General features: G+C 41.7%; 59 protein-coding genes (2 of these 59 only partly in view). 53 read left to right on the top strand and 6 right to left on the bottom strand.

Annotated elements, in window-relative coordinates:
- The 45 genes from KSU66_RS09570 to KSU66_RS09350 all read left to right on the top strand — a co-directional run.
- Positions 1-784: the 3' portion of an acyl-CoA dehydrogenase gene (locus KSU66_RS09570; RefSeq protein WP_269051212.1), read on the top strand. 353 nt of this gene lie to the left of the window's left edge; the window shows 784 of its 1,137 coding nt (coding positions 354-1,137); the start codon falls outside the window, past its left edge; the stop codon is at positions 782-784.
- 395 nt (positions 785-1,179) lie between these two features.
- Complete coding sequence (locus KSU66_RS09565) at positions 1,180-2,322, top strand: acyl-CoA dehydrogenase (RefSeq protein ID WP_269051211.1); 1,143 nt, start codon at positions 1,180-1,182, stop codon at positions 2,320-2,322.
- Between the two features lie 12 nt (positions 2,323-2,334).
- Positions 2,335-2,958, top strand: a complete 624-nt coding sequence (locus KSU66_RS09560) for a TetR/AcrR family transcriptional regulator (protein ID WP_269051210.1) — start codon at positions 2,335-2,337, stop codon at positions 2,956-2,958.
- Between the two features lie 27 nt (positions 2,959-2,985).
- A complete protein-coding gene (gene icmF / locus KSU66_RS09555; RefSeq protein WP_269051209.1) occupies positions 2,986-6,243 on the top strand; it encodes a fused isobutyryl-CoA mutase/GTPase IcmF in 3,258 nt (1,085 codons plus the stop codon).
- A gap of 148 nt (positions 6,244-6,391) precedes the next feature.
- On the top strand, positions 6,392-6,556 hold the full coding sequence (locus KSU66_RS09550; RefSeq protein WP_269051208.1) for a hypothetical protein: 165 nt from the start codon (positions 6,392-6,394) through the stop codon (positions 6,554-6,556).
- 346 nt (positions 6,557-6,902) lie between these two features.
- Positions 6,903-7,466, top strand: a complete 564-nt coding sequence (rpoE, locus tag KSU66_RS09545; protein ID WP_269051207.1) for a DNA-directed RNA polymerase subunit delta — start codon at positions 6,903-6,905, stop codon at positions 7,464-7,466.
- 150 nt (positions 7,467-7,616) lie between these two features.
- Positions 7,617-9,224: a CTP synthase gene (locus KSU66_RS09540; RefSeq protein ID WP_269051206.1), complete on the top strand. Its 1,608-nt coding sequence runs from the start codon at positions 7,617-7,619 to the stop codon at positions 9,222-9,224.
- Positions 9,225-9,392: 168 nt separating this feature from the next.
- Positions 9,393-9,764: a response regulator gene (locus KSU66_RS09535; RefSeq protein WP_269051205.1), complete on the top strand. Its 372-nt coding sequence runs from the start codon at positions 9,393-9,395 to the stop codon at positions 9,762-9,764.
- Positions 9,765-9,864: 100 nt separating this feature from the next.
- On the top strand, positions 9,865-10,722 hold the full coding sequence (gene fba / locus KSU66_RS09530) for a class II fructose-1,6-bisphosphate aldolase (protein ID WP_269051204.1): 858 nt from the start codon (positions 9,865-9,867) through the stop codon (positions 10,720-10,722).
- A gap of 66 nt (positions 10,723-10,788) precedes the next feature.
- Positions 10,789-11,436 carry a fructose-6-phosphate aldolase gene (gene fsa / locus KSU66_RS09525; protein ID WP_269051203.1) on the top strand — a complete coding sequence of 216 codons (648 nt, stop codon included), beginning with the start codon at positions 10,789-10,791 and terminating at the stop codon, positions 11,434-11,436.
- 17 nt (positions 11,437-11,453) lie between these two features.
- Entirely contained in the window at positions 11,454-12,734 is a 1,281-nt protein-coding gene (locus KSU66_RS09520) for a UDP-N-acetylglucosamine 1-carboxyvinyltransferase (RefSeq protein WP_269051231.1), read from the top strand.
- 78 nt (positions 12,735-12,812) lie between these two features.
- Positions 12,813-13,778, top strand: coding sequence for a class II fructose-bisphosphatase (glpX, locus tag KSU66_RS09515; RefSeq protein ID WP_269051202.1), 966 nt, complete (start codon positions 12,813-12,815; stop codon positions 13,776-13,778).
- A gap of 164 nt (positions 13,779-13,942) precedes the next feature.
- Positions 13,943-15,226 (top strand): transcription termination factor Rho, encoded by a 1,284-nt coding sequence (gene rho, locus KSU66_RS09510; RefSeq protein ID WP_269051201.1) that lies wholly within the window; start codon positions 13,943-13,945, stop codon positions 15,224-15,226.
- A gap of 761 nt (positions 15,227-15,987) precedes the next feature.
- Positions 15,988-16,224, top strand: coding sequence for a 50S ribosomal protein L31 (gene rpmE, locus KSU66_RS09505; RefSeq protein ID WP_269051200.1), 237 nt, complete (start codon positions 15,988-15,990; stop codon positions 16,222-16,224).
- 150 nt (positions 16,225-16,374) lie between these two features.
- On the top strand, positions 16,375-16,977 hold the full coding sequence (locus tag KSU66_RS09500) for a thymidine kinase (RefSeq protein WP_269051199.1): 603 nt from the start codon (positions 16,375-16,377) through the stop codon (positions 16,975-16,977).
- A gap of 144 nt (positions 16,978-17,121) precedes the next feature.
- Complete coding sequence (gene prfA / locus KSU66_RS09495; protein ID WP_269051198.1) at positions 17,122-18,198, top strand: peptide chain release factor 1; 1,077 nt, start codon at positions 17,122-17,124, stop codon at positions 18,196-18,198.
- Complete coding sequence (gene prmC / locus KSU66_RS09490; protein WP_269051197.1) at positions 18,191-19,045, top strand: peptide chain release factor N(5)-glutamine methyltransferase; 855 nt, start codon at positions 18,191-18,193, stop codon at positions 19,043-19,045. The genes prfA and prmC overlap by 8 nt, the downstream gene beginning before the upstream one ends.
- A 44-nt stretch (positions 19,046-19,089) precedes the next feature.
- Positions 19,090-19,659, top strand: a complete 570-nt coding sequence (locus tag KSU66_RS09485) for a stage II sporulation protein R (protein ID WP_269051196.1) — start codon at positions 19,090-19,092, stop codon at positions 19,657-19,659.
- Between the two features lie 59 nt (positions 19,660-19,718).
- A complete protein-coding gene (locus KSU66_RS09480) occupies positions 19,719-20,747 on the top strand; it encodes an L-threonylcarbamoyladenylate synthase (protein ID WP_269051195.1) in 1,029 nt (342 codons plus the stop codon).
- A 61-nt stretch (positions 20,748-20,808) separates the two neighbouring features.
- A complete protein-coding gene (locus KSU66_RS09475; protein ID WP_269051194.1) occupies positions 20,809-21,315 on the top strand; it encodes a manganese efflux pump in 507 nt (168 codons plus the stop codon).
- 59 nt (positions 21,316-21,374) lie between these two features.
- Positions 21,375-21,815, top strand: a complete 441-nt coding sequence (locus KSU66_RS09470) for a low molecular weight protein arginine phosphatase (protein WP_269051193.1) — start codon at positions 21,375-21,377, stop codon at positions 21,813-21,815.
- Positions 21,816-21,940: 125 nt separating this feature from the next.
- Positions 21,941-22,378: a ribose 5-phosphate isomerase B gene (gene rpiB / locus KSU66_RS09465; RefSeq protein WP_269051192.1), complete on the top strand. Its 438-nt coding sequence runs from the start codon at positions 21,941-21,943 to the stop codon at positions 22,376-22,378.
- A 20-nt stretch (positions 22,379-22,398) separates the two neighbouring features.
- The gene (locus KSU66_RS09460; protein ID WP_269051191.1) at positions 22,399-22,968 is read left to right on the top strand and encodes a TIGR01440 family protein; all 570 of its coding nucleotides are present in this window, start codon (positions 22,399-22,401) and stop codon (positions 22,966-22,968) included.
- Between the two features lie 5 nt (positions 22,969-22,973).
- The gene (gene glyA / locus KSU66_RS09455; RefSeq protein WP_269051190.1) at positions 22,974-24,242 is read left to right on the top strand and encodes a serine hydroxymethyltransferase; all 1,269 of its coding nucleotides are present in this window, start codon (positions 22,974-22,976) and stop codon (positions 24,240-24,242) included.
- 77 nt (positions 24,243-24,319) lie between these two features.
- Positions 24,320-24,616, top strand: a complete 297-nt coding sequence (locus KSU66_RS09450) for a hypothetical protein (RefSeq protein ID WP_269051189.1) — start codon at positions 24,320-24,322, stop codon at positions 24,614-24,616.
- Between the two features lie 87 nt (positions 24,617-24,703).
- Entirely contained in the window at positions 24,704-25,333 is a 630-nt protein-coding gene (gene upp / locus KSU66_RS09445; RefSeq protein ID WP_269051188.1) for a uracil phosphoribosyltransferase, read from the top strand.
- Positions 25,334-25,352: 19 nt separating this feature from the next.
- Complete coding sequence (gene wecB / locus KSU66_RS09440; protein WP_269051230.1) at positions 25,353-26,498, top strand: non-hydrolyzing UDP-N-acetylglucosamine 2-epimerase; 1,146 nt, start codon at positions 25,353-25,355, stop codon at positions 26,496-26,498.
- A gap of 730 nt (positions 26,499-27,228) precedes the next feature.
- Positions 27,229-27,609 carry an ATP synthase subunit I gene (locus tag KSU66_RS09435; RefSeq protein ID WP_269051187.1) on the top strand — a complete coding sequence of 127 codons (381 nt, stop codon included), beginning with the start codon at positions 27,229-27,231 and terminating at the stop codon, positions 27,607-27,609.
- A 7-nt stretch (positions 27,610-27,616) separates the two neighbouring features.
- Entirely contained in the window at positions 27,617-28,324 is a 708-nt protein-coding gene (atpB, locus tag KSU66_RS09430; protein ID WP_269051186.1) for a F0F1 ATP synthase subunit A, read from the top strand.
- Positions 28,325-28,401: 77 nt separating this feature from the next.
- Positions 28,402-28,626, top strand: coding sequence for a F0F1 ATP synthase subunit C (atpE, locus tag KSU66_RS09425; RefSeq protein ID WP_269051185.1), 225 nt, complete (start codon positions 28,402-28,404; stop codon positions 28,624-28,626).
- A 149-nt stretch (positions 28,627-28,775) separates the two neighbouring features.
- Positions 28,776-29,336: a F0F1 ATP synthase subunit B gene (gene atpF / locus KSU66_RS09420; protein WP_443028958.1), complete on the top strand. Its 561-nt coding sequence runs from the start codon at positions 28,776-28,778 to the stop codon at positions 29,334-29,336.
- A complete protein-coding gene (locus KSU66_RS09415) occupies positions 29,333-29,872 on the top strand; it encodes a F0F1 ATP synthase subunit delta (protein WP_269051184.1) in 540 nt (179 codons plus the stop codon). Before atpF ends, KSU66_RS09415 begins: the two co-directional genes overlap by 4 nt.
- A gap of 25 nt (positions 29,873-29,897) precedes the next feature.
- Positions 29,898-31,406, top strand: a complete 1,509-nt coding sequence (gene atpA / locus KSU66_RS09410; RefSeq protein ID WP_269051183.1) for a F0F1 ATP synthase subunit alpha — start codon at positions 29,898-29,900, stop codon at positions 31,404-31,406.
- 57 nt (positions 31,407-31,463) lie between these two features.
- Complete coding sequence (atpG, locus tag KSU66_RS09405; protein ID WP_269051182.1) at positions 31,464-32,318, top strand: ATP synthase F1 subunit gamma; 855 nt, start codon at positions 31,464-31,466, stop codon at positions 32,316-32,318.
- Positions 32,319-32,507: 189 nt separating this feature from the next.
- A complete protein-coding gene (gene atpD / locus KSU66_RS09400; protein WP_269051181.1) occupies positions 32,508-33,923 on the top strand; it encodes a F0F1 ATP synthase subunit beta in 1,416 nt (471 codons plus the stop codon).
- Positions 33,924-34,003: 80 nt separating this feature from the next.
- A complete protein-coding gene (locus KSU66_RS09395; protein ID WP_269051180.1) occupies positions 34,004-34,405 on the top strand; it encodes a F0F1 ATP synthase subunit epsilon in 402 nt (133 codons plus the stop codon).
- 89 nt (positions 34,406-34,494) lie between these two features.
- On the top strand, positions 34,495-34,731 hold the full coding sequence (locus KSU66_RS09390; protein WP_269051179.1) for a DUF1146 family protein: 237 nt from the start codon (positions 34,495-34,497) through the stop codon (positions 34,729-34,731).
- A 476-nt stretch (positions 34,732-35,207) separates the two neighbouring features.
- Positions 35,208-36,506 carry a UDP-N-acetylglucosamine 1-carboxyvinyltransferase gene (murA, locus tag KSU66_RS09385; RefSeq protein WP_269051178.1) on the top strand — a complete coding sequence of 433 codons (1,299 nt, stop codon included), beginning with the start codon at positions 35,208-35,210 and terminating at the stop codon, positions 36,504-36,506.
- A gap of 201 nt (positions 36,507-36,707) precedes the next feature.
- Entirely contained in the window at positions 36,708-37,664 is a 957-nt protein-coding gene (spoIID, locus tag KSU66_RS09380; RefSeq protein ID WP_269051177.1) for a stage II sporulation protein D, read from the top strand.
- Between the two features lie 31 nt (positions 37,665-37,695).
- Complete coding sequence (locus KSU66_RS09375; protein WP_269051176.1) at positions 37,696-38,358, top strand: M23 family metallopeptidase; 663 nt, start codon at positions 37,696-37,698, stop codon at positions 38,356-38,358.
- A gap of 177 nt (positions 38,359-38,535) precedes the next feature.
- Positions 38,536-38,805, top strand: a complete 270-nt coding sequence (locus tag KSU66_RS09370; RefSeq protein ID WP_269051175.1) for a sporulation transcriptional regulator SpoIIID — start codon at positions 38,536-38,538, stop codon at positions 38,803-38,805.
- A gap of 163 nt (positions 38,806-38,968) precedes the next feature.
- Positions 38,969-39,964, top strand: a complete 996-nt coding sequence (locus KSU66_RS09365) for a rod shape-determining protein (protein WP_269051174.1) — start codon at positions 38,969-38,971, stop codon at positions 39,962-39,964.
- Between the two features lie 214 nt (positions 39,965-40,178).
- A complete protein-coding gene (locus tag KSU66_RS09360; RefSeq protein WP_269051173.1) occupies positions 40,179-40,502 on the top strand; it encodes a DNA-directed RNA polymerase subunit beta in 324 nt (107 codons plus the stop codon).
- Between the two features lie 56 nt (positions 40,503-40,558).
- Positions 40,559-41,008 (top strand): 3-hydroxyacyl-ACP dehydratase FabZ, encoded by a 450-nt coding sequence (fabZ, locus tag KSU66_RS09355; RefSeq protein ID WP_269051172.1) that lies wholly within the window; start codon positions 40,559-40,561, stop codon positions 41,006-41,008.
- Between the two features lie 166 nt (positions 41,009-41,174).
- Positions 41,175-41,498 carry a hypothetical protein gene (locus tag KSU66_RS09350; protein ID WP_269051171.1) on the top strand — a complete coding sequence of 108 codons (324 nt, stop codon included), beginning with the start codon at positions 41,175-41,177 and terminating at the stop codon, positions 41,496-41,498.
- Positions 41,499-41,570: 72 nt separating this feature from the next.
- On the opposite strand, the gene KSU66_RS09345 is transcribed toward KSU66_RS09350, so the two are convergent.
- Positions 41,571-42,014 carry a YwpF family protein gene (locus tag KSU66_RS09345; protein ID WP_269051228.1) on the bottom strand — a complete coding sequence of 148 codons (444 nt, stop codon included), beginning with the start codon at positions 42,012-42,014 and terminating at the stop codon, positions 41,571-41,573.
- A gap of 278 nt (positions 42,015-42,292) precedes the next feature.
- Here KSU66_RS09345 and KSU66_RS09340 point away from each other — a divergent pair, with 278 nt between their 5' ends.
- The gene (locus KSU66_RS09340; protein WP_269051170.1) at positions 42,293-42,733 is read left to right on the top strand and encodes a single-stranded DNA-binding protein; all 441 of its coding nucleotides are present in this window, start codon (positions 42,293-42,295) and stop codon (positions 42,731-42,733) included.
- A 349-nt stretch (positions 42,734-43,082) separates the two neighbouring features.
- Positions 43,083-43,223 carry a hypothetical protein gene (locus KSU66_RS09335; RefSeq protein ID WP_269051169.1) on the top strand — a complete coding sequence of 47 codons (141 nt, stop codon included), beginning with the start codon at positions 43,083-43,085 and terminating at the stop codon, positions 43,221-43,223.
- A 36-nt stretch (positions 43,224-43,259) separates the two neighbouring features.
- On the opposite strand, the gene KSU66_RS09330 is transcribed toward KSU66_RS09335, so the two are convergent.
- Both KSU66_RS09330 and KSU66_RS09325 read right to left on the bottom strand, forming a co-directional pair.
- On the bottom strand, positions 43,260-46,004 hold the full coding sequence (locus KSU66_RS09330; RefSeq protein WP_269051168.1) for a DEAD/DEAH box helicase: 2,745 nt from the start codon (positions 46,002-46,004) through the stop codon (positions 43,260-43,262).
- Positions 46,001-47,581, bottom strand: coding sequence for an SWIM zinc finger family protein (locus KSU66_RS09325; protein WP_269051167.1), 1,581 nt, complete (start codon positions 47,579-47,581; stop codon positions 46,001-46,003). The genes KSU66_RS09330 and KSU66_RS09325 overlap by 4 nt, the downstream gene beginning before the upstream one ends.
- Positions 47,582-47,811: 230 nt before the next feature.
- On the opposite strand from KSU66_RS09325, the gene KSU66_RS09320 reads away from it, so the two are divergent.
- The 4 genes from KSU66_RS09320 (at position 47,812) to KSU66_RS09305 (ending at position 55,413) form a co-directional block, all read left to right on the top strand.
- Entirely contained in the window at positions 47,812-48,264 is a 453-nt protein-coding gene (locus KSU66_RS09320) for a transcriptional regulator (protein ID WP_269051166.1), read from the top strand.
- 886 nt (positions 48,265-49,150) lie between these two features.
- Entirely contained in the window at positions 49,151-49,846 is a 696-nt protein-coding gene (locus KSU66_RS09315) for a hypothetical protein (RefSeq protein ID WP_269051165.1), read from the top strand.
- On the top strand, positions 49,839-51,137 hold the full coding sequence (locus KSU66_RS09310; RefSeq protein ID WP_269051164.1) for an efflux RND transporter periplasmic adaptor subunit: 1,299 nt from the start codon (positions 49,839-49,841) through the stop codon (positions 51,135-51,137). Before KSU66_RS09315 ends, KSU66_RS09310 begins: the two co-directional genes overlap by 8 nt.
- Before the next feature lie 355 nt (positions 51,138-51,492).
- Positions 51,493-55,413: a S8 family serine peptidase gene (locus tag KSU66_RS09305; protein WP_269051163.1), complete on the top strand. Its 3,921-nt coding sequence runs from the start codon at positions 51,493-51,495 to the stop codon at positions 55,411-55,413.
- 150 nt (positions 55,414-55,563) lie between these two features.
- Here the strand turns inward: KSU66_RS09305 and KSU66_RS09300 are convergent, their stop codons facing one another.
- The 3 genes from KSU66_RS09300 to KSU66_RS09290 are packed head-to-tail and all read right to left on the bottom strand — an operon-like array spanning position 55,564 to position 56,120.
- Complete coding sequence (locus KSU66_RS09300; RefSeq protein WP_269051162.1) at positions 55,564-55,716, bottom strand: hypothetical protein; 153 nt, start codon at positions 55,714-55,716, stop codon at positions 55,564-55,566.
- 49 nt (positions 55,717-55,765) lie between these two features.
- On the bottom strand, positions 55,766-55,918 hold the full coding sequence (locus tag KSU66_RS09295) for a hypothetical protein (RefSeq protein WP_269051161.1): 153 nt from the start codon (positions 55,916-55,918) through the stop codon (positions 55,766-55,768).
- Positions 55,919-55,967: 49 nt separating this feature from the next.
- Positions 55,968-56,120 carry a hypothetical protein gene (locus KSU66_RS09290; RefSeq protein WP_269051160.1) on the bottom strand — a complete coding sequence of 51 codons (153 nt, stop codon included), beginning with the start codon at positions 56,118-56,120 and terminating at the stop codon, positions 55,968-55,970.
- 226 nt (positions 56,121-56,346) lie between these two features.
- Between KSU66_RS09290 and KSU66_RS09285 the strand changes: the two genes are divergently transcribed.
- On the top strand, positions 56,347-57,318 hold the full coding sequence (locus KSU66_RS09285) for a nuclease-related domain-containing protein (RefSeq protein WP_269051159.1): 972 nt from the start codon (positions 56,347-56,349) through the stop codon (positions 57,316-57,318).
- 176 nt (positions 57,319-57,494) lie between these two features.
- A protein-coding gene (locus KSU66_RS09280; protein WP_269051158.1) for a uracil/xanthine transporter crosses the window boundary here: on the top strand, positions 57,495-57,671 show its beginning. It continues 1,116 nt past the right edge of the window; 177 of the gene's 1,293 nt are visible here — the first part of the coding sequence; its start codon is at positions 57,495-57,497; the stop codon falls past the right edge of the window.

Raw genomic sequence — 57,671 nt, 5'->3', positions numbered from 1 at the left:
CCTCGGTGCATTTTGTTTAACTGAATCCTCGTCTGGATCAGATGCCGGAGCACTTAAAACACGCGCTGTAAAAGACGGCGACGATTATGTGATAAATGGTTCGAAAATGTTCATTACAAACGGCGGAGAAGCAGATGTGTACATCGTTTTTGCCTCAACAAATCCAGCTGACAAATCATACGGCATCACAGCATTTATTGTCGATAAAGATACACCAGGTTTAATCATCGGAAAAGACGAAAAAAAGATGGGGCTCCATGGATCGCGCACAGTCGAGCTTATCTTTGAAAATATGAGGGTACCCGCTACAAATCGACTTGGTGATGAAGGTCAAGGGTTTAAAATCGCAATGTCAAATCTAGACGTTGGACGAATCGGTATCGCAGCACAAGCGCTCGGGATTGCAGAAGCATCACTTGAGGCAGCAACGGATTACGCAAGAGAACGCGTCCAATTCGGCAAGCCAATCGCTATGCAACAAGGAATCGGATTTAAACTATCAGACATGGCAACGGCAGTGGAAGCATCCAGATTACTCGTCTACCGAGCAGCACAACTTCGCGCAGAAGGTCTTCCATGTGGAAAAGAAGCATCAATGGCAAAACTATTCGCATCAAAAACCGCAGTCGACGGATCAATCGAAGCAATTCAAGTGTTCGGCGGATACGGCTATACCGAAGATTATCCCGTCGAGCGATACTTCCGCGACGCCAAAGTAACAGAGATATACGAAGGAACAAGCGAAATCCAGCGTATTGTTATTTCCAAGCATTTGTTGAAGTGAGGTGCTTAGATTTTCACAAAACACGTGAAAATCACGCAGAAACCGGATGCTTCGCTGTCCGGTTTTGCAAGCAAAACCGTCTGGTGCTGTGATTTTCACCAAATACGGGAAAACACGCAGAAACTATCTAACTTGAACTAACCAAAGTGCAATCTAGTTGATTGAAGCGGAAGGTGGCGACTCCTTCGGGATTTGCGGGTCAGGTGAGGCCCCGCAGGAGCACGGTTTTAGCGACGAGGAGACTCACCGCCCGCCCCGAGGAAAGCGTCAGGGAAAGATTGAACTATAACTTTCCGCACTGTCCACCTGGAGTGGAAATCAAGGGTGTGAACAAGTACCCTGTATTATTGAATTCTTTATATAAACTAAAAAACAAAACTAAGGTGGGAATACAAATGAATTTTAAACTATCCGAAGAACACGAAATGATCCGCAAAATGGTACGAGACTTTGCAGTAAATGAAGTAGCACCAACAGCAGCAGAACGCGATGAAGAAGAACGCTTTGATATGGTTTTATTCGAAAAAATGGCTGAACTAGGCCTAACCGGAATTCCTTGGCCAGAAGAATACGGCGGAATTGGCAGCGATTATCTCGCTTACGTCATTGCAGTAGAAGAACTGTCACGCGTATGTGCATCAGTCGGCGTTACACTATCCGCTCATACATCACTTGCAGGGTGGCCAGTATTTAAATACGGAACAGAAGAACAAAAACAACAATACCTACGTCCAATGGCAGAAGGTACAAAAATCGGTGCATACGGCCTAACAGAACCATCAGCAGGATCTGACGCAGGCGCAATGCGAACAAACGCAAAACTCGATGGAGAAGACTACGTACTTAACGGATCGAAAATCTTCATTACAAACGGTGGAATTGCCGATATTTACATCGTATTTGCCGTTACAAACCAAGAAAAAGGCAAGCGTCCAGAAACGACTGCATTCATCGTAGAAAAAGACTTCCCAGGATTCTCTGTAGGGAAAAAGGAACGCAAACTAGGCATTCGTTCATCACCAACAACAGAAATCATGTTTGAGAACTGCCGCGTGCCAAAAGAAAACATCCTTGGAAACCTAGGCGACGGATTCGTTATCGCAATGAAAACACTCGATGGCGGTCGAAACGGAATTGCTGCACAAGCAGTCGGAATTGCACAAGGCGCACTAGATGCATCTGTTGATTACGCAAAAGAGCGCAAGCAGTTTGGTAAACCAATCGCGGATAATCAAGGCATCGGGTTCAAATTAGCAGATATGGCAACTTCAATTGAAGCGTCAAGATTACTGACACATCAAGCGGCTTGGTTAGAATCGAATAATTTACCGTATGGAAAAGAGTCTGCAATGGCGAAGCTAATGGCTGGAGATACAGCGATGAAAGTGACGACAGAAGCAGTCCAAGTATTCGGTGGATATGGCTATACGAAAGATTATCCAGTTGAACGCTACATGCGTGACGCGAAAATCACGCAGATTTACGAAGGGACTCAGGAAATCCAACGTCTTGTCATCTCCCGCATGCTCACAAAATGATTGGGGGATATTATGACTGGAAAACGTGAAGTGAAGTCATCAGTAAAAGATGAAAAGTTAATAGAAATGAGACGCGAACAAATGATTCAAGGTGCGGTGAAGCTGTTCAAGGAAAAAGGATTTCATCGCACAACAACGCGTGAAATTGCAAAAGAAGCTGGTTTCAGCATCGGGACGCTTTATGAATATATTCGGACGAAAGAAGATATATTATTCCTTGTCTGTGACAGTATTTACGATGAAGTGTTGAACCGACTGTCCGTTCTTGCAATCGAGGATGGTACGATCGCTGGACTAAAATCCGCGATACAACAATACTTTTCACTAATAGACGACATGTCAGACGAATTTGTCGTTATGTACCAAGAATCCAAATCATTGCCTAAGGACGCGCTTAAATACGTCTTGAAGAAAGAAATGGAAATGGTCGCTCTATTTGAAAAAGGTCTACAGTCCTGTGCGGATTCGGGGGAACTTCGCATTAAACAGGAAGATGTAAAAATTGCAGCGCATCACGTCGTCGTTCAAGGCCAAATGTGGGCATTTAGAAGATGGGCATTACAAGCAAACTATACAATTGAAGAATATATAGAGGTTCAGACAGATCAGCTTTTCAGGGGATTAGTGGGGGAATAAACGACTATAAAAGGGGCGTTAACATATATGGCAACTGTTGAGATTTATAAACCGAAGCACCATGTAAGAATGGTTACGGCCTCAGCTCTATTTGACGGGCATGATGCATCTATTAATATTATGCGCCGCATTTTACAAGCAAGTGGGGCGGAAATTATTCATCTTGGGCATAATCGCTCAGTTGAAGAAGTTGTAAACGCAGCGATTCAAGAAAACGTTCAAGCCATCGCGATGTCTTCTTATCAAGGGGGTCACGTTGAATACTTCAAATACATGCATGATTTACTTCAGGAACGAGGCGCACCACATATTCGCATTTACGCGGGTGGCGGTGGGGTTATCATTCCGAAAGAAATTAAAGAACTACATGATTACGGCATTGCATGGATATTTTCACCAGAAGATGGCCGTAAAATGGGCCTTCAAGGAATGATTAACCGGATGATGGAGGATTGTGATTACCAAATCGCAAAAGATTGTACTATTGAAGATCTTGAAAAAGTAAGCACAGATAATCCAGAAGTCTTAGCGAACCTAATCACATATGCAGAAGAAATGTATAACAAAGACGACGACAATGCGAAAGCATTGGTGAAAAAAGCAAAAGAACTTTCGAAAAACACACCCGTCTTTGGAATTACAGGAACCGGTGGAGCGGGTAAAAGCTCACTGACAGATGAACTGATTCGTCGGTTTTTACATGAACTTCCCGATAAAAAAGTGGCGATTATTTCAATTGACCCAACAAAACAAAAAACAGGTGGCGCACTTCTAGGTGACCGCATTCGCATGAACTCCATCTTTAACAAACGCGTATTTATGCGTAGCTTAGCAACAAGAGGCTCGCGTTCAGAACTTTCAGGAGCAATGCAAGATGTGCTCGATATTGTGAAAGTCGCTGGATACGACCTGATTGTTATTGAAACAAGCGGGATTGGACAAGGCGATGCCGATATTGCCGATATATCTGATGCGTCAATGTACGTAATGACGAGCGAGTTCGGAGCACCTACACAACTTGAGAAAATCGACATGATTGATTATGCGGATTTAATTGCCATTAACAAGTTTGAGCGTAAAGGTTCCGAGGACGCGAAGACCCAAGTCCAAAAACAATACCAGCGCAGTCGCCTCTTATTTAGTCAGGACCTATCGGAAATGCCAGTATTCGGTACGATTGCTAGTCAATTCAACGACAAAGGTACTAACTCTTTATTCGCAGCGATTGTTCGTGTGCTAAATGAAAAGTACGACCTCGATTGGGAAACGTCTTATGACGAAACAGCGAAAACAGAAATGCAAAACGTTATTATTCCAACAAAACGCCTACACTATTTGCGTGAAATATCAGATGCAGTGCGTGGTTATCATAAAAAGTCGCAAGTCCAAGAAGAACTTGCACGAAAGTTATTCCAACTTCAAGGAACCATCGCCATTGTGAATAAAAAGTCGCCGGATGATGTGCTCGTTGACTCTCTTCAATCACTTGCAGACAGTGTGAACGAAGAATTAACACCAGAATCTAAGCAAATTCTAGCAAACTGGGACGCATTAAAAGAATCTTATTCGGGTGAAGAACTTGTAACGAAAGTTCGTGAACGTGAAATTCGGACGATCCTTCGTACAACAAGTCTTGCAGGGTTAAAGATTCCTAAAATAGCACTTCCAAAGTTTAAAGATTACGGTGAGATTTTACGCTGGGTATACCGTGAAAATGTTCCAGGTTCATTCCCATTCACGGCAGGCGTATTTCCGTTTAAACGTGAAGGTGAAGATCCAAAACGTCAATTCGCGGGTGAAGGTACTCCGGAACGCACAAACCGTCGCTTCCATTACTTGTCGAAAGGTGACGATGCGAAACGTTTATCAACTGCATTCGACTCCGTAACGCTTTACGGTGAAGATCCAGATGAGCGGCCGGATATCTACGGTAAAGTCGGAGAATCAGGTGTGAGCATTTGTACACTTGAAGATATGAAGAAGCTTTATGAAGGGTTCGATCTTTGTGCACCTACAACGTCTGTCTCTATGACGATTAACGGACCGGCACCTATCATTCTCGCAATGTTCATGAATACAGCGATTGATCAGCAAGTCCGCCTACAAGAAGAGAAACTTGGGCGTACGCTTACAATCGAAGAGTTTACAAACGTAAAAAATGGCACGTTGCAAGTTGTTCGTGGAACCGTGCAAGCCGATATTTTAAAAGAAGACCAAGGACAAAACACTTGTATCTTTTCAACAGAATTTGCGCTGCGGCTCATGGGCGATATTCAGCAATACTTCATCGACAAAGAAGTACGTAACTATTACTCAGTGTCGATTTCCGGCTATCATATTGCTGAAGCTGGCGCGAATCCGATTTCGCAACTGGCATTCACACTTGCGAATGGTTTCACGTACGTCGAATATTATTTAAGTCGCGGTATGGACATCGATGATTTTGCACCAAACTTATCGTTCTTCTTCTCAAATGGACTGGATCCAGAGTATACGGTAATTGGACGTGTTGCCCGACGTATTTGGGCAGTTGCTATGCGTGATAAATACGGTGCCAATGAACGCAGTCAAAAGTTGAAATACCATGTGCAAACATCAGGACGTAGCTTGCATGCACAGGAAATCGATTTCAACGACATACGCACCACTTTACAGGCGCTTATGGCATTGCAGGATAATTGTAACTCGCTACACACTAACGCCTATGACGAAGCAATTACGACGCCTACAGAAGAGTCTGTTCGTCGTGCGATGGCAATCCAAATGATTATTACAAAAGAACACGGCTTATCTAAAAATGAAAACCCACTTCAAGGCGCTTTCATTATTGATGAGGTAACAGATTTAGTCGAAGAAGCCGTTCTTCAGGAGTTTGATAGTATAAACGATCGAGGCGGCGTGCTTGGTGCGATGGAAACACAGTACCAACGCGGTAAAATTCAAGAAGAGTCGATGCATTATGAAATGAAAAAACATTCAGGTGAACTTCCGATTATTGGGGTCAACACTTACCTAAATCCGAATCCACCTTCTGAAGATGACATCGATAATATGGAAATCGCGCGTGCGACTCAGGAAGAGAAAGAAACACAAATTATTAATTTGCGAGTATTCCAAAATAATCACAAAAACGAAACAGAAAAGGCTTTACAAAAGTTACAACAAGTAGCTGTTTCAGGAGGAAATATTTTCGCCGAATTAATGGAAACAGTAAAAGTTGCAAGCCTTGGACAAATCACCAACGCATTATATGAGGTTGGTGGCCAGTACCGTCGAAATATGTAAGTAGGCGAAAGTGCAGTACACACAAAGTCAGAGAGGTAAAATCCACAAAGCCGATAAGGTAATGTGGATTTTATCCATTTGTTGTGTGATAATGAATAGGTTCTTAGTTGAATACGTATAGTGAAAAAGAAGGGGAAGAGGTGCCGGAATGAAAGCGTATCAGCACATAATTATTATTGTATCTCTTGTACTTTTCACTATAATATTTTACCAAGATGGATACGGTTCAATTTCATTCTTATTTGCAGCGATTTACTTATGTGTAATCTTTGTAAAAGAAGTTAAACGTTATAGAAAAAGCAAGGAAACATAGGAAACTGCATAAATATGTGGATTTCTTTGCGATTGAATTTATTTATGGTATAATAGGTTAGATAATGTTTGGGAATCATGGACATTTATCCAAGGGACTAGATGATCTAGTCTTTTTTTAATTAAAACTTTATCTAAACAAAAGTGTTGAGAAAAGAGTTAACCAAAGCACTTTTAAAAATTTATTTTTTCTGTATATGTTGAACATATGAATGCCGCATCTAGTTGATTGTTTTACAACAACTAATATAGGCATTAAATAACTAGCATCCGTAGTAACTGATTGTATATAATAAGTATGATGAGATAGTGAGAAGGGACGTGCACTTGTATTGAACATTCGTGAAATGACGAGAGAACAATTAGCGGAGGAATCCAATATTGATATTGCCTACGCTGTATTAGCAGAACATGGCGAGAGTTTAACATTAAGGCAGTTAATGGATGAGGTTCGTAAACTGAACGGCGTTACAGTACGTGCAATGGCCGATAGTTTACACAGAGTAAACACAGATATTAATATTGATGGTCGATTCCTTTCGATTGATGACATTCGATGGGGACTTCGTGAATGGTTCCCGGTTGAGCAGTTAGAAGTAGAAACGGCTCCAGTTGTTCGTGCTCGAAGAAAGAGAAGAAAAGCATCTGCAGTAGATGATGATGAAGAAGATGACGATTTAGAAGAAGTAGATGACGATGGCTTCGATAAAATCGATGTAGATGAAGATATAGACGAAGATGACGACGAAGTAGAAATTGTTGAAGGCGCTGAGGCCGTTGACGAGGTTGGAATCATTGACGAAGATCTAATCGACGTAGCGGATGAAGACGACGAAGTTATTCCGGACGATATTGTTTTGGATGATGATGATGAAGAAGACGAAGAAGAAGATGAAGAGGAAGAAGATTAATTTTCTTGACTTCAGGACAAGCGCACTATAAGATTCAACAGGGCTCCTTAAAAAAAGGACACATGACTTAGTGTATATGCGCTCCTACTGCAAACGTTGCAGCGGGGCGCTTTTTCATTTAAATATCAAGACGGACGGAGGATTTTTACCATGACAAAATATATATTTGTAACAGGTGGCGTAGTCTCTTCACTTGGAAAGGGAATTACCGCAGCTTCACTTGGCCGCGTGCTAAAAAATCGAGGACTCAAGGTGACAATCCAAAAGTTTGATCCGTATATAAACTTGGATCCGGGAACGATGAGCCCGTATCAGCACGGAGAAGTATTCGTTACAGAAGATGGTGCTGAAACGGATTTAGATGTTGGTCATTATGAGCGTTTTATCGATATTAATTTGAACAAATATTCGAACGTTACGATGGGAAAAGTCTATTCTACCGTCCTTAAAAAAGAACGCCGCGGCGACTATAATGGTGCAACAGTTCAAGTAATTCCACATATTACAAATGAAATAAAAGAACGCATCAAGGCTTCAGGTGAGTATGATAACGCGGATGTTGTCATCACTGAAATCGGTGGAAGTGTTGGCGATATCGAATCACTTCCAATTTTAGAAGCACTTCGTCAGATGAAAAATGACCATAACAAAAACGATGTTATGTACATTCACTGCACACTCATTCCGTATATGAAAGCAGCAGGCGAAATGAAGACAAAACCAACTCAGCACAGCGTTAAAGAACTACGGTCACTAGGTATTCAACCAGACCTTATCGTTGTTCGTTCTGAGTCCTCAGTGCCACAAGAGATAAAAGAAAAAATTGCACTATTTTGTAGCGTTCGTCCAGAAGAAGTCATTGAAGCAGTTGACACGGACATCCTTTATAAAATGCCACTTATGATCAAAGAGCAGAAAATGGATGACCTCGTCGTCGATTATCTTCGTCTTGATGCAAAAGAACCGGATATGACAGAGTTAGAAGAACTTGTGAAACTCGTTGGTTCAGTAAATAAAAAAGTTAAAATTGCGCTTGTAGGAAAGTATGTTGAACTACAAGATGCTTATATTTCAGTTGTAGAATCGCTATCTCATGCTGGTTACGGGTTTGGTACGGAAGTCGACCTTAAATGGATTGACTCTGAATTCTTAACTGCTGAAAATGTTTCTGAAATGCTTGCAGGCGTGGATGGTATTGTCGTTCCTGGTGGATTTGGAGACCGTGGAATCGGTGGTAAGATTGAAGCGATTACGTATGCACGTGTAAACAAAGTTCCATTCTTCGGGATTTCTTTAGGTATGCAATTAGCGGCAGTGGAATATGCGCGTAACGTGGTTGGGCTTGCAAACGCACACTCGACTGAGTTTGATCCGCAAACTTCAAACCCGATTGTTGACTTAGCACTTGATCAAGTGGATGTTGAAAATCGTGGCGGTACAATGCGTCTTGGTTCATTCCCATGTAAATTAAAAGAAGGTACTAAAGCAATGGCTGCGTACGGGGAAGAACAGATTTACGGACGTCATCGTCACCGTTATGAAATCAATAATGAATACCGTGGACAATTAGAAGAAGCTGGCATGATTGTTTCTGGCGTCAGTCCAGATGATTCTCTTATTGAAATGATTGAATTAGCTGATCATCCATTTTTCGTTGGTTGCCAATTCCATCCAGAATTTGAATCGCGTCCAACACGTCCACAACCGCTATTTATTGAATTTATAAATGCGGTTATAACGCACAAAAAAACTGATTAATAATTTATAAGGGCTATACAGAATCGAATATATTTCGCTTCTGTACAGCTTTTTTGTTATTCTGAAAACTTCATAGACTAGTCTGAATATAGAGGTGTTTAGTACTATTTGACGAAGTAGTTAATAGCATTGGGTGATGTTTAAGGTGGTTTGAAAGGGGGGGCCGACTTGAAGAGTGTGCTAATCGTTGATGATCAACCAGGAATTAGGCTTTTGTTAGAGGAGTTGCTTCAGAGGGAAGGCTATGAAGCAAGTTCTGCGGCAAATGGACACCAAGCGCTTGAAAAAATGAAAAATAAGCAGCCAGACTGTGTTCTTCTCGATATGAAAATGGCTGGAATGGACGGTACCGAAGTATTGACAGAAATAATGAACAGCTGGCCAGAGATACCTGTATTTATGATGACGGGCCATGGCGAGTTGGAATTAATGGAGAAAGTACTGGAAATAGGGGCATTGAGATACTTTACGAAGCCGTTCGATATTTTTGAAGTGCGTGATGCGGTTAATGATTTATTCACGGGGCAACAGCTAAGGTAGTGGCAAACAGTGTGTGATTTTGTTATGATTACAAAGGAAACTGTATTCAAAAAAATTACGTATGTTTCAAATAGTTTGATTATCCTGAGGAGGAATTTAAATGGCTCTAGTATCGATGAAAGAAATGATGATTAAAGGAAAAAAAGAAGGCTATGCAATCGGCCAATTTAACGTTAATAACTTGGAATATGCACAAGCAATTTTGCAGGCTGCAGAAGCAGAGCAATCTCCTGTAATCCTTGGCGTTTCAGAAGGTGCAGCACGTTATATGGGCGGTTTCACTACTGTAGTAAACATGATTAAAGGCTTAATGCATGACTACGGAACTACAGTCCCTGTAGCTATTCACTTGGATCACGGAACAAGCTTTGAAAATTGTAAAAAGGCAATCGATGCTGGTTTTTCATCAGTTATGATCGATGCTTCATCTAAACCTCTTGCAGAAAACATTGAAATTACAAATACAGTTGTTGAATATGCACATTCGAAAGGTGTATCCGTAGAAGCTGAGCTAGGAGTTGTCGGCGGAGAAGAAGATGACATTATTGCGGACGGCGTTGTTTATGCTGATCCAGCGGAATGTAAAGAACTTGTGGATAACACAAATATCGATTGTCTTGCGCCTGCACTTGGATCTGTTCACGGACCTTACAAAGGTGAACCAAACCTAGGATTCGAAGAAATGGAAATCATTTCGAAGCAATCTGACCTACCGCTTGTTTTACACGGTGGTACAGGAATTCCATTAAAAGATATCCAACGTTCAATTTCACTTGGAACTGCAAAAATAAACGTAAATACAGAAAGCCAAATACAAGGAACAAAAGCAGTTCGCGATTTTCTTGCGGCTGATACAGAAGCATACGATCCGCGTAAATTCTTGACGCCAATGCGTGAAGCGATTAAAGAAACAGTAATCGGTAAAATGCGCGAATTTGGTAGTTCACAAAAAGCGTAATAGTATTTAAGAATAGAGGGAACTCTAGAGCTAGACTGGTTAAAATTATAAAGGGGGAAATATTAAATGAAATTTTTTATTGATACAGCAAACTTTGACGAAATTAAAGAAGCGCATAGCTGGGGAATCGTTTCCGGCGTTACTACAAATCCATCACTAGTTGCAAAGGAAGATGTTCCGTTCCACGAAAGACTACGCCAAATCACTGAGCTAGTTGATGGTTCTGTAAGTGCTGAAGTTATCGCACTTGATGCAGAAGGCATGATTGAAGAAGGTCGCGAACTAGCGAAAATTGCACCAAATATTACGGTTAAGCTTCCAATGACACCTGAAGGCTTGAAAGCGTGTTCGGTATTTGCACAAGAAGGCATCAAAACAAACGTTACGCTAATTTTCAGTGCGAACCAAGCGCTACTTGCGGCACGTGCAGGCGCTACATATGTGTCGCCGTTCCTAGGCAGACTCGATGACATCGGACAAGATGGCATGGCACTTATTGAAACGATTGCAAACATCTTTGCCATTCACGATATTAAATCAGAAATTATTGCAGCATCAATCCGTAGCCCACAAGATATTACTGAGTGTGCACTACGCGGTGCAGATATTGCAACAACGCCATTTAACGTACTAGAAAAACTGTTCAACCACCCGTTGACAGATAAAGGCATTGAGGATTTCCTTGCGGATTGGGAAAGCAGAAAGAACAAGTGACATTAAGAGAGAAACAAATGGACGTTTACAAAATCACAGGCGGCAAACGCCTTCAAGGATCAATTAAAGTAAGCGGTGCGAAAAATAGTGCGGTCGCGCTAATCCCGGCATCAATTTTGGCGGATTCACCTGTCACAATTGAAGGATTGCCTAAAATTTCTGATGTACTAACGTTACAAGCGCTCATCGAAGATATTGGTGGAAGTGTAACGTTGGACGGAGAGACAATGGTAATTGACCCAACGGAAATTATTTCAATGCCACTTCCTAATGGCAATGTTAAAAAATTACGTGCGTCGTATTACTTTATGGGAGCTATGCTAGGGCGTTTTAAGCACGCGGCAATTGGACTACCCGGTGGTTGTCATCTCGGGCCACGACCAATCGATCAACACATCAAAGGATTTGAAGCACTTGGTGCGAAAGTAACCAATGAACATGGTGCAATCTATTTGAGAGCTGAAGAATTACGTGGTGCAAAAATTTATTTGGACGTTGCAAGCGTTGGTGCAACGATTAATATTATGCTTGCAGCCGTTCTTGCAACTGGACAAACGACGATTGAAAATGCAGCTAAAGAACCTGAAATCGTTGATGTAGCGACATTATTATCGAATATGGGCGCGAAAATCAAAGGTGCAGGTACAAGCATTATCCGTATTGAAGGCGTTGAAAAGTTGCATGGAACTCGGCATACAATTATCCCAGACCGAATCGAAGCGGGTACATTTATGATTATGGCGGCGGCTGCGGGAGACGGTGTGACGATAGATAATGTTATTCCGTTTCACGTAGAAGCGCTAACCGCAAAACTTCGTGAAATGGGCGTAGAAGTGATTGAAAGGGATGAGCAAATATTCATCCCAAAAGCGAAGGAACTGAATTCTGTAGATGTGAAGACACTAGTATATCCAGGTTTTCCGACAGATTTACAGCAACCATTTACAGTGTTGCTCTCGCAAGCAAAAGGCACATCGGTCATAACGGATACAGTGTATTCCGCACGATTCAAGCAGATTGATGAATTAGGTAGAATGAGTGCGAAGGCACGAGTTGAAGGAAGTTCAGCCATTTTATCTGGGCCTACACAATTAGAGGCTGCGGTTGTTCGAGCATCTGATCTTCGAGCTGGGGCGGCACTTGTAATTGCAGGCCTGATTGCAGACGGGGAAACAGAAGTGCGAGAAATCCAGCACATAGAACGCGGTTATGGTTCACTCATTGAAAAACTTCATGGTCTCGGTGCGGACATTCGTAAAGAGACTATTCCAGCAGACACGATCATTAAAGGCTCATAAGATTGACAGCGAAATCTATGATATAATGAAAAGAGTAATATTTATTAGTGTGGAAACGTAAAAATGGGGGGAACTAACATGGAACGCAGCTTATCGATGGAATTAGTTCGAATTACTGAAGCAGCCGGAGTCGCAGCAGCACGTTGGATGGGACGCGGTTTGAAAAACGAAGCGGACGATGCGGCAACAACTGCAATGCGCATGGTGTTTGACACAATTCCAATGCGAGGTACCGTGGTTATTGGCGAAGGCGAGATGGATGAAGCGCCAATGCTTTATATCGGTGAGAAACTTGGAATGGGTCACGGTCCAGAAGTGGACGTTGCAGTAGATCCCCTTGAAGGAACTAATATTGTCGCGGCAGGCGGCTGGAACGCGCTTGCGGTATTGGCAATTTCAGACAAAGGAAACCTTCTACACGCACCGGATATGTATATGGATAAAATCGCCGTAGGTCCTGAGTCAGTAGGTAAAATTGATATTGATGCTTCCGTAAAAGATAACCTGCTCGCAGTAGCAAAAGCTAAAAATAAAGATATTGGCGATATTGTTGCCACTGTACTTAACAGAGAGCGTCATACCAAGGTAATCGAGGAAATTCGAGCAGCAGGTGCACGTATAAAATTGATTAACGATGGTGATGTTGCCGGTGTTATTAACACTGCTTTCGCTGAAACAGGTGTCGATATTTTATTCGGACTTGGCGGAGCACCTGAAGGCGTTATTTCAGCAGTCGGACTTAAATGCCTAGGCGGTGAAATCCAAGGAAGACTTGTTCCTTCAAATGCCGCAGAACTTGAGCGCTGCAAGAAAATGGGACTTGATGTGAACAAAATTCTTCGCATGGATGATCTAGTTAAAGGTGACGATGCAATCTTTGCCGCAACAGGTGTTACAGACGGAGAGTTACTCCGTGGTGTTAGATTTACAGGTGCTTATAGTGAAACACATTCGCTTGTAATGCGTACGAAATCGGGAACTGTAAGATTTGTTGAAGGCCGTCACAGTATGAAGATGAAGCCAAATCTTATAATGGAAACTTAAGCTATCTTCCGCACAATAAATTGACTTCTGCCTAGGTGATAACAACCTAGGCAGAAGTTCCTTATTTTTAAATCAAACACCGTTTCATTATTTTGCTTTCCTTATATTTCCACCCAAAAACCTCAAGAAATAAAACCCATTAAACTAAAAGAGTGGTGCCGAAAATGTCAATATTAACAATGTCGTCCCTCGAGAACATGACGTTAAAAGAGCTCTATACGCATGCCCGAGAATTTAAAATATCTTATTATGCCAAGATGACTAAAAAAGAATTAATTTTTGCGATTTTAAAAATTAGAGCCGAACAGGAAGGATTCTTCTTCATGGAAGGCGTACTAGAAATTATTCAATCAGAAGGATATGGTTTCCTCCGCCCGATTAACTACTCATCGAGCTCTGAAGATATTTATATTTCTGCCTCACAGATTCGCCGCTTTGACCTTCGCAATGGTGATAAAGTCGCGGGGAAAGTACGTCCGCCGAAAGAATCGGAACGGTATTATGGCCTTCTGCAAGTGGAAGCTGTTAACGGAGAAAACCCGGAAGACTCACGAAACCGTGTTCATTTCCCGGCGCTTACACCGCTCTATCCAGATCGTCATATTAAACTGGAAACCGATTCTTCAAAACTATCGACGAGAATTATGGATCTTGTCGCGCCAGTAGGTTTTGGTCAACGAGGACTTATCGTTGCACCTCCTAAAGCAGGAAAGACACAACTGCTAAAAGAAATCGCGAACTCTATTGCAACAAATCATCCTGAAACAGAACTTATTGTATTGCTCATCGATGAGCGTCCGGAAGAAGTGACGGACATCGAGCGGTCTGTAAAAGCAGACGTCGTCAGTTCCACTTTTGATGAATTACCTGAGAATCACATAAAAGTTGCAGAACTCGTTTTAGAACGTGCAATGCGACTTGTTGAACATAAGAAAGACGTCGTCATTTTAATGGACTCGATCACACGACTGGCACGTGCTTACAACCTTGTTATACCACCAAGTGGTCGAACATTGTCAGGTGGTATTGATCCAGCGGCATTCCATCGTCCGAAACGCTTTTTCGGAGCTGCACGTAACTTGGAAGAAGGCGGTAGCCTAACGATTCTTGCGACAGCACTTATCGAAACAGGTTCAAGAATGGACGAAGTTATTTACGAAGAATTTAAAGGAACAGGTAACTTAGAACTTCACCTCGACCGCAGCTTGGCTGAGCGTCGAATTTTCCCTGCGCTCGACATGCGTCGTTCGGGTACAAGAAAAGAAGAGCTACTTATTCCAGAAGAGCAGCTTAGTAAATTATGGGCGATTCGAAAAACATTCTCTGGAGCACCAGACTTTGTTGAACGTTTCTTAAAAAAGCTAGGACAAACAAAAACGAACGAAGAGTTCTTCGAAAAGCTGAACGGCGACATGAAAACACAGCGTAACGGTAAGGGACTACTTTAATTCAATAATAAACGGTTTCAACTCACAAAAGAGTTGAAGCCGTTTGTTTTTGGGGAAAGTGCGTTTTGGTTGTGGATAGTTATAGAGAGTTTGTATAGGAGTTATCAACCGTGGATAACTTTCCGTGAGATGAGTGTGGAGGTTTTAATTGTGGGTAACTTTGGGGAGATACGCATAACTCGGTGGAGATGCGCATAAAAGTTTGTAAGCGAGCATAACTCGGTGGAAGTGCGCATAAAAGTTTGTAAGCGAGCATAACTCGGTGAAAGTGCGCATAAAAGTTTGTAAGCGAGCATAACTCGGTGGAAGTGAGCATAACTCGGTGGAAGTGCGCATAAAAGTTTATAACCGAGCATAACTCGGTGGAAGTGCGCATAAAAGTTTATAACCGAGCATAACTCTGTGGAAGTGAGCATAAAAGTTTGTAAGCGAGCATAACTCGGTGAAAGTGCGCATAAAAGTTTGTAAGCGCGCATAACTCGGTGAAAGTGAGCATAAAAGTTTATAACCGAGCATAACTCGGTGGAAGCGCGCATAAAAGTTTATAACGGCGCATAAACCAGGCAAAAAACACTAACCACACCACTCAAAACTCACCTCGGTAAGTATTAGTTGCAGAAGGTGTAGGAACTTGTTATAATCATTTAAGTATCAATAAAACGATCTGCTGCATATACGATGAAAAATAATGGATCGTGTAAGGCATCAGTCTTATAATAAATTCTGTTCCGGATGGTTCAGAGCGAGAGGAGATTAGACCGATGAAAGCAGGAATACACCCAGAATATAAAGTTTCAACTGTTACTTGTTCATGTGGTAACACATTTGAAACAGGTTCAGTACAAGAGGACATTCGTATTGAAGTTTGTTCAGAATGTCACCCGTTCTATACAGGACGTCAGAAATTTGCTCAAGCGGACGGCCGTGTCGACCGTTTCAACAAAAAGTATGGTATCAAAGAAGTACTCGAAGAAGAAACAAAAACAGAAGAAAAATAATTCTTTTGAAAAATACCCGTCAGGTGCGTATGCGCCGGGCGGGTATTTCTTTCTGTGGATGTCCAATAAAACTTCGGGTATAATAAGAATTCACCTATAAACTTAAGTAAACTTTACATATATCGGTTCAGCGGAAGGGGATTTACAAATATGTACACAACGATGCAGGGTGGCTGGATTGAAGTCATTTGTGGCAGCATGTTTTCAGGGAAATCAGAAGAACTAATTCGCAGAGTAAGACGTGCGCAATTCGCGAAACAAAAAATCGCAGTTTTTAAACCAGAAATCGATATTCGGTATAGCGAAGAAGCGATCGTTAGCCATAATGGGACGACAGTCATTGCAAATCCTGTTGCCAGTTCAGCACACATCATCGATTTCGACAAGTCCGAATACGATATTATCGGCATTGATGAAGCGCAGTTTTTCGATGATGGCATTGTCGAAACAGTCATGGCGCTTGCAGATGAAGGATTCCGCGTCATCATTGCCGGGCTTGACCAAGACTTCCGCGGTGAGCCATTTGGCCCGATGCCACGTTTAATGGCGATTGCAGAGCATGTTACGAAATTGCAGGCAGTTTGCGTGACATGCGGCTCTCCAGCTAGTCGAACACAACGACTCATTAATGGCATGCCAGCCGGATACGACGATCCAATTATTCTTGTTGGTGCGTCGGAAGCGTATGAGGCGAGATGTCGAAAGCATCATGAAGTTCCCGAAGGCGTTTCCGCTGCCGTGGCTAAAAGCTAAATAGAAGTTATGACCCATCCAGAAAAGTTGGATGGGTTTTGTATTGCATTTCAAAACCGTATCAATAGAGAAGAAAACTGTATTTACGTACGGAATTCCCGTACAATGAACATACAAAATAGACCAAAAAATGAGGGAAATCCAATGTTTGAAAGACTTCAAGTTGTAGAAGACCGATATGATCAGTTAACTGAATTACTGAGTGATCCGGAAATCGTGAGCGACATAACAAAACTTCGCGATTATTCGAAGGAACAATCAGGCTTACAAGAAACGGTGGACGCGTATCGTGAATATAAAAGTGTCAAGGAAGAACGTGAAAGCGCAAAAAGTTTACTTGACGAGCCACTCGACGATGAGATGAAAGAACTTGTAAAACTTGAAATTTCAGAGCTCGATGAACGTGTGGAATCACTCGAAGAACAACTGACAATCCTACTTATTCCGAAAGACCCGAACGACGATAAAAACGTCATAATGGAAATACGAGGAGCAGCTGGCGGCGATGAAGCTGCGTTATTCGCGGGAAATTTGTTCCGTATGTACAGCCGCTACGCGGAAATGAACAATTGGAAAATCCAAGTGATGAACTCATCGGCAACAGAGCTTGGCGGTTTTAAAGAAATTGTTTTTCTCATCAAAGGAAACGGTGCGTATTCAAAATTGAAATTTGAAAACGGTGCACACCGTGTCCAAAGGGTTCCAGAGACAGAATCGGGTGGGAGAACGCATACTTCGACAGCGACAGTTGCAGTATTAGCGGAAGCTGAAGATGTTGATATTGAAATTCTCCGAGAAGATTTAAAAATCGATACGTACCGTTCAAGTGGAGCGGGTGGACAGCATGTTAACACGACAGACTCTGCTGTTCGTATTACGCATCTACCGACGGGAATCGTCGTATCCATGCAAGATGAAAGCTCACAGATTAAAAACCGTGCAACAGCGATGAAAGTGTTAAAAGCACGTGTTTATGATGCGGCACAACAAGAAGCGAAGGCAGAATATGCTGCAACCCGCAAGTCCGCGGTGGGAACAGGAGACCGTTCTGAACGAATTCGAACGTATAATTTCCCGCAAAACCGAGTGACGGATCACCGTATTGGATTAACCATTCAAAAACTGGATCAAATTATCGAAGGAAACCTTGATGAAGTCATCGAGGCGCTGATTATTGAAGAACAGGCGCATCATCTTGAAAGTTTAAATACGAATGACTGAGCGAATTTTTGAGGCCCAAAACAAAGCAACTTCTTTATTGGAACAAAAAGGGTTGGACCGGGGTGCTGTACGCCTTCTTATGGAATATGTCACCGGGAAAAGCCACGCTTCACTCCTTGCATCTATGCGCGATTCGTTAACAATGGAAGAGCAAACGAGATTTTGGGATAAAGTAGACGAACTCTTAGAAGGAAAACCTGTTCAATATGTTATAGGCAGTGAAAGTTTTTACGGCCGAACATTCGAGGTGGATAACAATGTGTTAATTCCGCGTCCGGAAACGGAAGAACTTATCCACGGCGCGATTGAACGTTGTCAAAGACTTTTCCATAATAAAAAAGTAAAAGTTGCGGATATCGGAACAGGAAGTGGTGCGATTGCGGTCACCTTCAAAAAAGAATGGCCAGAAGCAATGGTAACTGCGACTGACATAAGTGCAGGGGCACTAACAATTGCTATGAAAAATGCAGAAAGAAACGCCGCAACAATAACCTTTAAAGAAGGCGATATGACCGAACCCATTCAAGATGCCAAGTGGGATCTCGTTTTATCCAACCCGCCGTATATCGCACACGAAGAAGCGGAATTGATGTCACCAACAGTTTTATCATTCGAACCGCATAATGCTTTATTCGCAGAGGAAGACGGGCTTTACTTTTACAGAAAATTAGCCGAAAGTCTTCCACACCTTATGAACAAACCGGGATTAATCGGAGTAGAATTTGGTTATTTGCAAGGTGAATCTGTGCGTAAACTATTTACAGATGCATTTCCGAAGGCATTTATCGAAATAGTAAAAGATATCAACGGAAAAGATCGAATACTATTTTGCGAGATACATGAATAAATAACATCTTCCCTGGCAACAATGCAGAGTAGGGGGAGATAGAGATGATACAAGATTACGAGATTAAGCGAAAACTATCAAAAATTGAGCGAGCGATGCCATATATTGAATTTGTCCTTATCCTTATTATTATCCAATCTATTTTAGGATTGTTCACGGGCGCACAGTCTATGGAAGAAGACACAATTCGCTTTAGGCTTCTCGCCAATTCAAATACGCCAGCTGATCAACTGATTAAAGAAGAAATTCAACTACAAATCGAACCGTTAATTGAAAATGCGGTCGTTAATTCACAAACAAGAGAAGAACTTGGGGATAACTTAGCGGCGCTTGAGCCTGAGCTCCTGAAAATAGCGACATCAATTGCTGGAGAAGAGTCTGTCACGCTCGAACGTAGGGAAGCGCTATTTCCAGCCAAAAGATCGGGATTTGTTATTCAACCACAAGCTGATTATGATGCATATATACTAACAATAGGTAGCGGTCGTGGAGATAACTGGTGGTGTGCATTGTTCCCAAGAGTCTGTTTTCCGGATAAAGCGGAAGTAGAAGCAGAAGAGGAAGAAAAGGTAACATTCTTCGTTTGGGAGTGGATAAAAGGGCTGTTCTCCTGAAGTTACTAACAAGTGTTGTGGATAACAACGATAAACTGTGTGTAAGTGAGGTTTTAAGTATGAAGACGACGGTAATAACTGTGGACAGAAATATGGATAACAAAAATAGTTATGAACAGGCTGTGGGTATTTTAGAGAATAGTGGGGTTGTGGCCTTTCCGACAGAAACGGTTTATGGACTTGGTGCATTGGCGACAGATGAAAATGCGGTCAATAAAATATTCCAAGCAAAAGGAAGGCCTTCGGACAATCCGCTAATCGTACATATAGGCACGAAAGAGGAAGTTTCAAAATACGCGGAGGGTATGACGACAGCTGCGGAAATGCTTATGGATGCTTTTTGGCCTGGACCGCTGACAATTGTTTTTGAACGTATTCCAGGAGTCATAGCACCGAACGTAACACCTGGCGTGTCAACAGTCGGTGTTCGTATGCCGGATCATCCGGTTGCGCTTGAATTGCTACGGAAACTGAAGGGGCCACTGGCTGCTCCGAGTGCCAATCGAAGTGGGAAACCAAGTCCAACAGAAGCGAAGCATGTTGCAGAAGACCTTGATGGTTTGATTCCCCTTATTTTGGACGGTGGACAAACAGGGATAGGACTTGAGTCGACTGTAATTGATATGACGACAACACCGCCTATTATTTTACGGCCAGGTGGCGTGACAAGAGAAATGATCGAAGAAGTTATTGGACCTGTTGCTGTGAGCGCAAATGAAGCGACAGAAGAAGCGCCGAGATCACCAGGTATGAAATATGCACATTACGCACCAGAAGCGCCACTTTTTATTATCGAATCAAATGCCGAACGCATTAAGAATGCGGTGGCACAAATTCAAGCTGACAATAAAAAAGTAGCTGTCGTTGGACCAGATAACTTTAAAGTACCGAACGCCGATTGGTATTTTGCAATTGGCTCTAGCGGCGATAATGAAAAAATGTCTGCGAGTTTATATAAAGCTCTTCGAGATTGTGATTTAACGGATGCGGATGTCATTCTTGCTACTGAAACGGATCTTTCCGGTGTTGGAACGGCCTTCATGAATCGGCTGTTAAAGGCTTCGAATGGTAAGCGATATAATAGCTAACTAGAATACGTATTATTTCCTCGCATAGGATAAATGGATGTTTATGCGGGGAGGTTTTATGGTGGAAGAAGTTTTTGCGGCTAGTATTACGACGCTTGACGTCATCGTTGTGTACGCGTTGTTGCACGTGAGGAAAGGGAAATTTGTATTGGCAATGTGGACGTCACTCCTAAATATGCTCCTTCCTCTCCTCGGATTTATAACTGGGGAAATTTCTTCGTCTATTTTTTCTGATTGGAGCACGTTGCTGTCAGGCGTATTACTTGGATTAATAGGCTTACATATGTTGTTGCAAGACGGGGATACCAATTCATCAACTGGAAAGAAACTACATCCGGCAATAATTGCCTTAGCTGTTAGTATTGATTCTTTTTCAGTAAGCGTTTCGTTTGGTATGCTTCAGTTTAACAAAGTACTTTTCATCTTCGCCTCGGGAATGTTTTCACTTGTATTTGCCTATATCGCACTGCGCTATAATGTATCGCTCGGGTTGAAAGGTGGCAAATGTCTTAGACAGTTTGCAGGGCTAGCCTTATTGGTTATGGGGGTATTATCCTTCATTAGTTGAAGTTGACTGTTCTTTATTCGTGATAATTAGCAATTCTTTTATAGAAGGAGTTAATAAATATGAATATCTATTTAGTTTGTACAGGGAACACTTGTAGAAGTCCAATGGCTGAAGCAATACTACGCGCCAAAAATATAGAAAACGTAACTGTTCGTTCTGCGGGGATTCACGCCCAAGATGGGATTCCTATTGCGGATAACGCCAAAACATTGATTGAAGCTGCAGGCATGCCTTATACAGCAGTGTCAAGAGCTGTTAAAGAAGAAGATGTTGAGTGGGCAGACTATATATTCACGATGACCGATGCCCATAAAGCTATCCTTCATCACCTATTTCCTGAAGATACGGACAAGATATTCACATTAAAAGGTTTTATTAAACAGAGTTATAATGAGGATGTACACGATCCATACGGTGGAAATCTTGAAACGTACGAAGAGACCTTTTCCGAATTATCAATAGTAATCGATAACGTGGTACGGAAATTAAACGTCCAATAACCCATATTTATTATAAAAATTAACTATTTTCACATAAACCCGTCCAAACTTTCACCAGGACTGTGTTTTATTGATAGAAGAATGGTAGAATGAATAGTGAATATATTAAGAAATGGGGGTGCGTCATGAAAATTGCAATTACTTCCGATCACGGAGGCAACCAGCTTCGTAAGGAAATTGTTCAATTGCTGTCGGAACGGGGTTTTGACTATGAAGACTTCGGGCCGAAAACGGACGAGTCGGTAGATTATCCTGATTACGCTTCGACAGTTTGTGAAAGTGTCGTCGATGGTCGATTTGACCGTGGTATCCTCATTTGCGGAACCGGTATCGGGATGTCCATCGCCGCAAATAAAATAAAAGGCATTCGCTGTGCACTTGTCCATGATGTTTTCAGTGCAAAGGCGACCCGTGGTCATAACGACACGAACGTACTTGCAATGGGTGAGCGCGTTATTGGAGCGGGCCTAGCAAGAGAAATAGTTTCGACTTGGTTAGATACTTCATTTGAAGGTGGCCGTCACGCGCGCCGAGTTGAAAAACTAATGAAACTTGAGGACTGAATCGATAGGAGGGGAAACAAGTGGACGCTCTTAATTTATGGAAGCTTCAGCTAGAAGAGCTGTTAGCGGAAATGGCTGAGCAAGCACAGCTTGAACGAGGTGGTATATTTGTTGTCGGCTGTTCAACGTCAGAAGTTGCGGGTAAAAGAATCGGGACGTCAGGGGCTTTTGAAATCGGAGAGGCTTTGTACGAACCGCTAAAAGAATTCACTGAAAAATATGGGATGCATCTAGCCTTTCAAGGATGCGAACATATTAACCGCGCACTGACAATTGAACGTCAAACGGCAATAAAGTTCAATCTCGATCCCGTAACTGTCATTCCAACATCGCACGCAGGCGGCTCAATGTCAGCATATGCATTCGAGAACATGGACGACCCTGTTGTTGTCGAAGAAATCGAGGCGCATGCAGGCATTGACATTGGTCAAACCTTAATAGGCATGCATTTAAAGCGAGTTGCTGTTCCAATTCGAACGTCAATCGTAAAAATTGGAGAGGCAGTCGTAACGATCGCAATAACCCGACCGAAGTTAATCGGCGGGGAACGAGCTGTTTATAACAAAAAAACAAACGATAAAGGGGACTAATATCAATGGGACATGTTAAAACACAGAATCTTACGGCAGAACTTAACCACGTTAAAGAGGACAAGGTAGTTTATGATGCAATTATGGCAGAAAGAAAACGCCAACAAACAAATATTGAACTAATCGCATCAGAAAACTTCGTAACTGAAGCAGTTATGGAAGCCCAAGGATCAGTCCTCACGAACAAATATGCAGAAGGATACCCAGGACGTCGTTACTACGGCGGTTGTGAGCATGTGGATATCGTTGAAGATGCAGCGCGTGATCGCCTGAAAGAAATTTTCGGTGCTGAATATGCGAACGTTCAACCTCACTCAGGTGCGCAAGCGAATATGGCTGTTTATTTCATGGCATTAGAGCCAGGCGATACAATCCTTGGGATGAACCTTTCACACGGCGGTCACTTAACGCACGGTAGCCCAGTAAACTTCTCTGGTAAACTTTATAACTTTGTTGAATACGGCGTTGGTAAAGAAGACGAGCGTATCGACTATGAAGACGTACGTAAAAAAGCGCTTGAGCACAAGCCCAAAATGATCGTTGCAGGTGCAAGTGCATATTCAAGAGAAATCGACTTTGCTAAGTTCCGTGAAATTGCAGATGAAGTTGGCGCGTACTTGTTCGTTGATATGGCACACATTGCAGGTCTAGTTGCAGTTGGCGAACACTCGAACCCAGTTCCGCATGCACATTTCGTTACATCAACTACACATAAAACACTACGCGGACCACGCGGTGGATTCATTCTTGCAAAAGAAGAATTTGGCCGTAAACTTAACTCGTCTGTATTCCCAGGCGTCCAAGGTGGACCACTTATGCACGTGATTGCTGCAAAAGCAGTAGCGTTCAGAGAAGCACAACAACCAGAATTCAAAGCATATATCCAGCAAGTGAAGAAAAACGCTGTTGCACTTTCAGATGCACTTATGGCTGAAGGAATCGACATCGTATCAGGCGGAACAGATAACCACTTAGTTCTAGTTAACCTTCGCTCACTTGGAATAACAGGAAAAATTGCAGAAGCTGTGTTGGATGAAGTCGGAATTACAGTTAACAAAAACACAATTCCATTCGATACGGAAGGTCCATTTGTCACATCGGGTATTCGTATCGGAACACCAGCAGTGACAACACGCGGATTTAAGGAAGAGGAAATGAAAGAGATTGCGTCGATTATGGCCACACTCCTTAAAAACCATGAAGATGAAGCAGTGAAGAAAGCAGCTTTAGCACGCGTAGTAGCAATGACAGACAAGTTCCCTCTATATGAATAAATAGTATTGATAAAAGCCACTTTCTGAAAAGAAAGTGGCTTTTTTTTAATTAAAATTTGTAAAGTTACATAGAAAGCTTGCAGTGTGAATATGTCCATCTAAATCATAAAGAAGAAAAAACGAGATTACTCAGCTGGCTTCAGCGGTTTGGCGACCGTTTTGAAATGGGTTTTATCGTAACGGATCCATTTATCGATAATGCGGTTGTTTTTGTTAATAATAAATTCACTAATATGACCGTGTCTGTTATGGCGGAAGGCATTGAACACAAGAAGCAAATAATGGTGCTACGCTCGTTCGGGTGTGAAATTGGACAAGGATTTTATTTCCATAAACCAATGCCGCTCCGTGAAATCAACAAATTACAGCAATAAAAAAAGAAGAAGCTCACCCACTTGTGGTAAAATCGTATCTTGTTCTGTTATACTAAGGCTTGATATTTATTAAAGGAGCGAATTCAAATGCCAAAAGTCCATATTCTAGATCACCCATTAATTCAGCACAAACTAACTTATATTAGAGATATAAACACGGGAACCAAAGAATTTCGTGAGCTTGTTGACGAAGTTGCAACATTAATGGCTTACGAAATAACGCGCGATTTGCCGTTAACGGAAGCAGAAATTGAAACACCAGTCCGTAAAGCGATGTCGAACGTACTTGCTGGAAAAAAATTGGGTATCGTTCCAATTTTACGAGCGGGACTTGGAATGGTTGAAGGCGTATTGAACTTAATTCCTGCCGCAAAAGTAGGCCATATCGGTCTTTACCGTGATCCAGAGACATTATTACCGGTTGAGTATTATGTGAAGTTACCAAGCGATATCGCAGAACGTGATTTAATATTACTTGATCCGATGTTAGCTACGGGTGGCTCTGCAATTGAAGCAGTAAACTCATTAAAAAAACGCGGAGCAAAAAAGATTCGATTTATGTGTTTAATTGCAGCTCCTGAAGGTGTAGAAGCAATGACTGAAGCACATCCTGATGTTGATATTTACATAGCGGCACTTGATGAAAAACTAGATGAAAAAGGATACATTGTACCAGGACTTGGCGATGCAGGAGATAGACTTTTCGGAACGAAGTGATTTGGAAGGCGGGAGTTATTTGACTAAGAAGTGGAAAGTAATGACCATTTTTGGAACGAGACCTGAGGCTATCAAAATGGCACCACTCGTACTAGAGCTTGAAAAACATACCGAGGAAATCGAGTCAATCGTAACCGTCACAGCACAGCACCGTGAAATGTTAGATCAGGTATTAGGGACATTCAACATTACGCCCGATTACGATTTAAATATTATGAAAGAACGACAAACGCTTGTTGATGTCGCGACGAGAGGCCTTGAAGGACTTGATGCGATTATGAAAGAAGCTAAGCCGGACATCGTTCTTGTTCACGGAGATACATCAACAACGTTTATTGGTGGTCTTGCCGCATTTTATAATAAAATAGCGGTGGGACATGTCGAAGCTGGGCTTCGTACTTGGGACAAGTACTCTCCTTATCCAGAGGAAGTAAACCGCCAATTAACAGGAATAATTGCAGATCTACATTTTTCACCGACTGAATCATCTGCACAAAACTTGTTAGATGAAGGGAAGCCGCAAAATCGCATATACATTACAGGAAACACGGCGATAGATGCTCTTCATACAACAGTGCGAGCAGGCTACACCCATCCAATCCTTGAACAGGTTGGATCGGATAAGTTAATTCTTCTAACTGCGCACCGAAGAGAAAATCTCGGGGAACCGATGAAGAATATGTTCAGAGCGATTAATAGACTCCTTGAAAAACATGACGATATCCAAGTTGTGTACCCGGTACATATGAATCCGGTTGTTCGTGAAATTGCGAATGAAATTCTTGGAAGTAATGACAGGGTCCATTTAATAGACCCGCTGGAAGTTATTGATTTTCATAACATTGCCGCGGCCTCGCATATTATTCTAACTGATTCTGGCGGTATTCAAGAAGAAGCTCCTTCACTCGGAAAACCTGTTATCGTATTACGCGACACAACAGAGCGCCCCGAAGGAATCGAAGCTGGAACTTTGAAACTTGCTGGAACCAACGAAGATGCGATATTTGCGCTAACCGATGAACTTCTGACAGATGGCGTTGAATATAGAAAGATGGCCGAAGCAGCCAACCCATACGGCGACGGACGTGCGTCAGAGCGAATTGTCAAAGCGTTAAAAGAATATCTGAGTAATGAACAACTATCGATTGTGAATAAGGAGCAATAAAATCCAAATAATATAGATTTGCGTTCCAGGCGGACGCTTTCCGTGGGGCGGTCGTTGAGCCTCCTCGTCGCAAAAAGATGCTCCTGTGGGGTCTCAACTGTACCGCTAATCCCACAGGAGACGCCGCCTTCCACTCCAATCTACGAATGCATCATTTATCGTCGTAAAAAAGTAGTTAGCAATAAAAAGACTTAATGAAAGTCTTAATAATTAAAATAAGTAATTATAAATTGATACATCTATGTTCATTAGAACTAACTTAAACGACGACCTGAAACTATTCAGGTCGTTTTTAATTAAAATAAATTATTGAACTATGAAAGCAACTTTGAAAAAAATATGCGAAATCAGCAAACTGCTAAGATACCTTTGAAGCTAGGTATCGAGGTATAATGGTGTTAAACTTAGGTAACAATGAATTATACATCATTTTCAATTTAAATTTGTCCATTGTTTGACGGAGTGCAAATGAGTCATGAAAAAGACATAGGAAACAATTGACTTCATTTTTATGCTACTGTATGATTACTAAGGGTAAGAATGATAGGCGTTTCATACATATGGAACCTAATTTAATGGCGTATTAACATACAAAATCTATCATCTTTTTTACCCTTTTCGGAGTCTACGCCGGTTTAAGGCTGGGCAGCGAAACGGGAACCACTCCGCAAGTCCTTACTCGAAATATTAATCCAAAATCCAGAAATACGAAGCAGGAGAATAACTAACTATGCAAACATTACGGGAAATCCATAGCAGGCAACGAAAGGCCCTATATCCATTGCTTGCGTTGTTCGTCCTCGGTTGGGGATTTACAGAATGGAAGACTGTATTTGCAGGGCTCATATTAGGTTCTCTGTTTGGATTGTATAATTTCTGGGTACTCGTTCGACGATCGGAACGATTTAACCTTTCGATTGAGAATGGGAAGAAAAGTGTTTCGCTTGGAACTGCGTTGCGTTTCGCATCTGGTATTGCAGCAGCAGCAATTGCAACTTCGATGCCGGAACAGTTCGACCTGATCGGTACGGTAGCTGGGTTCGGGATACCGTATGTCATCTTATTAGCTGACAGGATCATATACCACGTTAGACACGAACAAGGGAGGTGAACGAAACATGGAGCATGGGAATCCTAATGAAGTATTATTTGGGATATCATACAATCCTTCAAACGTCATGATGCTTTTGATAACCTGTATAGTTGTATTTCTTATCGCATTTATTTCAACGCGTAACTTACAAGTTAAACCAACAGGCATGCAAAACTTCTTTGAATGGATCATGGATTTCGTCAAAGGGATTATTAAGAGCAACATGGATTGGAAGACAGGTGGACGTTTCCACATACTTGGAATTACACTTATTCTGTTTCTTTTCGTATCGAACGTGCTCGGATTACCGTTAGCAATCGTATGGAAAGGTGATCTATGGTGGAAATCACCTACAGCTGACCCAATGATTACACTGACACTTGCAGTTATGGTTATTGTACTGTCACATTATTATGGGTTAAAAGCGAAGGGTGCAAAAGGATACGGACAAGATTTTCTTAAGCCGCTACCTTTCTTACTCCCACTAAATATCATTGCAGAATTTGCAAGTACCTTGACACTTGGTTTACGTCTTTACGGTAATATCTATGCAGGTGAAGTATTGATCGCGTTAATCGCGAGTCTAGGTGCATCAAGCGTATTCGGCTTAGTTGGCGCAATCGTGCCAGGAATTGCTTGGATGGGTTTCTCTATCTTCGTCGGAGGAATACAGTCGTTTATTTTCGTTATGTTAACAATGGTTTATATGTCTAACAAAGTTAGAACGGACTAAACAGTAAGAACCGCGGGAGCCTGGTGCTCCCACGACAGAATAAAAAAATTATAAGAAACTTTAGGAGGAAATATACTATGGTAGGTTCAGTTGGTTTATTAGCAGCAGCAATCGCAATCGGTCTAGGAGCACTTGGTGCAGGTCTAGGTGCAGGTATGGTAGTTTCAAAAACACAAGAAGGAATCGCTCGTCAGCCAGAAGCACGTGGCGTTCTTCAAACAAACATGTTCGTCGGTGTAGCACTTGTTGAAGTTGTTCCAATTTTCGCAGCAGTAATTGCGTTCATCGTTATGAACCGATAAGTATTTGAAATTGTCAAAGTGGCGAAGGTTTGAGTGTAAAATCTTCGCCTTTTTAAAAGCAAACACTTAGTGCGAACGATATGAATTAGTACCCAAAATACAATCTATATTTAAAAGAGACATGTGCTCTTGAAGGGAGTGAAACAATCGTGTTTTTGGATACCTTCGTCCTCGCAGCCGCTAATGTAGCTGATGCAGGATTTTTGCAGAAATTAAACAACGTCGACGGTCTAAACCTCGGAGATATTATCGTTACAGTATTTTTGTTCCTGCTTCTCATGATCTTACTTAAGAAATTCGCATGGGGACCGCTCATGGGCATTATGGATCAACGAGCTGAAATGATTGCCAATGAAATCGAGGCGGCTGAAAAAAGTCGTACCGAATCAAAGGACCTTCTTGAAGAGCAGCGTAGCTTATTAAAAGAAGCTCGCAATGATGCACAGTCGATTGTTGAAAACGCCCGTGAACAAGGTGAAAAACAACGAGAAGATATCGTCAAAGCAGCGCGCAATGAAGTTGGGCGCTTGAAAGAAGAAGCAACGCAAGAAATTGCATCAGAGAAAGAAAAAGCTGTTGCAGCAGTACGTGAAGAATTCGTATCCCTCTCTGTTCTTGCAGCGTCTAAAGTACTTGGAAAAGAAATTTCTGAGGAAGACAACCGCGCATTAATTGAAGAGACGATTGCGAAAGCGGGCGATGGTCAGTGAGTAAATCTGTTGTAGCAAAACGCTATGCACAAGCACTTTTTGAACTGTCGCAAACTAACGGACAAACCGGTTCGGTTCATGAAGATCTTCTTGAATTGAAAAAGGTTTTCCAAAACAACTCAGAACTTGAGCAACTACTCGGCAACCCGAGATTAACAAGTACGAAAAAGAAAGAACTGCTTGCAGTTTTGTTTAAGGATGCAAATCCGCTAATCCAAAACATATTGTTTGTATTGCTTGATAAAAAACGTATTAACGAGACGGTAAACGTCATCGACGAATACAATGCACTTGCAAATGATGCAGCAGGAACAACCGAAGCAACAGTGTTTTCAACACGATTGTTAACGGAAGATGAAAAAGCAGCAATTTCAACCGCATTCGCGGCTAAAGTGGGCAAGCTTTCATTACGTATCGAAAATGAAATCGATCCAAGTCTAATTGGGGGCATTCGCCTTCAAATTGGAAACAAAATCTATGACAGTAGCTTAAGTGGTAAACTTGAGCGTCTGAAAAAAGATCTTATTGGGTCGTAAATCTGAAATTTGAGGGGTGACAAACATGAGCATCAAAGCTGAAGAAATCAGCGTTCTCATAAAACAGCAGATTGAAAATTATCAATCTGAGATGGAAGTGAGCGAAGTTGGTACGGTTATCGAAATTGGTGATGGTATTGCACGTGCTCATGGCCTCGACAACGTCATGGCTGGAGAGTTACTAGAATTCTCTACTGGTGTTATGGGTATGGCACAAAACTTGGAAGCGAATAACGTAGGTATCGTTATCCTTGGACCATATACAGACATCAAAGAAGGCGATGAAGTACGTCGAACAGGCCGTATTATGGAAGTACCGGTTGGTAAAGAACTTATTGGCCGTGTTGTAAACCCACTAGGGCAACCTGTGGATGGACTTGGTCCAATAGCAACAACTAAAACACGCCCAATTGAAAGCCCAGCACAAGGGGTTATGGCGCGTAAATCTGTTCATGAACCACTACAAACAGGTATTAAAGCAATTGACGCACTCGTACCAATCGGTCGTGGACAGCGTGAGTTAATCATCGGTGACCGTCAAACAGGTAAGACTACTGTTGCGATTGACACGATTTTGAACCAAGCTGACCAAGATATGATTTGTATTTATGTAGCAATTGGACAAAAAGAATCAACTGTTCGTGGAGTTGTTGAAACGCTACGTAAAAACGGCGCGCTAGACTATACGATCGTTGTAACAGCATCAGCTTCACAACCAGCTCCACTACTATACCTTGCACCTTATGCAGGTATTACTATGGCTGAGGAATTCATGTTCGACGGAAAACACGTACTAATTGTTTATGATGATCTATCTAAACAAGCAGCTGCTTACCGTGAACTTTCATTACTACTTCGTCGTCCACCTGGCCGTGAAGCATATCCAGGTGACGTGTTCTACATTCACTCGCGTCTTCTTGAGCGTGCAGCGAAGTTGAACGATTCACTCGGTGGCGGTTCGATTACGGCACTACCATTCGTTGAAACACAAGCTGGAGATATTTCGGCTTATATTCCAACAAACGTAATTTCGATTACGGATGGACAAATTTTCTTACAATCTGACCTATTCTTCTCGGGTGTACGTCCAGCTATTAACGCCGGTCTATCAGTATCCCGTGTTGGTGGATCAGCACAAATAAAAGCAATGAAAAAAGTTGCGGGTACACTGCGTCTTGACCTTGCAGCGTTCCGTGAACTAGAAGCGTTCTCACAATTCGGTTCGGACTTAGACCCGATTACACAAGGTAAACTTGACCGTGGGGCACGTACAGTAGAAATACTGAAACAAGACTTAAACAAACCAGTTCCAGTTGGTATTCAGGTTGTTGCATTATATGCACTTACACGTGGATTCCTCGATGACATTGCTGTCAAAGATATCTTACGTTTTGAATCTGAAATCGCAAGCTGGCTACAAACAAACCACACAAGTATTTTAGAGCATATCCGCGACACGAAAGATCTTCCAACGGATGAAGCAATGGCAGAAGCTATTAATGAATTCAAAAAGACTTTCGCAAAATCTGAGTAATCAGGACTTGTTAGGTAACGGCATGTGACTAAAAAATAACTAGGTGGTGAATAACCAATGGGATCATTACGCGAAATAGAAACCCGCATAAAATCGACGAAAAAAACAAGCCAGATTACACGTGCGATGCAAATGGTATCTGCTTCTAAACTCAGCCGCGCAGAATTGAACGCTAAGGCATTCGTGCCGTACATGGAGAAAATCCAAGAAGTTGCGGGATCAATTGCAGCTGGGACTGATACAGAACATCCAATGCTCGTAAGCCGCCCAGTGAAGAAGACAGCTTACATCGTCATCACTTCAGATCGCGGACTTTGCGGAGGATATAACAGTAATATCATCCGTAAAGTAACCAATACGATTACAGAACGTCATACATCTAAAGATGATGTTGTCATTTTTGTAGTCGGTCGGAAAGGTTTTGAACATTTCTCGAAACGCGGATATAACGTCATCGACAGTGTGATCGGTTTGTCCGATCACCCGACATTTGCCGAAATTAAAGATATCGCTAATAAAGCTGTTGGTATGTTCACGGACAGTATATATGATGAACTTTATATGTACTATACTCACTACATTAGTGCCATTTCCCACCAAGTTACGGAGGAAAAGGTACTACCACTTACGGATATCGCAACAGAGACGGCGACTTCTTCTTATGAATTCGAGCCATCTGGCGAAGCAATTCTAGAAGTACTACTTCCGCAATACGCGGAAAGCTTAATCTATGGTGCGTTACTTGATAGTAAGGCAAGTGAACATGCTTCAAGTATGACAGCAATGAAGAGCGCAACTGATAACGCAGGCGATTTAATCGATTCATTAACACTTCAATTCAACCGGGCACGTCAAGCATCGATTACACAAGAAATCACAGAAATCGTTGGTGGAGTAGCGGCACTGGAGTAGTAAAATCGAACTGTGATTTTACAGGCTCAAAAAAGTTGGTAAGGAAAGTTGTACTATAACTTTCCAGCCCCAAAAAGTCGGCACTAAGACTTTTTCGAACTTAGAGCCAAATAAGTTACATTCCATTTTATTTATTCTAGCCAATCCCACGGCTTGCATTCGGTATATAGTAAGACAGGAGGAAACAAAATGAACATAGGACACGTTCAACAAGTAATGGGTCCAGTTGTAGACGTCGAATTTACTAACGGCCAGTTGCCAGATATTTATAACGCACTGACTGTAACAATTGATCGTCCGAACACAGGAGCTGAGGTACTAACTTTAGAAGTTGCACTTCACCTTGGTAATAATGCTGTTCGTACGATTGCGATGTCTTCAACTGATGGACTTCAACGCGGTTCCGAAGTAACAGATCATGGTGCAGCTATTTCCGTACCAGTTGGCGACGTTACACTTGGTCGCGTATTTAACGTACTTGGTGAGGTTATTGACCTTGGTGAAGAAATTCCGGCAGCAGAACGCCGTGATCCAATTCACCGTGAAGCACCAACATTCGAATTCCTATCAACGAAAGTTGAAATCCTTGAAACGGGCATAAAAGTTGTAGACTTGCTAGCTCCGTATATTAAAGGTGGAAAAATCGGTCTCTTCGGTGGTGCGGGTGTAGGTAAAACCGTACTAATCCAAGAATTAATTAACAACATTGCACTTGAGCACGGTGGTATTTCCGTATTCGCTGGTGTTGGAGAACGTACTCGTGAAGGTAATGACCTTTTCTACGAAATGACGGACTCTGGTGTTATTAAAAATACAGCAATGGTATTCGGTCAAATGAACGAACCACCTGGCGCACGTATGCGTGTTGCACTAACAGGATTGACGATGGCAGAATATTTCCGTGACGAACAAGGTGCGGACGTACTTCTATTTATCGACAATATTTACCGTTATACGCAAGCAGGATCTGAAGTTTCGGCGCTACTTGGTCGTATGCCTTCAGCAGTTGGATACCAACCAACACTTGCAACGGAAATGGGTCTACTTCAAGAGCGAATTACTTCAACAAACAAAGGTTCAGTAACGTCTATCCAAGCAATCTATGTTCCTGCGGATGACTATACGGATCCAGCTCCTGCAACGACGTTTGCTCACTTAGATGCAACGACGAACCTTGAGCGTAAACTATCTGAAATGGGTATTTACCCAGCGGTTGACCCACTTGCTTCATCTTCTCGTGCACTAAGCCCCGAAATTGTAGGCGAAGAGCACTATGAAGTAGCACGTGAAGTACAAGTTACGCTTCAGCGTTATGCTGAACTTCAAGATATTATTGCAATTCTAGGAATGGATGAGCTTGGCGACGAAGACAAACTAGTTGTTGGTCGCGCACGTCGAATTCAATTCTTCCTATCACAAAACTTCCACGTTGCTGAACAGTTTACAGGAATGGCAGGTTCATATGTGCCAGTTGCTGAGACAGTTAAAGGATTCAAAGACATCCTAGCAGGAACGTACGATCACATTCCAGAAGATGCATTCCGTCTTGTTGGACGTATCGAAGAAGTTATTGCCAAAGCGAAAGCAATGGGTGTAGAGGTTTAATTTAATTCAGCAGGTTTCAAACCCCTGCCGAATCAAATAGACAAGTTGTATTTGATTAGAACGGATCAGGAGGGTCAAAAATGCAGACATTACAAGTCAATATCGTCACTCCCGACGGCCCGGTTCTTGAAACTGAAGCGACAATGATCATTGCGATTACTGAGGCAGGCGAAATTGGAATCCTTCCCGGTCATATTGCGATGGTTGCACCGCTTCAAATCGGTGCGCTTCGTGTAAACAAGGATGATTCGACAGAAGTTGTGGCAGTTCACGGCGGTTTCATCGAAGTTCGTCCAGACGTTGTAACAGTACTTGCACAAAGTGCGGAAAAAGCAGCTACAATCGATATTGCGCGTGCAAAAAAAGCAGCGCAAATTGCTGAAGCAGCTATTGAAGCAAAACCGGACAAGGCTGATCTTCATTTGGCAGAACTTGATTTGAAGCGTGCACAGAACAGAATTAACGTTTACGAAAATAAATAAAAATTAATTTTACAGTTGATCATTGCGGGCAGAGGAAGAAGTTGAAGTCTTCTGTCCGCCTTTTTTCGACTATTTAAGGAGGCAGGCGTATGGATGGCTTGTTTGGATTCCAACCATTACTTGCAATCGGTTCACATATATTCTTTGTAGGTGTTGCGTTTTATGCACTTCAGGCAATTATGCCAGAACAAATCGTGCGAAAAAACAAAGTGTTTCAAGCACAAATATTATTTATATTTTTAAGCATTTTGATCGGAACTTCTGTATCAAATTTCTTTCTTGAGATATCCTATTGGTCAGGAAGATTACCGATGATGTTTGGGTAAAATCTTACGTTAAAAAGCGATACCTGTTATCGCCGCGTATATAGACAAGAAAAGCGCAAGTCGCTGTTTAACCTAGACAAGAAAAGCATAAGTCACCGTTTAGCCCTAACAAGCGCTGAAAGGCTTGAAATAAAAGACTTGAGATGGCGAAACTTGTTGAAAATGGTCTGTATATGGGGCGATAGCATGTAAGCTGTCAATTAATGCTTAAGCATGATGTTTAAATTTAAACGAACGGGGAACATCAAATATAGTAGTAAAATAAGGAATAACAACCTTTGACACAAAAGGTCAAAACAGTACATACGATAGATTACATCACATCACGGTAAATTAAAGATAATCGATTCGTTGCTTGTAGATTAAATCAATGCACTGTAAAATTGTATATATTTTAATTAGAAATTATTACTTTTAAGTTCGATGTATACATGGCTTTAGTCAAGGAACAACACAAAGTCGGAGGGACTAATAATATGGATAAAATAATTATAAATGGCGGACGTGTACTAACTGGAAATGTCCGAGTTGAAGGTGCTAAAAATGCGGTGTTGCCAGTACTGGCAGCGGCTCTACTTGCATCAGATGGAGTAAGTGTAATAAAGGACGTACCAAATCTTTCAGACGTTGGTACAATCAGTCAAGTTTTAAAAAGTTTAAATGCGAAGGTAGATCCAAAACCGGAAATCAATGAAGTAATCATTGATGCTTCGGGAACATTGTCTACAGAAGCACAGTTCGAATATGTACGGAAAATGCGTGCATCGATTCTCGTTATGGGACCAATTCTTGCGCGCAATCGCTTCGCACGTGTCGCACTACCGGGTGGATGTGCTATCGGTTCACGTCCAATTGATCAACATTTAAAAGGATTCGAAGCAATGGGTGCTGAAATCACATTTGGCCACGGCTATGTTGAAGCAAAAGCAGAGAATGGCTTACACGGTGCAAAAATATACCTCGATTTCCCAAGCGTTGGCGCAACTGAAAACATTATGACAGCTGCTGCTCTTGCAAAAGGAACGACAATTATTGAAAACGCTGCGAAAGAACCGGAAATTGTAAACGTAGCAAACTTTATTACTGCAATGGGTGGTAAAGTTATCGGTGCTGGTACAGACGTGATTCGTATTGAAGGCGTAGAGAAATTATATGGTACAACTCATCATATTATCCCGGATCGTATCGAAACAGGTACATTCATGGTTGCAGCTGCAATTACAGGTGGCGATGTCGTCATTGAAAATGCTGTTCCAGAACATAACGCTGCACTTATTTCTAAAATGACAGAAATGGGTGTCGTAATTACTGAATTAGATGAAGGCGTTCGTGTGCAAGCTGAATTCCCGCTTAAATCAGTTAATCTAAAAACGATGCCACATCCTGGATTCCCAACGGATATGCAGTCACAAATGATGGCGCTTATGCTGATGGCTACAGGAACTGGTATTATTACTGAAACAGTATTTGAAAATCGTTTCATGCATGTGGAAGAATTCCGCCGCATGAATGCTACAGTTAAAATTGAAGGAAAATCAGTTATTTTAGAAGGACCTTCAAAATTACAAGGTGCAGAAGTATCTGCAACAGATCTTCGTGCAGCTGCAGCGCTTATTCTTGCAGGACTTGCAGCAGAAGGCGTTACGCGTGTCGTAGAACTATCGCATCTTGATCGTGGCTATGTTGACTTCCATAAGAAACTTGAAGCACTAGGCGCAGATATTGTACGGGTTTCACCTGAAAAAGAAGAAGCTAAAAAAGAAGAATTTGCTTAATCAATAAAAGTGTACGAAGAGGCTACCGGCTAACAATGCGGTAGCTTTTTTTCGTTTTAAGGTGGAGTTGGTCGTGGAGGCTCCGAAGTCGGTCGTTGAGGATTGTAAGTCGGTCATGCTCCTTGCAAGCTCGGGCGTGGCAACCCAAAAAATGATTGGCGACCACTTGCATAAAATAAATCTGTTTTCATATAATTGATTATGAGAAAATTATGGGCTGTTTCAGTAGTATTACTATTATTTATGTTTTTTATTCCGTTGTTATTACTTAGAGGATCGAGCGCGACCCCTATAAAGGAGGAGAAAGAAGCAGCAAAATCATGTCCAATTGAAATCACTGTTGTGGGACTGGACAAGCCACTCGCGCTCGAGGAATACGTTAAAGGTGTACTGGCTGGTGAAATGCCGATTAGCTTCAATGAAGAGGCACTGAAGGCTCAGGCGATCGCTGCAAGAACGTTTGCCCTGAGGACAACCAATAACGGTAAGGATCCGATTGCCAAAGGCGTGTCGGCACAAGTATACAATACGGAAGCAGATCGGAAGAAGAGATGGGGCAAGGAATTTAAAAAGAATGAGAAAAAAATTAACGATGTAATAGAAGCAACGGCTGGGGATATCATATTATACGAAGATGAATTGATAACGGCTATGTTTTTTTCAACTTCGAATGGGAAGACTGAAACTGCGCAAAACTTCGGAGGCAATGATATCGCTTATTTACAAAGCGTTGAGAGTCCTGGCGAAGAAAAGTTCGCCCCTTCATATGAAGAAGAAAAGGAAATCCCCCTTAAGAAGTGGAACGAAGTCTTCGGAAATGAGTGGAATGCAGAAACGTTCAAATCTCTTCAACTGGTGCGAAATTCTACAGGGCGGGTTCAAAAAGTAAAAGCTTCTGGATTGGAAGCAGGCGGACGCGAAATTCGTGATTTGCTAGGACTTCGGTCAACTGATTTCGATATCGCCTTTAACGTAACGAACGGGATTGTACACGTTAAAACCCTTGGCTATGGTCATGGAGTAGGGATGAGTCAGTACGGCGCGGAAGCATATGCGAACAAAGGATGGACGGCTGAAAAAATTATTCAACACTATTATACTGGCACAACAATAAAAAATTTGATGAACCTTGATAATGAATGTTTAAAATCACCCTAACTTGCAAACAATAGCAAGTGAGGTGATGATTATGCGAGAAGAAAAACCGAATTCCCCTTCTCAGATGAAAACGAATAAAAAAGCAAAGAGTTGGTTTTGGCCTGTAGTTTATTCGGGTATCGCAATCGTGTTTGTAGGCATGATCTGGGGTTATACTGCGTTAATAAAAGACGACGCTAATCCAGAACAAGTTGACGGCATTGATAAGGCGGGCAGCGGTGACTTAATCGTTGAAACGAATGCGTCAAAGGAATCTTTCAAATATCCATTTGCTGAATCGCTCCTTAATGACGTGGCCATACTGCAAGATTACTATGACATGGAAGCAGATGAGTCCATGCGCGAAAACGCACTACTTGTATTTAATCAGACGTATGTAACAAACACCGGCGTATCGATTTCAATAGAAGGTAAGCCGTTCGAAGTTGTTGCGTCGATGAGTGGTGTGGTTGAGGAAGTCGTTACTGATGTCTTCAGCGGTGATGAAGTTGTTATCAGCCATGCAGATGGCATGAAGACAGTCTACGGTTCGGTATCTGAAGTCCTGGTGAAAGAGGGCGATGAAGTAGCCCAAGGCGATCCAATCGCAACTACCACACAGAACGAATGGAACCCGACTGCGGGCGTTCACCTTCTCTTTGAAATATATGAGGGTGAAGAACCAGTTAATCCAAAAACGCATCTAGCATTTTAGTATAACCCAGCAGTAACGCAAAATTACAAAAGCCATCCCACACTTTATGGGGTGGCTTTTTGCTGCGCAGTCCGAATCTTACCAATGTAGCCAGCTAAGCGCCGAAACCAAGCATATCCCATAATTCTGTCGCATACATTAAAAGAAGATTCTGAGCTGACAGGAAAGGAAGAGGGCGTGCACGAGCAAATACGGAGGCGATGCGTGCGCCTCGGCGAGCAACTATTGGAAACTGAGGTTACCGTGCGTGTACTGGCGAAGGCGACAGGTTTTTCAAAAAGCACAGTCCATAAAGATTTGACCGAGCGATTGCCTAATGTTGATGGGGAACTGGCGGAGGAAGTTGCTAAGATTCTCGCCTATCATAAATCAGTTAGACACCTAAGGGGCGGCGAGGCGACTCGAATTAAATGGATGAACGAATCAAAGAAAGCGGAAAAAGAATAAAGCATAAAAGCGGAGCCTCTTAAACACGAGGGTTCGTTTTTGTGTTTATGGAGAAAACATCCCTTTATTATGTTCATTTCATTTGCACTATGGTAAAATTGCGATAAGTGAGCGCGAAAAAAACGATAAAGCCAATGGATAATTGGAAGGGGAAGCTGAAATAATGTTTGCAAAAGATATAGGGATTGACCTAGGTACGGCTAACGTCCTGATCCATTTAAAAGGAAAAGGGATTGTCCTCAATGAGCCATCAGTTGTTGCGATAGATAGAAGATCGAAAAAGGTACTTGCTGTAGGTGAAGAGGCTTGGCAAATGGTTGGAAGAACGCCGGGTAATATCGTTGCAATTCGCCCATTAAAAGATGGTGTGATTGCGAACTTTGAAGTAACCGAAGCAATGTTGAGCCACTTTATTACAAAACTTAATGTAAAAGGCTTTTTATCTAAACCAAGAATACTTATTTGCTGTCCGACGAATATAACGAGTGTCGAACAAAAAGCCATCCGTGAAGCTGCCGAAAAATCCGGTGGAAAAAATATATTCTTAGAAGAAGAACCAAAAGTATCTGCTATCGGTGCAGGCATGGATATCTTTCAGCCGTCGGGCAATATGGTCATTGATATAGGAGGCGGAACGACAGATGTTGCTGTGTTATCAATGGGTGACATTGTTACTTCAGAGTCTATTAGCGTTGCCGGTGACACATTAGACAATGATATTATTCAGTACATTAAAAATCACTATAAATTACTTATAGGTGAACGAACAGCAGAGCAAATAAAGTGGAACGTTGGTACAGTTTTCAAAGGCACACGGAAAGAAGAAATGGACATTCGGGGACGCGACATGGTAACTGGACTTCCACGAACAATTACAGTGTATTCTGCTGAAATTGGTGCAGCATTAGAAGAATCGGTAGCGATGATTGTTATAGCAGCCAGAAACGTACTTGAGAAAACACCACCAGAGCTATCGGCAGATATTATTGATAGAGGTGTGTTTTTAACAGGCGGCGGTGCACTCATTCACGGCATCGATCAATTACTTGCAGAAGAGTTAAAAGTACCTGTATTTGTTGCTGATGATCCACTAGATTGTGTTGCAAAAGGTACGGGAATTTTGTTGGAAAACATCAGTAAAAGTGCCAAAGTCTATTGATTTCTTGATGATTAAGTATGATGAATGCTTGTTACCAATGAAGGGCATACAGTTGCAGATTCAGTAGGCTCGAACGTCAATTATAAAAAAGCAAAGACGGACCTTTTACTGTTCAGCAATCATATCAGTTATATGCGCGGGCGGTTACACTAGCTGATCAAATGCTCGGGCTTATCAATGAAATTAGATAAGTTCTTATAAGGAGTATTAAAAGATGGAAAATAACAAAAAACAACATCCAATCATATCTAAGATTATTGCATTAAAAGATAGTTTATTGGGGAAAATAAATGCAAGAAAAGAACGGAAAAAAGAACTGACTGAACATGAAGAAAGCGAACCAAAAAGAACATTTTGGGTCCAAATACGATTGATTCCAATTTGGCTTCGCATTATTTTGATTGCCTTGCTTTTAGTACTGGTATCAATTATTGGCCTGCAAATTGGGTACAGCTATATAGGTGATGGGGACACGAAAGACGTACTTAAAAAGGAAACATGGACACATATAATGGATATTATTAACGGCAAAGAGTGATTGAAGCTCTTTTTGGTTAAAAGCTCGATACATAAATTATTTGTAGGAGGATGAAAATGCTAACATCAGAACAAATTCAGGCAATATTGCCGCATAGATATCCATTTCTAATGGTTGACCGAATTCTAGAAGTAGAAGAAGGAAAACGTGCAGTCGGGATAAAAAACGTAACGATTAATGAAGACTTTTTTAACGGACACTTTCCAGGATATCCAGTCATGCCAGGGGTGTTAATTGTTGAAGCACTCGCTCAAGTAGGTGCAGTTGCCTTATTGCAAAAAGAAGAAAATAAAGGACGGCTTGCCTTTTTTGCAGGCATCGACAATTGTCGTTTTAAGCGCCAAGTAACACCTGGTGACACATTACATCTTGAAGTTGAAATTACACGGTTACGCGCGCAAATGGGTAAAGGAAAAGCAATTGCGAAGGTCGGAGACGAAATTGTATGCGAAACTGAAATATTGTTCGCACTCGGTCCAGTCGTGAACCCAGCCGCAACTGAATAATCTAAGCCAAATTAGTATATGTGAAAATAGAAATGGCATACATCCGCACTAGTTAGCCCATAATCAAAATCAAAATATATATAACGAATAGTTCCTTCTTTTTTGTGCAACCTACGCTACCATACAAAATTGTGTGGCAGACGGCTTGTGGAAAGGAGGAATTTTCATGTTGAAAAAAGCGATACCGCTCTTTATGCTATCGGCGCTCGTACTTGGTGCTTGTAATATGAATGATGCAGTCCCAAATGATAACGAAACACCGATGGAAAATATGGAAGATCGTGAAAAAAACTGGACGCCAAATGTTGATGACAATCAACGTGGCGGATCGGACATCGATGGTGTTGAAGACGGACGAGAAAGAAACGGTAGTGGAGTGAATAATAACTTCATTAATGGCGATAACGAATCCGATGACGGCGTCATGGATAATGGAAAAAATAAGACTCCAGATGATTCAATTACCGAAGAAGATAAAGATGGAATGTAATTAAAATAACGACTAACCGCAAGCCATGAAAAAGCCGCCCCGGAAATTTAGGGCGGCTTTTCTTATTGCTAATTATTTTTCGTCTGCAAAATCCTTTTTTAAACGTGGTCGCGATTTCATATCCGACTCGAATCGTTCGAGTAATTCTTTCCCTCCGAGGTCTTCAGCAATTAGTTCCTCTAAAAGTTGCTCGGCGTATTGCGCACGTGCACGTTTTAATCGACCCTTCATGAGGACCGAAATATTATCCCCGATTTGTTCAACGGCGTGAACAGCGACGCGAAAAGCTGCTGGATCATTTGCCGGATAGGAAATAACAACTTTAGCATCAATTAATTCATCCTGATTTTTCATTAGTTCCTCAAAAAAATCCTTATGTTTGGCATCGATATACATTTCGAGAATCCACATGCGGTGGCTATTCTCTTGGTTAATAATTATCCCGTCAATGAGCGGAAAATCTTGAAATTGTCCCTCATTCAAAATTCCAGCAGATAGCATCTTAAAAGTTTTAATTGCCGCCACCCCTTGTCTTTAAATTTCCTTAATTATAGCACATTCAATCATATTAACTAAAAAGATCTGAAACAGCTGAAAGTTAAGTTATCAAAAACTCGACGATAGTGCTCAAAGTTTGACTAGTGTCGTTTTTAGTAGAAAATGGTCGTGTTGTGTAAAATACAAAATGGGAAAACTATTGCTTGAATAGGCAGAATATTCTAAAGTCCGAATTTGCTAAAGAGATGGACTTCGACGTACGATAGAGTTGCTTCAAAGGGAAAGGGGGAAACGGATTGAATCAAGTCGCACTTGTAGGCCGAATTACGAAAGATCCTATCTTGCGAAATATTTCTAGAGGCAGGGTACAAACAAGTATTATCATCGCAGTAAATCGCAACTTTAAAAATTTGAAAGGAGAAGTTGAAGCCGACTTCATTTTATGTTCAGTATGGGGAAAGTTGGCGGAAAATACAGCGAAGCATTGTGGAAAAGGTTCATTGATTGGTGTAAGTGGACGAATTCAATCGAGAACTTACGAACGTGAAGATCATAGTCGTGTATACGTAACAGAAGTGGTTGCCGATAATATTCGCTTCCTGTCTACGAAAAGGAGAGAGAACGAGGATATTTACACTGATTCTGTCAATTCAAGGAAGGAGGAGATGATAAAAGATTCATCGAGTGAACATTTTCATTTGCCAAAACAAGAAAGTACAGAATTACCGATTATATAAAGTGAAACGGAGTAGGCATCCGCAGTGTGGATTTACCTATTATGAAAAGGGGGGAGGGTGCCAGCAAACGCACTGGATTGCTACACTTTAATGAAAAATTAGATAGGTGTGAAGGAAATCAGTATTGGGAAGTAATAGAAATAATATATTCATATAAGGGGGCCAAATGGGGATTTGGCTAAAAAATTCAAGGAATGACGTTATGTATATAGAGGGAAAGAAATTTAATTTCCAGTGGGGACTGGAATGCTAATTACTAGTAGAAAAACCGTGCAAAGTGCCTGGTGTGGATGACTGCTTCCATTATCAGGCTACGTTGCTACGGTAATATGAGAAAAGGGGAATCTGAATGACAAAACTAGAAAAAGAAGTGTTACGAATGGAGATGCAAGTAAGCGAATTAATAAGGATGGTTGCCAATTTAAACGAGCGGATCAAAGAAATTGAAGATAAAAAACAGTTGAATCGTCACATTCAAACAATAATTTAAAAGACCCCAGAGCAGAAACGGCCTGGGGTCAAAAAACTAATTACCAAGTGATAACAAATCATCCAAATCGTTATCGGATAACTCTGTTAACCACTGACTAGATTGGATAAGGTCCGCAGATAGAGCGGCTTTCTCAACAAGCATTTTATCAATCTTTTCTTCAATTGTACCTATCGTTACGAACTTATGAACGTGAACAAACTTTGTCTGTCCAATTCTGTAAGCGCGGTCTGTTGCTTGGTTTTCAACCGCTGGGTTCCACCATCTGTCTGCGTGCAACACGTGGCTTGCGGCCGTTAAGTTTAGGCCTGTTCCACCTGCACGTAGCGATAAGATGAAGACTGGATATTCACCTGCTTGAAAGGCGTCAACGAGTCGATCGCGTTGTCCTTTAGGCATGCTTCCAGTCAAAAATGGCACTTCGATATCATGCAGCTCTGACAAACAATGTTGTATCAATTTACCCATACCAATGTATTGAGTGAAAATGATACATTGCTCACCATTACTCGCAATATTTCCAGCCATTGACACGATACTGCTCAATTTGTTCGAACGCGAAACTAATTCTGCAGCAGGACCATGGGGTTCCTTGGAAAATAAAACCGGATGATTACATAGCTGTTTTAATCGGCTAAGCATTGTCAAAATAAGACCTTTTTTCTCAAAGCCAGTTAAAGTTTGCAACTTGAATTTTGTTTCATCAAGGAAACCTTCATATAATGCGGCCTGTTCTGTAGTAAGTGGACAATATTCATTTTGTTCAAGTTTTTTCGGTAAGTTAAGCAGTAAGTCTGGGTCATCTTTCGTTCGACGCAATAGAAATGGTCGGATTTTTGCCCGCAACTTCTGTTTATCTCTTTCCGAATCGTCGCGCTCAATCGGCACAATGTAGTTATCGGTAAACGCTCGGAAAGTTCCGAAGTAACCTTTATGGATAAAATCAAAGATTGCCCATAGCTCTGACAGTCGGTTTTCAATGGGTGTACCTGTCAATGCAATATGGTGTTGACCGTGCAACTTCCGAATCGTACGCGATTGTTTCGTTTGCATGTTTTTAATGTTTTGCGCTTCATCTAATGTAATGCTTGTAAATTCAGTTTCAGCAAGCATCTCTCCGTCTTGCGTGGCCGTCCCGTAAGTCGTCAATATAATATCTGGAGCTACACGAGAGACGAGTTCTTTAAATGCCTCATCTTTTTCGCGCAATGGTCCATAATGCGTGTGGATAGACAGGGATGGAGCGAATCGCTCGATTTCCTTTTGCCAGTTACCTAGAACACTTGTCGGACAAATAATGAGCGACGGTCCAGTTGTCTCAGGCCGCGAGTGAACGTTCAACAAATAGGTAATGAGTTGAACTGTTTTCCCAAGCCCCATATCATCCGCAAGAACGGCTCCGAAATGATTATCACGCATGAAGACGAGCCAATCAAACCCTTCTTCCTGGTAAGGTCGAAGTTCGGCTTTTAAATCGGAAGAAATACCGGCTGATGGCAACCCTTTCTTCTCAGACAGAAGCTCCATATAGCTACGCAGTGATTTTTGCATCGTAAATTCGAAAAGTGGATCGTCTTCTTCATCATCATTATCAAGCGGCACAATCTCTTCAGGTATATCTTGGAATAAAAGATCCTTAACGGTCCATTCGCCGGCATCTGCGCGGTCCATAATGTCTTTAATCTTTTTCAACCAAGCCGGATCAATATGGAACCATTCATCGCCTGACCGAATGTACTCACGATTCTCATCGACTAATTTACGAAATGCCTCACGATCAACGTCCTGTCCAGCAAGCGAGAAGTTCCAGTCAAATGAGAGAACCTCATCAAGATTGGTCGCAGAATTATACGACTGTACACTTGCGTTTGTTCGGATTCTCATTTTGGATTCCGTTATCGATTTTAACCATGCCGGTAAAATAACCGAATAGTTAAAGGACTGCAGGAGTGGCAAGTCGTCTTGGATGAATAAACGAACCTCAGCATCTTGGATTGGAATGGATAGAAAACTGTCCGTTGTCTCAATATGGATTGATTGGAGAAATGAAATCATTTCGGATTGTTTTTTCATAATGTCATCTGCATATTCTTTCCACTTTGCAGGCAAGGCTTCGATTGCAGGTGAATTTTTCTTACGCATCGCAGGTGTCCAATGACTCCCACGATCACCTATTATCACTGTTTCAAGTAGCCATTCTACTGAATTAGACTCCTCATCAGGCTCTGTTAGTCGGAACGCAATCCGAACCGGCATTGTTGACGTGGATTCGCCAGGCCACCCATATTTGCGTAAATGGGGGAGTAGCGTTGGAAATTGGTCAGGTCGAATCGCCGAATCAGTTAGTTTCCCGTGTATGGCTGATTGAATAATATGAGCTGTTTCTTCAGACAGCTCAAGCTTCTCCATGTCAAAGCGTATGCCATTTTCATCTGCTTCAAGGTAATTCCATAAATCAGGATTCCTCCAGGTATCGGCTGCATCACGAATAGATTGTAGTTGTCTGTCATCTTTTTCAGTGAGCCCTTCAAACCTAACATACGGGTGTGTTTCAGGAAACGAATGAAGAAGTTGGTCTGCACCGAGCATAAGATTATTACCATCTATTTCTGCTAGCAGGCCAAAAAATGTTCTTTCATCATTAAAGAATAGATACGAAATTAGTTCATTAGGCTCCACCGGATAGCCGTTTAAATCTTCAGCAGAAACAGCGTAAAAGTTGTTATCGGTTAATTCGATTTCAATCCGGAGAAGGCGTTCTAATGTGAAGTTCCCATTCATAAGTACAAATTCCCTTTCTCCATTTCTTCCATAAGTGCACGGAGGCGGCGATTTTTTTCGCGCACTGTATCAACATAACGATTCCAAAATTCGTGTTTACCACTTTTTTTACAACCGGCTTTCATTTTTCTAAATAAATTTACGGCACGGCGATAACTTTGACGATTTCGCTCTTTTACAAAATTTGTAGCATATAAATGGAGCAGAGGAAGAACTGATGCTGGATCATCTGCAAGTGCTACTTTCAAGCCGCCAGCTTCTGCTACGTCGTAAGAGACACCGTATCTGTGCATAAGCGCTGCCCATTCGCCGAAACGCTCACGTTCAACGAGGAAGTCGGCATAGACGTCGACACCAGTTTCACCATAATAAGAAAACATTTTTTCTCGCTCTTCTTCAGTAAAATCAGCTGCTTCTAATAACCCATCGATTTTACGAACAAAAACAGGTCGTCGCGCTAATGGAACTGATTGCACCAAATAGTCACCGATGAATGGTAGCAAAGCGGTCATTATGATGGCTAGTGAATCTAAATTATCATCTTGCTCAGCAAGATCAGCTAGTGGCAACCAATTCGAAAAGTCTTCAATCCCTACATTTTGTGCAAGTGCTTCGAGTTTATCGTTTTGACTTTGTAAGACATGGAAAAACGCGATTAACGTTGTTGCATCAGGAGAATTACTTTCGCCGAGAAGTTTCTGTTCTGTTTCGCGCATGATCTTCTCGGTGAATAAGTGTTCCCAAAAAATTCGGTATACCCGAAAACGTTCATTATATAAACCTTTATAATCAAGTGTGAAGGACCTTACAAGTACTTTCATTTCATCAAGAAATGGATCTGTTTCAAAAAGTCTTGTTTTTGCGGAAATTGACGTGACGCCGTCATTTAATTTTCCAAGTTGATCGGTTAACCAATTTTTCACGTACCATTTTCCATAGGAGAAAGAAGAGTTATCTGCCCCTAAGTGGAATTGGACATATGGCCAAGCTGCTTCAAGTGCATGCAATCTGTAGAAAACGTCAAAAAGTGGTTTCCACTCCCATTCAAAGGGTGAAAGCGGTGTAGCTTTTTGGTTGATCAGTTCAAATTTATGAATAAAAACGGCTGGGTTTTCATTTAGGCCAATCGTTCGTATCGGATTCATTAACCGTGACAGGACATCATTCCAGGCTTCTGGTGTTCGATCTGTGATTTTAAAAAGCATTTGTTCCGTTTCGGTTCTCCTCCATTCGTGCATCCAATCAGTTAAAGAATGAAACTGTAAGTATAAGTGGAAAATAACGGCGGCACGATGTGCACACCAATCTGGCTTGTTACATGAACAAGTCGCACTCATCTTTTCGAAAGATACGTTCACTTCCGCTGAATCATGTCCGCTAATTGTTGCGACGACCGTTAAATCTGAAGGGTCGTACTCATAGGACTTGACTGAGCCGTTTCTCACGAGTTTTACAGCATTACGAACTTCCAAAGCTTCCCCTTGTTCATCAGGACGTAGTGCGTGTTTGATTTCGTTCATAAAATCTTTTAATTGATTTTCATGCAAGTAGGATACACGTTCAACAGTCATGTGCATCGGACCACTCTCCTCAAAAAAGCATTCCTTCTAGTATAACGCTATTATGCCCTGTACGTAAATATTTTTAATCAATTCTTTTTTTAGAACAGGGCGACCTAGTAAAATAAAAATAGAAAAAAGAGTAAAAACACGCTAAATAAATTATAAGGTCAGAAAATTTCACATACAATAACTTAATGTGATAGAATGGTAGTAATAATCAGAATAATTAACAAGGAGGTTAGAAGATGCTATCAGTTCAGCGGATGACGCCATTTTTCACTAAGAAAGAAGAATCTAGGTTACGGATTGTGTTTGCTTATCAATACTTTTCGATCGTAAAATCTGAGGAGTTATTTCATTTTATTCCTTCGGAGGGCAAAGAAATTATTATAAATATGAAGAGCATGCAAGTTGAAAACCTAGGAGAAATATTCGTATTTCAACGGGGCAATCGCTTTATACGCTTGCCGCTGTATCAGTTACTCCTAATTTCAGATCTTCATGCGCACTTAAATCTTATATTGGAAGGGAGCATCGATGTGGATATGGAGGTTAAGATCGAGCTGCCAGCAGAGGTTGTACTGGAATCTAGAGAGCTTATAGAAGGCCTAGAAGCGCATTATCGCTTACGAATGATAGATTATGCTTTGGAAAATAATGACCAACTCATGTTTAATGTGTTGACGGAAGGATTGTAAGAGATTTGTATACGAAAAATTAAGAACACCTGTCGTTATTATGCGATAGGTGTTTTTCTGTGGAGTTTTTTTGATCTAGGATACCTGTATAGATTGAACTAAAGATTGATGCTAGCTTTGGAAATCGTTGATTTCCGTTCCAGGCGGACAGTGCGGAAAGTTACAGTTCAATCTTTCCCTGACGCTTTCCGTGGGGCGGGAGTTGAGCCTCCTCGTCGCAAAATCGCTCCTGTGGGGTCTCGGTCAAGTACATGTATAATTTCTGTAAAGTACACAGAAATTATACAAACCGAACCCTACGTCGTTCGGTTCGCTAATCCCACAGGAGACGCCGCCTTCCACTCCAATCAACTAGACTGGTCTTATAATATGGTTGAAAATAAAGAATGTACATAACGTTCACGCACTTATCATTCATCTTTATAACCAAAATGAGAAATTGATTCATATGGTAGGGAATTGGGGTAGGGGTGTAGAATGAGGATGAATAACGCAGTGCTTGTCGATTCGAATAAGGGGTCTTCCTGATTTAATGATAATGTTCCATCATATTTCTTAAGGATTCGCTCTTTTGTCGATTTCCCGGGAAATAAGCGGAATGATATTTCCTGGATTTTGATTTCCCGTGATTCTAGGTAGGGCAAAAAAGGAATTTATGAAGCAGTGTGTTGAAAAAGTCCGAATTGCTTTATTCACGTTGATATTCGATTGAAACGGGCAGTGTGGATAGTTACAGTTCAATCTTTGGCTGACGCTTTCCACTGTAATCAATTGGATATTATATTCATTTATTCAGCATATATAGTCATTAGGTGTTACAACTTGTGCTACATTTGATAGAATGAGTGTTAGAGAGATTATATATTGATGATAGGGGATTGCAATCATGTTTTTTAATTTTACTTTTAGACATTACCTAACAAATCCGCATCATTTGGCGAATCAACTACAAACCGCAACTATGCGAGGGTTCAATCTTAGGGTCGTCCTAGTCTTTTTAGTGGGGCTTTTATTATTTGGATTCCGCAGTTGGTGGGGAATGGGTAGCGAATCGCTTACACCAATTTTAACAACAATGACAACAGCCGATTATACAATCGCGCGTTATGCGGTTCTATTCGGTGCGCTTTGTTGGGCAATTATTTACATAGCGTTTCATTTGTTTGGTTTTTCTTACCTATTGAATATAATAACGCGGATCCCCTATAAAAAAATCTTGCCTTTCCAGTTATTGATAACTGGTTTACTGCTAATGGAAAAAGGATTAGTTTTTCTCATATTTGCAGTGAAGGGTGCTACTGCCAATGTGTCTTTTCTGTCGTTTGGTCCACTAGCTGAAACCTATCTTGATACACATTACCTAATTTTATTTCTAAATCAATTAACGATTACAACTGCCCTTATCATTGCACTTCAATATCGTTTTATACTTACTTATACGCAGTTAACCCAAAGGAAACGTCTACTATGGGCGTTGATCCTAATCCATATTACGATGGCGTTAATTACAGCGGCCGTAGGATTTATTCCAGTAGAAAGTTTGCTTGATATGATCACTGGAAGGGGTGCTGGCATTGAATAAGTATATGAATATATCAATCGCGTTTGTCGTTAGTTCTTTTCTAGCAATCAACTTCTATTTATTGTTTGGTGAAAAAAGTGTGATCCCAAAATCGGTTTATGTGAAGACGTTTGAGCGCATGACGTTAGGTGACTTCCGCGAAGAAATGTCGAAAGAGGCATTAATATCACCGGAGGAAACGTATACAGTTTATGCGGGAAGCGAGGATGAGGTTGAATCCTGGGTAGTATCAGAGGGGGATGCAGTGAATGTTGGCGATGAACTTGCTTTGTTGAATACGGAGCGAGTGGACAGCGAACAGGAGTTATTGCTGGCGAAGCATAACTCGCTATTACAGCAAGAAACGGATGTAAAATCCATGCTTGCCGATTTAATGACCGCGCAATCAGGTGCAGAGTCGACTAATTCCTCTGCGGTAGACCGCCAAGAAAACGTAACTGAAGTAGACGGGGAAACGACAATTAAACTTGGACTAGGTATCAACTTTGAAATCGATGTAACGCAAGAAGGTTCATATGCCCAAGCAATTGCGGCGGTAGAGCAACAGCTATCGGAAATTAATCAAAGCATTGTTGTGACAGCTGCCGAACTAGCACAAAATCCAGCGCGACCTGCGCTTGTCAGTCCGGTCGAGGGGATTGTTTCAAATGTGACGCGCAACGGATCGAAACTTGCCGTGGATATATTAAGTCCGGAAAAACTTGCGGTAACTTACGCAAAAGATAATGAATGGCAAGATATTGAAGAAGGCGACTCCGTTCTCTTACAGGGAAATGGATTAGATGAAGCGAAAGAAGGATATGTGCTGTCTGTTTCGGAAATCCCTGTAAAAGAAAATGAAGTGAGTGAAGCATACAAAACGCTAGATGCCGATAAGGCGACAAATCCATTGGCTTATTATGAGGTACAAATGATAACGGAAAATGAGTTACAGTCTGTACCTTACGGAAATAACATTAATGCGGTTATTGTCACTAACGAGGCCAAGGACGCAGTATCATTGAAAGAAGAATGGTTGCGGCGTTCAGAGGAAGAGTTAGGAAAAGCAACGATAATTAATGGTTCTGGTAAAGCAGTTGAGGTTACTGTAACAACACCGTTTGTATCAAATACACGTGCGGTAGTTACGGAAGGCTTAACATTAGGTCAAATCGTCGTACCTTCATCGAGGCTTAGTTATTATGAAGAACCAACAAGTGTTTTTCTTCCAATGCCTTCCTATATGCCGAAAAAAGCCGAATGGCGATCATATAGTTGGAAAGATTATCTGGAGTATATCTTAGTCAAATAGAATAGAAAACGAGCCGCTCGGGGGAACCTTGGGTGGTTTTTTGCGTTCAATTTATAATTGTCGAATTCTCGTAATGATTATTTGGATATAAACACCAATCCGACATGGATTTTTGTGTGAGTTGTTTCGCCTATCGAAATGTATGTGCATTTTATAGATTAATAGGACTACTAAGTTAACAAGTTACTAGGAATCACTATGTCATTGTAACTAGTCATGAAAAAACTTTAGAATGATTTATTTGAAAAATAGTAAACTATCAATTAATTACATTTAATTTGAATTCTCTTATGCTATGATTCGGGTGTCGCACAATTTGTATTAGTGCAAATACAAGAAAAAGGGGAAATGAATCTTGAAGCAAAACAGGCTCATGAAGTTTTTCAGTACTTTTCTTGCAATCGTCATGGTTCTATCATTACTGACACCTATTTCATCGGTATCAGCAAATGATAAAACTAAACCGTTTAAAACGGGGAACCAAAGTGAAAGCATAATACAGCAGAAAGCAGCAATTGCAGAACAAGTGCAGTTGTCCGATCAGCTTCCGAGACTACACGCAGACTTGGAAAACTTGAAAGGAAATCAGGAAGTGGATGTTATTATCCACTTGTCAGAAAATCCTGCTGCACTTGAACAAGGCATTAAAGAACTTAAAGGACAGAAGTTTACAGCAGCTAATGAAAAAAAGGTTAAATCTAATGTAAACGCACAACAAGCAATGCTTAAAAAAGAAATGAAAACAAAGAAGATAAAATTCAAAGAAAAGTTTAGCTACAACACCGTATTAAACGGATTCGCGGCTACTGTTCAAGCGGATGAACTTGATGAATTACTTGAACTCGATGGGGTAACACTTATCGAACCGGATACGGAAGTTCACGCATATGAGGATGAGTTAGCTAAAGAAGACGGACAAGTATTCTCAGAACTTAAAGAACAAGGACAAGTTAGTCCAGCAATGGATACAAGTATTCCATTCCTTGGCATTGAGCCACTTTGGGCTGAAGGTATTGAAGGTCAAGGAATTAAAGTAGCTGTTCTCGATACTGGGATTGACAAAGATCACCCAGACTTTGCAGGCATCTACAAAGGTGGAAAGAACTTTGTTCCGCACAATGGCAATGATTATGCCCGCGAACGTGCGGCTGACGATGCTTCTGAAACGTCACCACTAGATCGTCCGAATCACCGACCTGAATTTAATGCGAATGGCGGTTCATTCTATACTTCCCACGGAACGCACGTTGCAGGAACAATTGCTGCAATCGGTGCCAACCAATACGGAATTAAAGGAATCGCACCGAAAATCGATCTTTACGCATACCGAGTACTTGGCGCTTATGGTAGCGGATCGACATCAGGAATAGTTGCAGCAATTGAAGAATCTGTTAAACAAGAAATAGACGTTATTAATCTATCACTTGGTGGCGGTTCGAACACAGAAAGTGACGCGGGTTCATACGCGATTAATAACGCAATGCTTGCTGGAACAATCGGCGTCATTGCAACAGGAAACTCGGGTCCTAAACGTGGCACAATGGGAACGCCTGCAACAGCGCCGTTTGGCATAGCTGTTGGAAACACGACGAACCCTGAAACGATGTATGACGTTGAGCTCTCAGTTGAAGCAGGGGATTACAGCCTGACGAAACAACTTAACTTTATGTCAACAACTTACGGTATGGACCTTGAGAGTCAATTGGCAGGCGAGTTCGACTTAGTCGCAGTTCCTGGAAATGGGAACGAAGCTGACTTTGACGGAATCGATGTTGACGGTAAAGTCGCGCTTATCTCGCGTGGTGCTATCGCATTTGTTGATAAGATTGCAAATGCAAAAGCGAACGGTGCTGTCGCAACAATTATTCACAACTTTGCAGGCGGCACAAACGCACCGGGTATTTCGGATGTATTCCTTGGAGATGACTTTGCATTTCTTCCAACGGCGGATATGTCTCAAACAGACGGTGATGCAATTCGCGCAGCATTAGCGAATGCAGACGGTAAGGTTTCATTCGGCAATGTGCAAAGCACAACAACTGCCGGAGATGAAGTAAACAATTCAAGTTCACGCGGTCCATCCGTTCCGAACTTTGATATTAAACCAGATGTAAGTGCACCGGGAACAAATATTATGTCGACAATTCCGATGTACCAAGCAGATTTCCCGGAAGTGTCATATGAACAAGCTTTCACAAGGAAAACAGGTACATCAATGGCAACGCCGCATATTGCAGGCATTGCAGCACTTGTAAAACAAGCAAATCCTGATTGGAACGCATTCGACGTTAAAGTCGCGCTGTCCAATACGGCTAAAGTTTTAGATACAGACAAATATGATGTTATGGCGCAAGGTGCGGGACGAGTTCAAGCACATGCGGCGGCACATGCAAATGTACTTGCTTACGGAGTCGATCAAGCAATCCCGGAAGCAGGCGGCAAAAGTGTAGAAAATCTTAAAGGGACAGTTACATTCGGTCCGCAAAACCTTAAAGAAGGAAATATTTCAGTTACAAAAGAAATTCTCGTCAAAGATCTTAAAGGCGTTGGCGGAAATTACGATGTGACAGTCGATGTGACAAAAGCATTTAAAGATGCAACCGTAACAGTCGATAAATCTTCATTCACATTGGCCGGCGAACAATTACTAACTGTGACATTAACTGCACCGCAAACAGCAGCTACGAAAGCTGGGGATGAAATTTTAGGATACATCCATATTGATGGTGTGGACACAGCTCTTTCATTACCATTCGCAGCGGACTTCGCAGGAGCGGCAGCGGCAGCGATTGAAGATATGGCGATAAGCGAAACAGATCTTTCGTTTGACGGCGATGGCTACAAAGATTCAGCTTTGCTATCGTTCAAATTAACAGGTGATGTAACGACGAACTTTATTGAGCTTTGGGATATTATGAATCCAGATGGCGGACCATTTGGCGACGGGTACATTGGTTACGTGCATGCAGGAGCTTCTCTTGGAGCGGGTTCTTACACGCTAAATATTGCGGGCCAGTACAAACCTTGGACATCTGAACCAGCAACAACAATTCCTGATGGTTTATATACAATCGATTTCACAGGGACGACAGTTTCAGGAAATCCACCAGTTATTGGTGACTATGCTGGGCCAATTGTCGTCAAATCAGAGGCAGGTACAATTGAAGGCGCAATTTCAGGAACGACGGCAACAGGTCAAATCACTGACAAGTATATCGAGTACAATACTGAACTCGATAAATACGGACTCGGCTATGCCATTAATACTAAACTAAACGCAAGTTATGAAGTAACAGCGAACGGAGAAATCGTCGAAACAGAATCCATTGAGCTTCAGAAAAATGGCTCATTCACATTCGATGTCGCTACGCTGAATCAAAGCACAGAAAGCGTCGTTGTAAAATATGTAGACGCTGCTGGCAATAAAGCACAGCAAACAATCTACGAAAGCGACGGCGAGCCAGAACCAGATGTAGTTACGTATTCTGTAACACCTGAAAGTCTATCGCTCACAGTAGGGGATACAGAACAATTAATCTTAACTGAAACAACTACAGCAGCAGACGGAACTGTTTCTGAAGAAGACGTAACAGCAGACGCAACATTCGTAAGTTCGAATGACGCGGTTGCGACAGTCCAAAACGGAAATGTTACAGCAGTCGATGCTGGAAACACGGAAATTGCAGTAAGCTACGAAGACTTCAATGCGGCAATTGCAGTTGAGGTAGCAGCAGGAGAAACACCTCCGGAAGAACAGAGGTTTGTCGTTTCGGATGAAGATATTTCGAAATATGTGAATGACAAAAAAGCAAAAGAAATCATCCTCAACGTACCAGCATACGAAGATGAAATTGCAGTCGAATTCACAGAGTCAATACTGGCAGAAATTCAAAAGTCGAAGAAAGATCTAGTCATCGAAAGTGATGGAGCTAGCTTCGCATTTAAACAAAGCGACGTTAGAAAACTAGCGGAAGCAGCTGATGGCGGCGCAACAATTACACTTGGAAACAGTGACTCAAGTGCAATAGAAGCAGCCATTTCCGAAACTTATTCAATCGCTATTGAAAGTGGTTTTGGAGACAATAAACAAGCGCTTAAGAATTTTAAAGCACACATCGATATTGTGTTATCGATTGATGAATCAAAACTGAAAAACGATAAGAAAGTAGCAGTCCACGAACCGAATTCAAAGAAACCTTTAAAAGCATCATACAAAAAAGGTCAATTCGAATTCAAAACAAAAGAAACTGGTAGCTTCACTGCTATTAACGAATAAGTAACAACTTCCACCCCTCAGCGTTATCGAGGGGTGGATTTTTTTGTGATTTTATGAGCAATTAAGCGGCGTGCGAGCAATAAGTCTGTAAATCCGAGCATAACTCGTGGTAAGCGAGCATACCCTCACCGGAAGTGAGCATAACTCCGATTAACCGAGCATAATCCATCGCCGCGAGCAATAAGGCTGTAAATCCGCGCATAACTCATGGAAAGCGAGCATAGCCCCACCGGAAGTGAGCATAAAGACGATTAACCGAGCATAATCCATCGCCGCGAGCAATAAGTCTGTAAATCCGCGCATAACTCATGGAAAGCGAGCATAGCCCCACCGGAAGTGAGCATAAAGACGATTAACCGAGCATAATCCTTCGCCGCGAGCAATAAGTCTGTAACTCCGCGCATAACTCATGGAAAGCGAGCATAGCCCCACCGGAAGTGAGCATAACTCCGATTAACCGAGCATAATCCTTCGCCGCGAGCAATAAGGCTGTAACTCCGCGCATAACTCATGGAAAGCGAGCATAGCCCCACCGAAAGTGAGCATAAAGACGATTAATCGAGCATAATCCATCGCCGCGAGCAATAAGGCTGTAAATCCGCGCATAACTCGTGGAAAGCGAGCATAGCCCCACCGGAAGTGAGCATAACTCCGATTAATCGAGCATAATCCTTCGCCGCGAGCAATAAGGCTGTAAATCCGCGCATAACTCGTGGTAAGCGAGCATACCTCCACCGGAAGTGAGCATAAAGACGATTAACCGAGCATAAACAATCCGCCGCACATAAAACCGCAACCACCGACACCCCCACACCCACCTTCAGCCATACAAAACGCCGTTTTAACCACTATCAGCGTGTGATAATTCAACTTCGCCAAATACTCTATTAATTCGCAACGCCTTTTGCTATGCTACTTGAGAGGTGATCTAATTTGATCTATAAACAGCGGACAATCCCCGGAAAACTTCAAGGATTAAAGGCTCTTGAAAAGCGATTATCGACTAATCATCAAGAGTTGAAAAGTATTCAACGAGAGATTTACAATCGAAGAGCAGGATTCGGAGGAGAGCAGCATTTTGATAAGAAAATGACCGAGTTTCAACCGTTATATCCACACGCAATTTTGCATGGCATATGTTTGAAACAAAATGGCATATTTTTTGAAATGGATTCAATTCTAATAACCCCAGCATTTATCATCATTTTCGAGGCGAAAAATATCGGAGAAAAATTAATCCTATCCTCAAATCCAACTCAGTTTATTAAAGTATCAAGCGATGGCACTAGGAAAGGGTTAACCAGTCCAGTTGCGGAGTTAGAGCGAAAAGCATTTCATCTAATTGAGTGGCTTTTAGAACGAAAAATAAAAATACCTATTAGAAAAGTTGTCGCATTTGCCTACTCCAACGAATTGACTGTAACCGACATTAAAGGAACAAAAATAGCATTTGCTTATGAGATACCAGCCTACTTACGGACGTTAACCGTGGATACTCCCATACTGACCAAAATCAAAATAAGGAACCTTGCGAATGAAATGGTCAGATACCATGAAGAATACAATCCTTTTCCAATACTATCCACAATGAAAATCACATCCGCAGAAATTGAAACAGGGGTCATCTGTCCGAATTGTTCCCGGATAGGCATGCAATGGCTTGATCAAAAATGGACGTGTCCACCTTGCAAATATACTGGTAAAACAGAACATCAAGATGCGATAAAAGATTGGTTTATGTTAATCAATAGCAAAATGACCAATCGCCAATTCCGCTATTTCACCAAAATGCAAGATCGTAATATCGCCACACGGCTACTTGCGAAATCAAGCCTCGAAATGCGAGGGGAGCGAAGAAATTCATACTATATAATGAAAGATGAGAAGACGCTTCGCGATATATGAAGCGTTTTTTATATGGAGGAAACTAGTAAATCTCCTACTCGCGGCATCCATCCCAAAATATCTATTTCGTCTCCCTAAACAACCAATACTAATGTATAATGAATTCAGTAAACTAGTTATCTAATATCGTAAGAATACCAATATAGAGTAGTCTTAATCATGAAGGGGCAGTGTGAATGGGAACGCGGACAATGCATAAGACAGTTACATTTTTGGCAGGTTTTCAATGGTTATTTTTCATGTTCGCAAATACCGTCGTTATTCCAATTTCGATCGGTGGCGCATTTGAGCTCGACCAAATTGAAATTGTATCGGCCATTCAGCGGTCCTTTATATTTACTGGGATTGCTTGT

The organism is Sporosarcina sp. G11-34 (assembly GCF_026931025.1).
Note: the sequence above shows the minus strand (reverse complement) of the source record. Positions and strands in the feature narration are given on the sequence as shown.

Excerpts from the sequence above, each read along its gene's own strand:
- KSU66_RS09565 (WP_269051211.1), top strand. The coding sequence starts at position 1,180 with ATGAATTTTAAACTATCCGAAGAACACGAAATGATCCGCAAAATGGTA.
- KSU66_RS09560 (WP_269051210.1), top strand. The coding sequence starts at position 2,335 with ATGACTGGAAAACGTGAAGTGAAGTCATCAGTAAAAGATGAAAAGTTA.
- icmF (WP_269051209.1), top strand. The coding sequence starts at position 2,986 with ATGGCAACTGTTGAGATTTATAAACCGAAGCACCATGTAAGAATGGTT.
- KSU66_RS09550 (WP_269051208.1), top strand. The coding sequence starts at position 6,392 with ATGAAAGCGTATCAGCACATAATTATTATTGTATCTCTTGTACTTTTC.
- rpoE (WP_269051207.1), top strand. The coding sequence starts at position 6,903 with ATGACGAGAGAACAATTAGCGGAGGAATCCAATATTGATATTGCCTAC.
- KSU66_RS09540 (WP_269051206.1), top strand. The coding sequence starts at position 7,617 with ATGACAAAATATATATTTGTAACAGGTGGCGTAGTCTCTTCACTTGGA.
- fba (WP_269051204.1), top strand. The coding sequence starts at position 9,865 with ATGGCTCTAGTATCGATGAAAGAAATGATGATTAAAGGAAAAAAAGAA.
- fsa (WP_269051203.1), top strand. The coding sequence starts at position 10,789 with ATGAAATTTTTTATTGATACAGCAAACTTTGACGAAATTAAAGAAGCG.
- KSU66_RS09520 (WP_269051231.1), top strand. The coding sequence starts at position 11,454 with ATGGACGTTTACAAAATCACAGGCGGCAAACGCCTTCAAGGATCAATT.
- glpX (WP_269051202.1), top strand. The coding sequence starts at position 12,813 with ATGGAACGCAGCTTATCGATGGAATTAGTTCGAATTACTGAAGCAGCC.
- rho (WP_269051201.1), top strand. The coding sequence starts at position 13,943 with ATGTCAATATTAACAATGTCGTCCCTCGAGAACATGACGTTAAAAGAG.
- rpmE (WP_269051200.1), top strand. The coding sequence starts at position 15,988 with ATGAAAGCAGGAATACACCCAGAATATAAAGTTTCAACTGTTACTTGT.
- KSU66_RS09500 (WP_269051199.1), top strand. The coding sequence starts at position 16,375 with ATGTACACAACGATGCAGGGTGGCTGGATTGAAGTCATTTGTGGCAGC.
- prfA (WP_269051198.1), top strand. The coding sequence starts at position 17,122 with ATGTTTGAAAGACTTCAAGTTGTAGAAGACCGATATGATCAGTTAACT.
- prmC (WP_269051197.1), top strand. The coding sequence starts at position 18,191 with ATGACTGAGCGAATTTTTGAGGCCCAAAACAAAGCAACTTCTTTATTG.
- KSU66_RS09485 (WP_269051196.1), top strand. The coding sequence starts at position 19,090 with ATGATACAAGATTACGAGATTAAGCGAAAACTATCAAAAATTGAGCGA.
- KSU66_RS09480 (WP_269051195.1), top strand. The coding sequence starts at position 19,719 with ATGAAGACGACGGTAATAACTGTGGACAGAAATATGGATAACAAAAAT.
- KSU66_RS09470 (WP_269051193.1), top strand. The coding sequence starts at position 21,375 with ATGAATATCTATTTAGTTTGTACAGGGAACACTTGTAGAAGTCCAATG.
- rpiB (WP_269051192.1), top strand. The coding sequence starts at position 21,941 with ATGAAAATTGCAATTACTTCCGATCACGGAGGCAACCAGCTTCGTAAG.
- glyA (WP_269051190.1), top strand. The coding sequence starts at position 22,974 with ATGGGACATGTTAAAACACAGAATCTTACGGCAGAACTTAACCACGTT.
- upp (WP_269051188.1), top strand. The coding sequence starts at position 24,704 with ATGCCAAAAGTCCATATTCTAGATCACCCATTAATTCAGCACAAACTA.
- KSU66_RS09435 (WP_269051187.1), top strand. The coding sequence starts at position 27,229 with ATGCAAACATTACGGGAAATCCATAGCAGGCAACGAAAGGCCCTATAT.
- atpB (WP_269051186.1), top strand. The coding sequence starts at position 27,617 with ATGGAGCATGGGAATCCTAATGAAGTATTATTTGGGATATCATACAAT.
- atpE (WP_269051185.1), top strand. The coding sequence starts at position 28,402 with ATGGTAGGTTCAGTTGGTTTATTAGCAGCAGCAATCGCAATCGGTCTA.
- atpA (WP_269051183.1), top strand. The coding sequence starts at position 29,898 with ATGAGCATCAAAGCTGAAGAAATCAGCGTTCTCATAAAACAGCAGATT.
- atpG (WP_269051182.1), top strand. The coding sequence starts at position 31,464 with ATGGGATCATTACGCGAAATAGAAACCCGCATAAAATCGACGAAAAAA.
- atpD (WP_269051181.1), top strand. The coding sequence starts at position 32,508 with ATGAACATAGGACACGTTCAACAAGTAATGGGTCCAGTTGTAGACGTC.
- KSU66_RS09395 (WP_269051180.1), top strand. The coding sequence starts at position 34,004 with ATGCAGACATTACAAGTCAATATCGTCACTCCCGACGGCCCGGTTCTT.
- KSU66_RS09390 (WP_269051179.1), top strand. The coding sequence starts at position 34,495 with ATGGATGGCTTGTTTGGATTCCAACCATTACTTGCAATCGGTTCACAT.
- murA (WP_269051178.1), top strand. The coding sequence starts at position 35,208 with ATGGATAAAATAATTATAAATGGCGGACGTGTACTAACTGGAAATGTC.
- spoIID (WP_269051177.1), top strand. The coding sequence starts at position 36,708 with ATGAGAAAATTATGGGCTGTTTCAGTAGTATTACTATTATTTATGTTT.
- KSU66_RS09375 (WP_269051176.1), top strand. The coding sequence starts at position 37,696 with ATGCGAGAAGAAAAACCGAATTCCCCTTCTCAGATGAAAACGAATAAA.
- KSU66_RS09365 (WP_269051174.1), top strand. The coding sequence starts at position 38,969 with ATGTTTGCAAAAGATATAGGGATTGACCTAGGTACGGCTAACGTCCTG.
- KSU66_RS09360 (WP_269051173.1), top strand. The coding sequence starts at position 40,179 with ATGGAAAATAACAAAAAACAACATCCAATCATATCTAAGATTATTGCA.
- fabZ (WP_269051172.1), top strand. The coding sequence starts at position 40,559 with ATGCTAACATCAGAACAAATTCAGGCAATATTGCCGCATAGATATCCA.
- KSU66_RS09350 (WP_269051171.1), top strand. The coding sequence starts at position 41,175 with ATGTTGAAAAAAGCGATACCGCTCTTTATGCTATCGGCGCTCGTACTT.
- KSU66_RS09335 (WP_269051169.1), top strand. The coding sequence starts at position 43,083 with ATGACAAAACTAGAAAAAGAAGTGTTACGAATGGAGATGCAAGTAAGC.
- KSU66_RS09330 (WP_269051168.1), bottom strand. The coding sequence starts at position 46,004 with ATGAATGGGAACTTCACATTAGAACGCCTTCTCCGGATTGAAATCGAA.
- KSU66_RS09325 (WP_269051167.1), bottom strand. The coding sequence starts at position 47,581 with ATGCACATGACTGTTGAACGTGTATCCTACTTGCATGAAAATCAATTA.
- KSU66_RS09320 (WP_269051166.1), top strand. The coding sequence starts at position 47,812 with ATGCTATCAGTTCAGCGGATGACGCCATTTTTCACTAAGAAAGAAGAA.
- KSU66_RS09315 (WP_269051165.1), top strand. The coding sequence starts at position 49,151 with ATGTTTTTTAATTTTACTTTTAGACATTACCTAACAAATCCGCATCAT.
- KSU66_RS09300 (WP_269051162.1), bottom strand. The coding sequence starts at position 55,716 with ATGCGCGGATTTACAGACTTATTGCTCGCGGCGATGGATTATGCTCGG.
- KSU66_RS09295 (WP_269051161.1), bottom strand. The coding sequence starts at position 55,918 with ATGCGCGGAGTTACAGCCTTATTGCTCGCGGCGAAGGATTATGCTCGG.
- KSU66_RS09290 (WP_269051160.1), bottom strand. The coding sequence starts at position 56,120 with ATGCGCGGATTTACAGCCTTATTGCTCGCGGCGAAGGATTATGCTCGA.